Source organism: Kocuria kalidii, from assembly GCF_044462225.1.
Lineage (GTDB): Bacteria > Actinomycetota > Actinomycetes > Actinomycetales > Micrococcaceae > Kocuria > Kocuria kalidii.
In genome coordinates this window covers 1-56,764 of record NZ_JBISWJ010000079.1, presented here as the reverse complement: position 1 = coordinate 56,764, position 56,764 = coordinate 1, and the positions used below count along the sequence as shown (strand labels likewise).

General features: G+C 68.3%; 52 protein-coding genes, 3 pseudogenes and 1 riboswitch (1 of these 56 cut by a window edge). Of the genes and pseudogenes, 31 read left to right on the top strand and 24 right to left on the bottom strand.

Translation table 11 applies throughout. The features are described 5' to 3' along the window. Together ACH9D3_RS12295 and ACH9D3_RS12290 are read right to left on the bottom strand one after the other, a co-directional pair. On the bottom strand, nt 1-60 hold the 5' end (the start) of the coding sequence (locus tag ACH9D3_RS12295) for a permease prefix domain 1-containing protein (RefSeq protein ID WP_396411151.1). 1,290 nt of this gene lie to the left of the window's left edge; the window shows 60 of its 1,350 coding nt (coding positions 1-60); it begins with the start codon at nt 58-60; its stop codon lies beyond the left edge, outside the window. Continuing rightward, a complete protein-coding gene (locus ACH9D3_RS12290) occupies nt 60-422 on the bottom strand; it encodes a helix-turn-helix transcriptional regulator (protein ID WP_396411150.1) in 363 nt (120 codons plus the stop codon). Before ACH9D3_RS12290 ends, ACH9D3_RS12295 begins: the two co-directional genes overlap by 1 nt. A gap of 170 nt (nt 423-592) precedes the next feature. Between ACH9D3_RS12290 and ACH9D3_RS12285 the strand changes: the two genes are divergently transcribed. Together ACH9D3_RS12285 and ACH9D3_RS12280 are read left to right on the top strand one after the other, a co-directional pair. Continuing rightward, nucleotides 593-1,168, top strand: coding sequence for a GIY-YIG nuclease family protein (locus ACH9D3_RS12285; protein WP_396411149.1), 576 nt, complete (start codon nt 593-595; stop codon nt 1,166-1,168). 87 nt (nt 1,169-1,255) lie between these two features. Then, nucleotides 1,256-2,092 (top strand): hypothetical protein, encoded by an 837-nt coding sequence (locus ACH9D3_RS12280; RefSeq protein WP_396411148.1) that lies wholly within the window; start codon nt 1,256-1,258, stop codon nt 2,090-2,092. Nucleotides 2,093-2,212: 120 nt separating this feature from the next. Here the strand turns inward: ACH9D3_RS12280 and ACH9D3_RS12275 are convergent, their stop codons facing one another. The 3 genes from ACH9D3_RS12275 to ACH9D3_RS12265 all read right to left on the bottom strand — a co-directional run bounded on the left by ACH9D3_RS12275 (nt 2,213) and on the right by ACH9D3_RS12265 (nt 4,064). Continuing rightward, nucleotides 2,213-2,509, bottom strand: coding sequence for a hypothetical protein (locus ACH9D3_RS12275; RefSeq protein WP_396411147.1), 297 nt, complete (start codon nt 2,507-2,509; stop codon nt 2,213-2,215). A 166-nt stretch (nt 2,510-2,675) separates the two neighbouring features. After that, nucleotides 2,676-3,314 (bottom strand): HD domain-containing protein, encoded by a 639-nt coding sequence (locus ACH9D3_RS12270; RefSeq protein ID WP_396411146.1) that lies wholly within the window; start codon nt 3,312-3,314, stop codon nt 2,676-2,678. Between the two features lie 105 nt (nt 3,315-3,419). Beyond that, nucleotides 3,420-4,064, bottom strand: coding sequence for a maleylpyruvate isomerase family mycothiol-dependent enzyme (locus tag ACH9D3_RS12265; protein WP_396411145.1), 645 nt, complete (start codon nt 4,062-4,064; stop codon nt 3,420-3,422). A 230-nt stretch (nt 4,065-4,294) separates the two neighbouring features. Between ACH9D3_RS12265 and ACH9D3_RS12260 the strand changes: the two genes are divergently transcribed. The 4 genes from ACH9D3_RS12260 (at nt 4,295) to ACH9D3_RS12245 (ending at nt 8,983) form a co-directional block, all read left to right on the top strand. After that, nucleotides 4,295-5,434: a metallophosphoesterase gene (locus tag ACH9D3_RS12260; protein ID WP_396411144.1), complete on the top strand. Its 1,140-nt coding sequence runs from the start codon at nt 4,295-4,297 to the stop codon at nt 5,432-5,434. After that, complete coding sequence (locus tag ACH9D3_RS12255) at nt 5,431-8,067, top strand: AAA family ATPase (RefSeq protein WP_396411143.1); 2,637 nt, start codon at nt 5,431-5,433, stop codon at nt 8,065-8,067. Before ACH9D3_RS12260 ends, ACH9D3_RS12255 begins: the two co-directional genes overlap by 4 nt. A 507-nt stretch (nt 8,068-8,574) precedes the next feature. Further along, the gene (locus ACH9D3_RS12250) at nt 8,575-8,877 is read left to right on the top strand and encodes a hypothetical protein (RefSeq protein ID WP_396411142.1); all 303 of its coding nucleotides are present in this window, start codon (nt 8,575-8,577) and stop codon (nt 8,875-8,877) included. Nucleotides 8,878-8,881: 4 nt separating this feature from the next. Next, nucleotides 8,882-8,983, top strand: a complete 102-nt coding sequence (locus ACH9D3_RS12245) for a hypothetical protein (protein WP_396411141.1) — start codon at nt 8,882-8,884, stop codon at nt 8,981-8,983. 98 nt (nt 8,984-9,081) lie between these two features. On the opposite strand, the gene ACH9D3_RS12240 is transcribed toward ACH9D3_RS12245, so the two are convergent. The 3 genes from ACH9D3_RS12240 to ACH9D3_RS12230 form a co-directional block, all read right to left on the bottom strand. Next, nucleotides 9,082-9,651 carry a dihydrofolate reductase family protein gene (locus ACH9D3_RS12240; RefSeq protein ID WP_396399281.1) on the bottom strand — a complete coding sequence of 190 codons (570 nt, stop codon included), beginning with the start codon at nt 9,649-9,651 and terminating at the stop codon, nt 9,082-9,084. Next, nucleotides 9,648-10,577: a helix-turn-helix domain-containing protein gene (locus ACH9D3_RS12235; RefSeq protein ID WP_396411140.1), complete on the bottom strand. Its 930-nt coding sequence runs from the start codon at nt 10,575-10,577 to the stop codon at nt 9,648-9,650. The genes ACH9D3_RS12240 and ACH9D3_RS12235 overlap by 4 nt, the downstream gene beginning before the upstream one ends. A gap of 179 nt (nt 10,578-10,756) precedes the next feature. Continuing rightward, nucleotides 10,757-11,521: an FCD domain-containing protein gene (locus tag ACH9D3_RS12230; protein WP_396411139.1), complete on the bottom strand. Its 765-nt coding sequence runs from the start codon at nt 11,519-11,521 to the stop codon at nt 10,757-10,759. 71 nt (nt 11,522-11,592) lie between these two features. Between ACH9D3_RS12230 and ACH9D3_RS12225 the strand changes: the two genes are divergently transcribed. From ACH9D3_RS12225 to ACH9D3_RS12215, 3 genes are read left to right on the top strand one after another with little or no spacing between them, the layout of a single operon-like run. After that, complete coding sequence (locus ACH9D3_RS12225; RefSeq protein ID WP_396411138.1) at nt 11,593-12,498, top strand: nitrilase-related carbon-nitrogen hydrolase; 906 nt, start codon at nt 11,593-11,595, stop codon at nt 12,496-12,498. Nucleotides 12,499-12,508: 10 nt separating this feature from the next. Continuing rightward, nucleotides 12,509-13,861: an amino acid permease gene (locus ACH9D3_RS12220; RefSeq protein ID WP_396411137.1), complete on the top strand. Its 1,353-nt coding sequence runs from the start codon at nt 12,509-12,511 to the stop codon at nt 13,859-13,861. Nucleotides 13,862-13,888: 27 nt separating this feature from the next. After that, a complete protein-coding gene (locus ACH9D3_RS12215) occupies nt 13,889-14,680 on the top strand; it encodes a carbon-nitrogen hydrolase family protein (protein ID WP_396411136.1) in 792 nt (263 codons plus the stop codon). Nucleotides 14,681-14,779: 99 nt separating this feature from the next. Here the strand turns inward: ACH9D3_RS12215 and ACH9D3_RS12210 are convergent, their stop codons facing one another. The 5 genes from ACH9D3_RS12210 to ACH9D3_RS12190 all read right to left on the bottom strand — a co-directional run bounded on the left by ACH9D3_RS12210 (nt 14,780) and on the right by ACH9D3_RS12190 (nt 18,955). After that, nucleotides 14,780-16,015, bottom strand: coding sequence for an MFS transporter (locus tag ACH9D3_RS12210; protein ID WP_396411135.1), 1,236 nt, complete (start codon nt 16,013-16,015; stop codon nt 14,780-14,782). A gap of 242 nt (nt 16,016-16,257) precedes the next feature. Next, complete coding sequence (locus ACH9D3_RS12205; RefSeq protein WP_396411134.1) at nt 16,258-16,746, bottom strand: PRC-barrel domain-containing protein; 489 nt, start codon at nt 16,744-16,746, stop codon at nt 16,258-16,260. A 307-nt stretch (nt 16,747-17,053) separates the two neighbouring features. Further along, complete coding sequence (locus ACH9D3_RS12200; RefSeq protein ID WP_396411133.1) at nt 17,054-17,725, bottom strand: DNA alkylation repair protein; 672 nt, start codon at nt 17,723-17,725, stop codon at nt 17,054-17,056. Nucleotides 17,726-18,034: 309 nt separating this feature from the next. Further along, nucleotides 18,035-18,325, bottom strand: coding sequence for a hypothetical protein (locus tag ACH9D3_RS12195; protein WP_396411132.1), 291 nt, complete (start codon nt 18,323-18,325; stop codon nt 18,035-18,037). A gap of 387 nt (nt 18,326-18,712) precedes the next feature. Further along, complete coding sequence (locus ACH9D3_RS12190; RefSeq protein WP_396411131.1) at nt 18,713-18,955, bottom strand: hypothetical protein; 243 nt, start codon at nt 18,953-18,955, stop codon at nt 18,713-18,715. A gap of 658 nt (nt 18,956-19,613) precedes the next feature. Here ACH9D3_RS12190 and ACH9D3_RS12185 point away from each other — a divergent pair. From ACH9D3_RS12185 to ACH9D3_RS12155, 7 genes are all read left to right on the top strand, one after another. Then, nucleotides 19,614-20,861, top strand: coding sequence for a hydantoinase/carbamoylase family amidase (locus ACH9D3_RS12185; RefSeq protein WP_396411130.1), 1,248 nt, complete (start codon nt 19,614-19,616; stop codon nt 20,859-20,861). A gap of 79 nt (nt 20,862-20,940) precedes the next feature. Next, complete coding sequence (locus ACH9D3_RS12180; RefSeq protein ID WP_396411129.1) at nt 20,941-21,666, top strand: DUF5058 family protein; 726 nt, start codon at nt 20,941-20,943, stop codon at nt 21,664-21,666. A gap of 25 nt (nt 21,667-21,691) precedes the next feature. Continuing rightward, nucleotides 21,692-22,423: a hypothetical protein gene (locus ACH9D3_RS12175; protein WP_396411128.1), complete on the top strand. Its 732-nt coding sequence runs from the start codon at nt 21,692-21,694 to the stop codon at nt 22,421-22,423. 53 nt (nt 22,424-22,476) lie between these two features. Then, complete coding sequence (locus tag ACH9D3_RS12170; RefSeq protein ID WP_396411127.1) at nt 22,477-23,706, top strand: amidohydrolase; 1,230 nt, start codon at nt 22,477-22,479, stop codon at nt 23,704-23,706. Continuing rightward, nucleotides 23,703-25,157: an amidase gene (locus ACH9D3_RS12165; protein ID WP_396411126.1), complete on the top strand. Its 1,455-nt coding sequence runs from the start codon at nt 23,703-23,705 to the stop codon at nt 25,155-25,157. The genes ACH9D3_RS12170 and ACH9D3_RS12165 overlap by 4 nt, the downstream gene beginning before the upstream one ends. Nucleotides 25,158-25,595: 438 nt before the next feature. Further along, nucleotides 25,596-26,141 (top strand): hypothetical protein, encoded by a 546-nt coding sequence (locus tag ACH9D3_RS12160; protein ID WP_396411125.1) that lies wholly within the window; start codon nt 25,596-25,598, stop codon nt 26,139-26,141. Nucleotides 26,142-26,337: 196 nt separating this feature from the next. Continuing rightward, nucleotides 26,338-26,517, top strand: coding sequence for a hypothetical protein (locus tag ACH9D3_RS12155; protein ID WP_396411124.1), 180 nt, complete (start codon nt 26,338-26,340; stop codon nt 26,515-26,517). 524 nt (nt 26,518-27,041) lie between these two features. Here the strand turns inward: ACH9D3_RS12155 and ACH9D3_RS12150 are convergent. The 6 genes from ACH9D3_RS12150 to ACH9D3_RS12125 form a co-directional block, all read right to left on the bottom strand. Beyond that, nucleotides 27,042-27,353 carry a hypothetical protein gene (locus ACH9D3_RS12150; protein ID WP_396411123.1) on the bottom strand — a complete coding sequence of 104 codons (312 nt, stop codon included), beginning with the start codon at nt 27,351-27,353 and terminating at the stop codon, nt 27,042-27,044. A 262-nt stretch (nt 27,354-27,615) separates the two neighbouring features. After that, nucleotides 27,616-28,317 carry a response regulator gene (locus ACH9D3_RS12145; RefSeq protein ID WP_396411122.1) on the bottom strand — a complete coding sequence of 234 codons (702 nt, stop codon included), beginning with the start codon at nt 28,315-28,317 and terminating at the stop codon, nt 27,616-27,618. A 1-nt stretch (nt 28,318) separates the two neighbouring features. Next, on the bottom strand, nt 28,319-29,587 hold the full coding sequence (locus tag ACH9D3_RS12140; RefSeq protein ID WP_396411121.1) for a histidine kinase: 1,269 nt from the start codon (nt 29,585-29,587) through the stop codon (nt 28,319-28,321). Further along, nucleotides 29,560-30,126: a hypothetical protein gene (locus tag ACH9D3_RS12135; protein ID WP_396411120.1), complete on the bottom strand. Its 567-nt coding sequence runs from the start codon at nt 30,124-30,126 to the stop codon at nt 29,560-29,562. Before ACH9D3_RS12135 ends, ACH9D3_RS12140 begins: the two co-directional genes overlap by 28 nt. Before the next feature lie 163 nt (nt 30,127-30,289). Continuing rightward, a complete protein-coding gene (locus ACH9D3_RS12130; protein WP_396411119.1) occupies nt 30,290-30,601 on the bottom strand; it encodes a hypothetical protein in 312 nt (103 codons plus the stop codon). A 336-nt stretch (nt 30,602-30,937) separates the two neighbouring features. Continuing rightward, nucleotides 30,938-31,948 (bottom strand): IS481 family transposase, encoded by a 1,011-nt coding sequence (locus ACH9D3_RS12125; RefSeq protein WP_396411118.1) that lies wholly within the window; start codon nt 31,946-31,948, stop codon nt 30,938-30,940. A gap of 118 nt (nt 31,949-32,066) precedes the next feature. Between ACH9D3_RS12125 and ACH9D3_RS12120 the strand changes: the two are divergent. Next, nucleotides 32,067-33,186 (top strand): annotated as a pseudogene (locus ACH9D3_RS12120) (IS30 family transposase). Nucleotides 33,187-33,591: 405 nt separating this feature from the next. Here the strand turns inward: ACH9D3_RS12120 and ACH9D3_RS12110 are convergent. The 3 genes and pseudogenes from ACH9D3_RS12110 to ACH9D3_RS12100 all read right to left on the bottom strand — a co-directional run. After that, nucleotides 33,592-33,781, bottom strand: a pseudogene (locus ACH9D3_RS12110) (transposase); the annotation flags it as partial. A 74-nt stretch (nt 33,782-33,855) separates the two neighbouring features. Next, complete coding sequence (locus ACH9D3_RS12105; protein WP_396411115.1) at nt 33,856-34,893, bottom strand: OmpA family protein; 1,038 nt, start codon at nt 34,891-34,893, stop codon at nt 33,856-33,858. After that, complete coding sequence (locus ACH9D3_RS12100; RefSeq protein ID WP_396411114.1) at nt 34,890-38,519, bottom strand: lamin tail domain-containing protein; 3,630 nt, start codon at nt 38,517-38,519, stop codon at nt 34,890-34,892. Before ACH9D3_RS12100 ends, ACH9D3_RS12105 begins: the two co-directional genes overlap by 4 nt. 308 nt (nt 38,520-38,827) lie before the next feature. Here ACH9D3_RS12100 and ACH9D3_RS12095 point away from each other — a divergent pair, with 308 nt between their 5' ends. The 5 genes and pseudogenes from ACH9D3_RS12095 (at nt 38,828) to ACH9D3_RS12075 (ending at nt 43,111) form a co-directional block, all read left to right on the top strand. After that, nucleotides 38,828-39,751 (top strand): LysR family transcriptional regulator, encoded by a 924-nt coding sequence (locus tag ACH9D3_RS12095; RefSeq protein WP_396411113.1) that lies wholly within the window; start codon nt 38,828-38,830, stop codon nt 39,749-39,751. A 285-nt stretch (nt 39,752-40,036) separates the two neighbouring features. Continuing rightward, nucleotides 40,037-40,885, top strand: a pseudogene (locus ACH9D3_RS12090) (IS5 family transposase). 478 nt (nt 40,886-41,363) lie between these two features. After that, nucleotides 41,364-41,591 (top strand): DUF2188 domain-containing protein, encoded by a 228-nt coding sequence (locus ACH9D3_RS12085; RefSeq protein ID WP_396411112.1) that lies wholly within the window; start codon nt 41,364-41,366, stop codon nt 41,589-41,591. A 54-nt stretch (nt 41,592-41,645) separates the two neighbouring features. After that, nucleotides 41,646-42,389, top strand: a complete 744-nt coding sequence (locus ACH9D3_RS12080; RefSeq protein WP_396411111.1) for a hypothetical protein — start codon at nt 41,646-41,648, stop codon at nt 42,387-42,389. Nucleotides 42,390-42,781: 392 nt separating this feature from the next. Further along, nucleotides 42,782-43,111, top strand: a complete 330-nt coding sequence (locus ACH9D3_RS12075) for an Lsr2 dimerization domain-containing protein (RefSeq protein ID WP_396411110.1) — start codon at nt 42,782-42,784, stop codon at nt 43,109-43,111. Nucleotides 43,112-43,576: 465 nt separating this feature from the next. On the opposite strand, the gene ACH9D3_RS12070 is transcribed toward ACH9D3_RS12075, so the two are convergent. Then, entirely contained in the window at nt 43,577-43,927 is a 351-nt protein-coding gene (locus ACH9D3_RS12070) for a hypothetical protein (protein WP_396411109.1), read from the bottom strand. Next, nucleotides 43,924-44,241, bottom strand: a complete 318-nt coding sequence (locus ACH9D3_RS12065; RefSeq protein ID WP_396411108.1) for a hypothetical protein — start codon at nt 44,239-44,241, stop codon at nt 43,924-43,926. The genes ACH9D3_RS12070 and ACH9D3_RS12065 overlap by 4 nt, the downstream gene beginning before the upstream one ends. A gap of 958 nt (nt 44,242-45,199) precedes the next feature. Between ACH9D3_RS12065 and ACH9D3_RS12060 the strand changes: the two genes are divergently transcribed. From ACH9D3_RS12060 to ACH9D3_RS12020, 9 genes are all read left to right on the top strand, one after another. Continuing rightward, nucleotides 45,200-46,846, top strand: coding sequence for a hypothetical protein (locus ACH9D3_RS12060; RefSeq protein ID WP_396411107.1), 1,647 nt, complete (start codon nt 45,200-45,202; stop codon nt 46,844-46,846). A gap of 275 nt (nt 46,847-47,121) precedes the next feature. After that, a complete protein-coding gene (locus ACH9D3_RS12055; RefSeq protein WP_396411106.1) occupies nt 47,122-47,838 on the top strand; it encodes a conjugal transfer protein in 717 nt (238 codons plus the stop codon). Between the two features lie 65 nt (nt 47,839-47,903). Next, nucleotides 47,904-48,248, top strand: a complete 345-nt coding sequence (locus ACH9D3_RS12050; RefSeq protein ID WP_396411105.1) for a hypothetical protein — start codon at nt 47,904-47,906, stop codon at nt 48,246-48,248. 22 nt (nt 48,249-48,270) lie between these two features. Then, nucleotides 48,271-48,783, top strand: coding sequence for a hypothetical protein (locus tag ACH9D3_RS12045; RefSeq protein WP_396411104.1), 513 nt, complete (start codon nt 48,271-48,273; stop codon nt 48,781-48,783). A 21-nt stretch (nt 48,784-48,804) separates the two neighbouring features. Then, nucleotides 48,805-51,339, top strand: a complete 2,535-nt coding sequence (locus ACH9D3_RS12040; RefSeq protein ID WP_396411103.1) for an ATP-binding protein — start codon at nt 48,805-48,807, stop codon at nt 51,337-51,339. Then, nucleotides 51,336-53,492, top strand: a complete 2,157-nt coding sequence (locus tag ACH9D3_RS12035) for a hypothetical protein (RefSeq protein ID WP_396411102.1) — start codon at nt 51,336-51,338, stop codon at nt 53,490-53,492. Before ACH9D3_RS12040 ends, ACH9D3_RS12035 begins: the two co-directional genes overlap by 4 nt. Further along, nucleotides 53,489-54,166: a hypothetical protein gene (locus ACH9D3_RS12030; RefSeq protein ID WP_396411101.1), complete on the top strand. Its 678-nt coding sequence runs from the start codon at nt 53,489-53,491 to the stop codon at nt 54,164-54,166. Before ACH9D3_RS12035 ends, ACH9D3_RS12030 begins: the two co-directional genes overlap by 4 nt. Before the next feature lie 6 nt (nt 54,167-54,172). Further along, nucleotides 54,173-55,465: a CHAP domain-containing protein gene (locus ACH9D3_RS12025; protein WP_396411100.1), complete on the top strand. Its 1,293-nt coding sequence runs from the start codon at nt 54,173-54,175 to the stop codon at nt 55,463-55,465. A gap of 583 nt (nt 55,466-56,048) precedes the next feature. Next, nucleotides 56,049-56,234: riboswitch (cyclic di-AMP (ydaO/yuaA leader) on the top strand. Nucleotides 56,235-56,239: 5 nt separating this feature from the next. Beyond that, entirely contained in the window at nt 56,240-56,740 is a 501-nt protein-coding gene (locus tag ACH9D3_RS12020) for an NlpC/P60 family protein (protein WP_396411099.1), read from the top strand. Nucleotides 56,741-56,764: the final 24 nt, after the last annotated feature.

Here is a 56,764-nt window from a genome sequence, read left to right as displayed (position 1 = left end):
GCGCTGCACGTAGCCGCGCCACCGGCCGATCTGGGTCTCCTGCTCCGCGTGCAGCTCCATCACGCCCACCGCTCGGTCGCGGTGGGCGGCCGCTGCGCGGTCTGCCACACCTGCCGCAGCGCGTCGGCCACGACGGTCCACTGCTCCTGCCGGTCGGCGAGCGCGGCCCGGCCCGCCGGCGTGATCGCGTAGTGCTTGCGCCGGCGCCCGGCCTCGGACGTGCCCCACGACGAGGACACGTGGCCGAGCCGCTCGAGACGGTGCAGCAGCGGGTAGAGCATGCCGTCGGTCCACTGCATGGATCCGCCGGAGAGTTCGCCGACGCGCTTGAGGATCGCGTAGCCGTACAGGTCGCCGTCCGCCAGGATCCCCAGCACGAGCGGGGTGGCCGAGGCGGCGACCAGGTCCTTGTCGATGCGCATGGCGCCTCCATACCTAGGTCTACTAGGTATTGAACCCTAGCGGTTCTAGGTATCGCAACGATGTGACGGGATGCGGCGACGCACGGCCGCGCGGGCTGTGCCCTGCGCGACCGTGCGCCTACAGTCGGGGAAGCAGTTGCACATGCAAACCATGCAGGAGGCGAGGACCCTTGAGCACACAGCCCACCGAGGTCAGCCCGGCCGACCTCCCGCTCAGCACACCGCTCCAGGCGGAGGTCTTCCGCTCCCGCGGCGTCTACTCCTGGTGGCTGGACACCGCCCGCTCCCCCACTCCGGAGGCGGCGGGACTCGGACCGCTGCCCGGGGTGCCGCGGCTGGTGCACTCCTCCGGCCGGGCCGAGCTGCTCTACGTGGGCCGGGCCCGGCGCGACCTGCACGGGCGCATCGCCGGCCAGCACCTGCGCCGCACCCGCTCCTCCGCGCTGCGGCGCACCCTGCTGGCGGTGCTCCTGCCCGGTGATCCGTCGTGGCGGGAGGGCGCGAGCCTGGACGGACGCGACCGGGTGGTCCTCGACGGGGAGCACGAGCAGCGGCTCACGGCGTGGATGCAGGAGCACCTGCTCCTGGGCTGGGCGCGGTGCGAGACGAAGGACGACGTCGACGCCCTCGAGCAGCGGTGGATCGCCGCGCACCAGCCGGTGCTCAACACCGAGAGCACCGGGCACGGCCCGGAGCTGACCGAGCTCAAGCGGGTCTATCGCGAGGGGCTGCCCCGGCGCTTCTGAGGTCGGGCCACGCGTCACCCAGCCGCCGCGCAGGCCGCGGCGATAGAATGGGCGTCCAGCGCGCACATGGTTTTTCGGGGGCCCACCGTGAAGAACACCGGAAGCAGCGACGGCACCATCCTCTGGGTGGCCGTGATCGCCGTGGTGCTCTTCGCCGGCCTGTTCCGGTTCGTGCTCCTCGGCGGCGTGGCCCTCCTCGGGCTTGCGGCGCTCGGCCTGCTCGTGGGGCTGGGCGTCGGCATCGTCCGCAGCCGGGCCCGCGCGACCGCGGACCCGGACGCCGCCGGGGACGAGCCGCCGCCCGCCGCCCCGCCGACCGGACGGTGGTCCGAGCCGCGGTCCGAGCCGTCGTCCCTGGAGGAGGCCCGGGAGGCCGGGGCGTCCAACATGCGCACGGCCTGGATCTCCTGGCACCTGCGGTCCCTGCCCGAGCAGGAGGACAGCACGGACCCCCGGTTCCTCACCGGGACGCTGGCCGTGGTCCCGCAGGCGGACTGGGACGTGGCCCGGCTGCGGCGGCACGGCCGGGCCCTGTGGTCCCTGCGCACGAGCGCACGACGGCACGGGATGCTCGAGCAGGTGGACGAGCGGCTGGACCGCGTGGTCGCGGCGATCTCCGACCTGAGCGAGGAGGAGTTCGACGCGGCCCTCGGCCAGGTCAACGACCAGTACCTGTACCACCCGGACCGGCAGATCCGCACCGCCTACCTGGAGGGCGGGGCGATGGGCGTGGAGGCCATCATGGACGCCGTGACCGCGGCCCGGGCCCGGGCCCGGGAGGACGCCGCCACGAGGGCCGCCGCGGAGTCCCTGGCCCGGCAGCGCAACGCCGCCCTCCGGGCCCTGCGGGAGACCCACCGGCCCACCGAGGGCCGGGACGCCCACGCCGCCTGGGACGAGCAGGCCAAGAAGATCGAGGACTGACGCGCCGACCGCTCGACGCCCCGACGGCGGAACTCGCGGCTGCCGCTCCTCGCCGGGCACCGGGGCCACAGCTCGGCACCGCGCTCCGCCCGGCGGCCGATGCCTGCTCCGGGCGCAGGGTCAGGGCGTCCAGCCCAGGACCGCGCCGCCGACGGACATCACGGCGAACCAGACCCCGAAGGCCAGGACGGGGATGAGGAGCACGAGGTAGGAGCGGCGCATCGCCAGCCGCACACCGGCCCAGGCCAGCACGGCCCACACGACCAGCAGCAGCACGATCGCCCACAGCGGCGCCATGAGGCCGCTGGCGAGGTAGTAGAACCCGACCACCAGGTGGGCGAGGGCCGCGACCACGGCCGCCACCACCGGCCCTGCGGACGACCGGCGGTCCTGGTCGACCGGCTCGCTGCGCGTCATGAGTCCGATTCTATCCTCGGCTCTCGTCGAGGTCACGAGCTGAATTCGCCGGCATCCTCCACCGGTCGAGCAGCTGGTCGCCTACCCGCCTCCCCCCGCCGCCGGTGCTCGCGCGGTCCGGTCACGGCGAAGCGCACCAGCCCGTCACCGGCCGGCTCGCTCGGGCTCACTCGGGCCAGGCGTTCTCCTGGATGATGCGCACGAAGTCCTCCCGGTGGAAGTCGGGGTCGAAGTGGGCGAGCACGTCGTCGTTCATGGTGCCGAACGTGGTCCCGGGCCGGTCGGCCATGCCGTCGTAGAACGCCCGGAGGACCTTGTTCTTGAAGTCGGGCCGGGGGTGCGCGGCGACGACCTCGGCGCGGTGCTCCTCGGAGATCTCGTCCAGGTCGAGGCCCAGCACGTCGGTCTCGACGCCCAGCGTGACCACGGCGACCTCGGGCGCCAGACGCAGGGGGATCTCCGGCGTGGTGTGCAGGGCGATCGCCAGCCACACGTTGCGCGCCTCCTCCGGGGACCGGCCGTGGTCGCGCAGGAACGCCTGCGCCGCCTCGGCGCCGTCGAGCTCGAACCGCTGGTGCGTCGTGCGGTGCTCCTCCGTGAGGCCGAGGTCGTGGAACATGGACCCGACGTAGGCGAGCTCGGGATCCACCTCGACGCCGCGTGCGGTGGACTTGAGCATCCCGAAGAGGAAGACCCGTCGGGAGTGGTGGAACAGGCTCTCGTCGGCGGCCCGCCGGACCAGCTCGGTGGTCTCGCGGACGAGGGCGGAGTCCGGGACGGTGATCCCGGCGATCGTCTCTGGCATGGTGTCTCCTCTGCTCGGTGGCGTGCTCGGTGGCCTGCCCGGTGTGCTTGCTCGGTGTGCCGTGGCGTGCCGGACCGGTTCGTGACCCGTCCTCCCGCCACCCTCTCAGGACGGGACGCAGCGGGACCGCAGGGTGGCGACGCCCGCACCCGCCAGGTCGTCGCAGCAGGCCTTCCGCCCGGCCATCGCCATGGTGAGCGCCAGCGTGGTCCCGGTGACCCGGAGGCCGGAGCCGGACTCGAAGGGTCCGTCGGTCGCGACCAGGTGCAGGCCCTCGGCCGTACTGCGGCTGGGCACCGCGAAGTCCCGGCCGGCGAAGAACCGCGCCACCTCGGTCACGACGCCGACCGACGGGGTGCGCGGCAGCCCGAGGGGGCGGCGGATGTCCTGGGCGTGGACGACGACCTCGCCCAGCCAGGCCGCCGTGTGCTTCGAGGGTCCCGTCGAGTTCCCGACCACGGCGCGGAACCGCTGCAGGGTCTCGGCCGGGGTGGCGCCCCGGTGCTCCTCCAGGCGGCGCTGGTTGTGCAGGTCGAAGTCGAAGCGGGCCCCCAGCACGCTGCGGAGCCAGCGGAGTCGGCCGATGCTCGCGACCGCCGTCAGGTGGGCGACGACGTCCTCCACGACCCACTGCCCGCACAGGGACTGCTCCGCCCAGCGGGCGTCGTCCAGGTCGGCCAGGTCCTCGGCCAGCCGCGCACGCTCGGCATGGATCATGGCCCACAGGGTCTTCGCGCTGCTCGGCTCCATGACTCCAGGGAAGCACATGCCGGCGGATCACGTCCCTCTGTCCGCGAACTCACCGCTTCCACCCCACCCGGGCGCGTCGAGAACCGCATCTCGAGCACGGCCGGTGAACTCGGCACGTGACGAACCGGGGCGCGTGGGGGCGCCGGAGCCTTCGGTGTCCGCCGATCCCGCTACCGTGGCAGGGGACCCGCACCCCGGGCCGGCACCCCCCGACCGCACGAGGAGCCTCGATGACGAGCACACGATTCCTCCACACGAGCGACTGGCAGCTGGGCATGACCCGGCACTACCTCGAGGGCGAGGCCCAGTCCCGCTTCACGGGCGACCGGGTCGAGACGATCCGCCGCATCGGGGAGCTGGCCCGCGCCCGGGGGTGCGCGTTCGTGGTGGTGGCCGGCGACGTCTTCGAGCACGCCAATCTCAGCCGGCGGGACGTGGGGCGGGCCCTGGACGCGATGGGGGCCGTCGGGCTGCCGGTGTACCTGCTGCCCGGCAACCACGATCCGCTCGGACCGGGGTCGATCTACGCCCAGGACGCCTTCCGCGACCTGGCGCCGGACAACGTCGTGCTCCTGGACGGGACGGGCCCGTGGCCGGTCGCCGAGGGCGTCGAGCTGGTGGCCGCGCCCTGGCGCAGCAAGCGGCCCGACGCGGACCCGGTCGCCCCGGCCCTCGAGGGCCTGGACGCCGACGGCACCCTGCGCGTCGTGGTGGGCCACGGCATGCTCGACGAGCTCGACCCCGACCGGAACTCCCTGGCGACCGTGCGCCGGGCGCCCCTCGACGCCGCCCTGGCGCGCGGGGCCGTCCACTACGTGGCGCTGGGCGACCGCCACATCCGCTGGCCCGAGGACGGCCGCGGCGCCATCCACTACTCCGGGGCCCACGAGTCCACGGGGTTCCGCGAGCCCGGGCGCGGCCACGTCCTGGAGGTGGTGCTGGACGGCGGCACCGTGGAGGTGACGCCCCACGAGGTGGGACGGTGGGAGCACCTGCGCCTGCAGCGGCAGCTCGACGGCCCGGACGACGTCGACGCCCTGCGGGCCGAGCTCGCCGCGCTCACGCCCAAGGAGCGGATCATCCTGCAGACCGTCTTCACCGGCACCCTGAACCTCTCCGACTCCGCGGCGCTGGAGGCCCTGCTCGAGCAGCAGGCCGAGGTCTTCGCGAGCCTCAACGCGTGGGAGCGGCACACCGACCTGGCGGTCGTCCCGGACGAGCACGAGTTCGAGGACCTCGACGTCGGCGGCTACGCCGCGGACGCCCTCGAGGAGCTGCGCCGGACGGCCGGCTCCGACGCCGAGGACGCGGCCGTCGCGGGTGACGCACTGCGACTCCTGTACCGCCTGGTGGAAGGACCCGCCCGATGAAGCTGCACCGCCTGAAGCTGGAGAACTTCCGCGGCGTGGCCGAGCGCGAGGTCGAGTTCCCCGAGTCGGGGGTCGTCGTGCTGACCGGCCGCAACGAGATCGGCAAGACGTCGATGATCGACGCCCTGGACGCGCTGATCGAGCTCCCGGACAGCAGCAGGAAGCGGACGATCCTCGACGCGAAGCCGGCCGGCCAGGACGTGCCCGTGCTCGTGGAGGCGGAGTTCTCGATCGGGGCCGTCCGGGTGGTCTACGCCAAGCAGTGGCTGAAGAAGCCGGCCACCACGCTGCGCCACGTCTCGGGCCCCGGCGCGGGCCGGACGTTCACCGGGCGCGAGGCCCACGACGCCGCCGATCAGCTCTGGACCACCGCCGACACCACCCTGTGGAAGGCCCTGCGCTACCTCCAGGCCGGCGGAACGGACCAGAACGCCCTCACCGGCAGCGCCGCCCTGCGCCGGGCCCTGGAGTGCCACGCCGGCCAGAGCCAGGGCGACGACCGCGAGGTCACCACGCTCCTGCAGCGCGTGAGCGAGGAGTGCGACAAGTACTGGACCTCGACGCGCAAGAAGAACACCCGCTACGTGCAGGCGGAGACGGCCTGCCGGGACGCCGGGACGGCCGCGGCCCGAACCACCGAGCAGCTGGCGGAGATCGCCACGGTCGAGGAGGAGCTCGCGGAGCTGACGGAGGAGATCACCGCCGCCGACCGCAGGCTCGGCGCCGTCCGCGCGGAGCGGGTGGAGCTGGACCGTGCCGCCGAGGAGATCGGCGGAGTCCAGCGGCAGCTGCAGGAGGCGCGGCGCCGTCGTGACACTGCCCGGGGCGAGCTCGAGCGGGCCCGCGAGCGCGCGGCGCGCCGCGCGGAGCTCGTGACCGCGCTGACCGCCGACGAGGAGCGCGGCGCCGCGCTCTCCGACGAGCTCCGGGCCTGCGAGCAGGAGCTGGCACCGGTGCGCCGGCACGTCGGCGAGACCGAGGAGCGCCGGACCGCCGCACAGCACGCGGCGCAGGAGGCCCGGGCGGCCCACCGGTCGGCGCGGGACGACCGGAGGCACCTCGACGACGTCGACCGGCACCGTCGCGTGGTCTCGGTCCTGGAGTCCCTCGAGACGGTCCGGGCGCGGCTGACGGACCTGCGGTCCCGTCCCGGCACGGAGATCGACGAGGCCGTCCTGGACGAGCTCGACCGGGCCCAGCGCGCGGCGGAGAAGGCCGAGGCGGAGCTGGCGGCCGGCAGCGCCCGGGTGGATCTCACCGCGCTCGGCCGGTCGCGCCCCATCCTGCGCGACGGCACCGCACAGGACGTCTCCCCGGAGGAGCCGTGGTCCGCGCCGGTGACCGAGGTCGTGCAGATCGAGATCCCCGGCGAGTGGCAGGTGCGGATCTCCCCGGAGCAGGGCATCGACACCCGCCGGGAGGCCGCCCGCCGGGCGTCCGACGCGTTCACCGCGCTGCTGGAGCGGCACGGGGTCGCGTCGGTCGCCGAGGCCCGCGCCGCGTGGCGCGCGGCCGAGGAGCTCGCGCAGCAGGTCCGCGAGACCGTCGCCCAGCGCGACCGCCTCCTCGACGGCGAGGACGAGAGCCGTCTGCGCGACGACCGGGACCGCCTGGCGCCCGCGATCGACCAGTACACCCGGCAGCGGACGGACGAGCATCCCCTGCCCGGGTCGGTGGACGTCGCGCAGGAGCGCGTGGACGCCACCGAGGCGGCGCTGCGCGCGGCGGAGGACGCCACGCTCCACGCCGAGGCGGCCGCCGAGGCCGCGCGGGCCGCCCTGCAGTCCGCGCAGACCCGGCTGCACTCCCTCGAAGGGGCCGCCCAGGAGCAGGACCGCGCGCTCACCGGCACCCGGGCCCGGCTCGAGGAGGCCCGCCATGACGTGCCGGACGAGGACCTCGACCGCGCCGTCACCGCGGCGGACGAGGCACTCGGCGCCGTCCAGGGCGAGATCGACGAGCACGAGGCGGCCCTGGCCCGTCTCGACGCCGAACGGGTGCTCTCCGACCGGGAGCTCGTGGCGGACCAGATCGCCGGGCTGGAGAAGCTGCTCACCGAGCGGCAGGGGCGCCGGAGCACCCTGCTGGGACGGCTCGACGGCATGGGCCGGGACCGGGTGCAGCTCGAGCACGACCAGGCCGGGACGAGGCTCGAAGCGGTCCGGCGCGACCTCGCCGGCGTCGAGCGGCGGGCCGAGGCCGCGCTGCTCCTGGAGCGGACGCTGCTGGAGCACCGCGAGCGCGCCCACGCCCAGTACGTCCAGCCGTTCCGCGCCGCGGTCGAGCAGCTGGGCCGCGCGGTCCACGGCCCGGACTTCGAGGTGCAGGTGAGCGGCTCCCTGGAGGTCGAGCAGCGCAAGCTCGACGGCGACTGGCTGCCGTTCGCCGCCCTGTCCACCGGCGCCAAGGAGCAGATGGTGATCCTCATCCGGCTCGCCACCGCCCTGCTCGTGGACCCGGAGGACGGGGTGCCCGTGCTGCTCGACGACGCCCTGGGGCACTCCGACCCGCAGCGGCTCCGCCGGCTCGCCACCGCCATCAGCACCGCCGGGGAGCGGACCCAGGTGATCGTGTTGACCTCCAACCCCGAGCGCTTCGCGAACCTGCGGGAGGCCCACCGGATCGAGATCTGACCCGTGGCCGGCTCCCCCAGCCCAAGCGTCGTCACCGGCGTTGTGTTCACGGTCGAGGAATCTCCGGTGCCGTCTGCCCTGGCTTGTCCAAGCCGGCGTCTCTACGCTCGTCCTGTAAGTCATCAGCACCGCCAGTTTCCACGAGAAAGGAAGGGAAGCCGACATGAGCTTGGATCGTGACCAACCGAAGCGCGCCAGCCTCCAGCGTCGTTCCCACCGCTCCAAGGCACCTCGCGTCCTTGCCTCGGGGGTCACTCGACTGCGAGTGGTGCGGCCCGGCGAACAGGCGTACGTGGTGATGTCCCAGTCCGCTGCCGGGCCTGCGCCTTCCGTACCGTCCGCTCTCGGGCAGGCGGCCCTCCAAGCGCTGGGCAGTGAGCAGCCGAGGGAAGTCCGTTCTGAGGACGTGTACCGGCTCATGACCCCGTCTCCGGAGAGCACCCGTTGGGGCACAGACCTGACGGAAGACCGGAACCACATCGTTGCGGACGACCCCTGGGAAGGCCGATGAGGGGGCTGCTGGACACCAACATCCTGATCGCTCTCCTGGATCCGGAACAGGAGACCCCCGACCTGAGCGGGTTCACCGGATTGACCATCAGCTCATTGTCCCTCTCCGAGATGCACATGGGAGTGGCAGCCATGGCTTCGGACCAGAACAAGAAGGTACTGAGAGAGAACGAGCTCGCGAGGACCAGGGCTACTTTTGGCGCCGGCATCCCCTACGACGATCGATGTGCCCTGGCCTTCGGAGTGGTGGTCGAGGAAGGCACTCAAACACGGGGCGTCCCACCGCAAAAATGTCATTGACCGGATGATCGCGGCGACGGCGATGGTGCACGGGCTCACCCTGGTCACGCGAAACACCGACGACTTCAAGCATCTGACCGGCCTGGTGAAGGTCGAGAAGCGGTAGCCGTCGCGTCCGGCCCCATTTCCGACATCTGGGAGATCGCCGAGCGCTTCGCGGACCTGCGGGAGCCCACCGGATCGAGAGGTGAGCCGTGGCCGGCTTCAGGACGCCGGTTCCGCGCCTCCGGCCGCGAGCGCGCCCAGCACGCCGTACGTCGCGCAGACGAACGCCCGGTTCCGGGCCACGTCCTGGAGCTCCAGGGCGAACCTGCGGGGGAACAGCGGGCGACCCGCCCCGAGCGTGACCGGCGCGATGGAGACCATCAGCTGGTCCAGCAGCCCGGCCTCGGCGAACTGGGCGGCCAGGTCTCCCCCGCCGACGACCCAGATGTCCTTCCCGCCGGCGGCGTTTGTCAGGGCAGCGTGGATCGGCGCCACCTCCCCCTGGGCGAAGCGGAGATCGGCCCCGGGAATGCCGGGCAGGTCCGCGTGGGAGACCACCCAGGTGGGCATGTCGTAGGGCCATCCCTCGCCGGAGGCGTGCAGGTGCTCGCGGACCCACTCGTAGGTGGTCCGGCCCATGACGACCGCCCCGACCCCGGCGATGAACTCGTCGTAGCCGTGCGGGCCGGCGCTGTCCGAGTCCTGCACGAACAGCCAGTCCAGGGAGTCCCGCTCGTCGGCGAGATAGCCGTCCAGGGTGGTGGCGGTGTAGAAGACGGTGCGGCTCATCGGAGGCCTCCTGTGCGTCGTTGCCACCACTCGATCGGGTCCCCGGCACCGGGGGTGGCTCCGGCCCGGCGCAGCATCAGCCGGGCCAGCTGGCGCCGGTGCGCGGAGTACGTCAGCACGTGGGCGATCACACTGGCGATGACGAAGCTCTCGGGCGGCTCGCACAGCGCGTCGATGATCCGGTCGTCCCACGCGGCGCGCCGGTCGATGTCCCGGACCATGGCCAGCCAACGGGGTGCGATCTCCCCGTGCCGAGCCGCCAGGGCCGCGGGGTCGTCGTCACCGGCGTCCGGGGCGTCGTGCCCCTCGATGGCCGCCAGCCAGATCTCCTTGGTGGACACCAGGTGGTGCAGCACCTGCGCGAGCGACTCGTCGGGCCCGTCCCACACCAGGGGGACGCTGTTCGGCACGCGCACCCTGCGGTACTCCTCCACGGACACCCCTTGCGCGAGCTCCAGCAGCTCCCCGACGTCCTCGACGTCGTGGTGCAGCATCAGCTCGGTCACGTCGGCCCCCGTCCGGGCCGGGGCGGCCTCCTGGGTGTCGACCCACAGCGAGGTCGGCGGGTGGAAGTGGATGCCGTTGGGAGCCGGCAGCCAGTGGCTCCCGGGCCGGTCCGCGGTGGTGCTGGGAGGATGGCCGAACGCCCTGGCGAAGGCGCGCGCGAACCCGTCGACGGACTCGTAGCCCGCGGCCCATGCCGCCTCGGTCACCGATCGCCCCTGCCCCAGTTCCCACGCCGCGCGTTCCAGCAGCACCCGGCGCCGCAACGTCACCGGCGGCTCCCCGGCCCCGCGCGAGAGCTGACGGCTGAAGTGGAACGGCGAGGAGAAGGCGCCACCGGCCATGTCCTCCAGGGTGCGGTGGTGCTCGTCGAGCACTGCGTCGAGCAGCTCGCGAAGTCGATCACGGTCCTGATCCGGCATGCCCCCAGTCTGACCGGACCGGGCCCGGACGCGCCCGACCGTCCTTGCTCAGTGCACGCTGTGCACCGCGCCGAGGGCACCCTGCGCGCACCCTCGCTCTCCGGCCCGCGGAGCACCTTTCCCCGGCTCCTGGTGATCCCGGGGTCCGGCCCCGGAGGGCCGGTTCCCGCAGAGGGACCTCAGGCGGACCGGGTGGAGTCCCCCGCACGGTGGGCCTCCAACAGCCCCACGAACATGGTCCGGTGCAGCCGGTCCACGTGCTGGTGGGACACCTGCACGGCCGTCTCGCAGTCCCGCGCGGCCAGGGCACGGACCAGCCCGATGTGGTCGTGGTTCGACACGTGCAGCTGATCGATCGGATACGGAATGAAGTAGCCGTACAGCTGCTCGAGCACCTTCAGGTACTCCGTGGCGGAGCTGCCGACGGCGGCGGCCTCGGCGACCGAGCGGTGGAACTCGTCGTCGGCCTGGTGGTAGGCGGACCAGCTCTGCGCCTCGGCCATCCGGCGCGTCAGCCCGTCGAGGTGCTGGACGTGTTCGGCCGTGGCGCGGAGGGCGGCGAAGTGCGCCAGCGCGCACTCCATGAGCAGCCGGCGATCGATGAGGCTGTGCACCTCGACGGTCTCCGCGGCCGGGACGACCAGCTGACGCAGGGCCTCGGCGGAGGGCCGGTCGGCGACGAACGTGCCGCCGTTGCGCCCGCGTCGCCTGACCAGCACACCGTCCTCCGCGAGGCTCGTCAGCGCCCGCCGGGCCGTGATGGGACTGACGGACAGCCCCCGGGCCACTTCCTCCTGGTCCGGCAGCCGCTCGCCGGGCTGCAGCATGCCCAGGGAGATGGCCATGCCGATCCGCAGGCGCACGGCGTCGATGGCGTTGCGCCGCTCGAGGCCGCCGAGCACCCCGTCGCCGAGGCCGCCTGCCGGTTCGTTGTCGTGGACCACGCCACCCACTGTACGGCCGGGCATCCCGCCTCTTCCTTTAATGGATCATTTAGATCTAATATAGCTCACACATGCGAGTCGAGCAGATCGGATCCCCCATGCACCGCACGCTTCCCCTGGTCGCCGCGCAGGCCGCCCCGCGCCTCATCGGGGAACCCCTGACCGGGTTCGCCGACGAGGTGACCGAGATCCTCCGGACCCGCCCGGACACCCGGCTGGTCGTCTTCCCGGAGCTGCACCTGTTCGGGGACGGGAGTCCCGACCTGCAGCGCACCGAGGCCCTGCAGGACAGCGCCCAGCCGCTGGACGGCCCCCGCACCCGGGAGCTCCGGCAGCTGGCCGGAGACCTCGGAGTCTGGCTGGTCCCCGGCAGCGTGTGCGAACGCGGCCCGGAGGGGCAGCTCTTCAACACCCTCCTGGTGCTCTCGCCCCGGGGAGAGCTCGCCGGCTACTACCGCAAGGTCTTCCCATGGCGGCCGCACGAGCCCTACGACCCGGGCGACCGTTTCACCACCGTCGACATCGACGGCGTCGGACGGCTGGGACTGAACATCTGCTACGACGCGTGGTTCCCGGAGGTCACCCGCCAGCTGGCCTGGATGGGTGCCGAGGTCATCCTCAACGTCGTGAAGACCACCACCGCGGACCGGCGCCAGGAACTCGTGCTGGCGCAGGCCAACGCCATCGTCAACCAGGTCTTCATGGTCAGCGTGAACTGTGCCGGGCCCGTGGGCGCCGGGCACAGCACGATCGTGGACCCGGAGGGCCGGGTTCTCAGGTCCTCCGCCGGCGACCGGCCGGAGCTGCTCGAGGTGGACCTGGACGTGACCCGGGTCGAGCGCGTGCGCGCCGAGGGCACGGAGGGGATCAACCGCATGTGGTCCCAGTTCCGCGCCGGCGAGACCCCCATCGACCTACCCGTCTACGGCGGCCGGATGGATCCGGCGACCTGGGCACCGCGACCCTTCGAGCCCTGAGGAACCCAGCATGGAAACCACGACCCTGACCCGCACGCTCCGGCTGCCCTCGCTGGTCCTCTTCGGCCTGGCCTATCTCACCCCGATCATCGTCCTAGGCATCTTCGGCGTGATCTCGGAGGCCGCCGGCGGCGCCGCACCGGCCGCCTACCTCGTGGCCCTGGCGGCCATGCTGCTCACCGCGCACAGCTACGGGCGCATGGCGGCGGCCTTCCCCGTGGCCGGCTCCGCCTACACCTACGTCCGCCGGTCCATCGACTCCCGCGCCGGCTTCCTGGTCGGCTGGGCGGTGCTGCTGGACTACCTCTTCCTGCCCATGGTCATCTGGCTGATCGGCGCCTCCTACCTCGACGCCCAGTTCCCGGGCGTCCCGTTCGCCGCGTGGGTCATCGGGTTCATCGTCATCACCACCGCGCTCAACGTGCTCGGGATCAAGGTCGCGGACAAGGCCAACTACATGCTCATGGCCTTCCAGCTGCTGGTGCTGGCCTTCTTCGTCGCCCTGTCGGTCACCTACGTGACCTCCGCGGCCGGACCGGCGGGCCTGCTGAGCACCGAGCCGTTCCTCAACGACACCACCGACTTCGGCATGATCACGGCCGGTGCGGCCATCGCCGCCTATTCCTTCCTCGGGTTCGACGCGGTCACCACCCTCACCGAGGAGGCGGTCGAGCCCCGCAAGAACATGCCCCGGGCGATCATGCTCATCGCCCTGATCGGCGGCGGCATCTTCGTGGTCGTCTCCTACGTGACCCAGCTGGTCCATCCCGGCGGCCAGTTCGAGGACACCGCCTCCGCGGCGTCCTCGATCGCCATGCAGATCGGCGGGCAGCTGTTCGGGGCGGTCTTCCTCGCCGGTCTCGTCGTCGCCCAGTTCGCCTCCGGGCTCGCCGCCCAGGCCAGCGCCTCCCGGCTCCTGTACGCCATGGGCCGCGATGCCGTGCTGCCGCGGACCGTGTTCGGCCGGCTGAACCCGCGCTTCCGCACCCCCGTGCTGAACCTGGCCATCACGGGGGCGGTCGGGTTGATCGCCATCTTCCTCGACGTGGCCACGTCCACGTCGTTCATCAACTTCGGCGCCTTCACCGCCTTCACGCTCGTGAATCTCGCCGTGATCTTCTACTTCGTGCGCGAACGCCGGGCCGGACATCAGCTCAACGTGCTGAGCTACGTGGTGGTGCCCGCCGGAGGCGCCCTCGTGTGCGCCTTCCTGCTCTCCCAGCTCGACGCGAACGCCCTGACACTCGGCTCGATCTGGCTGGCCTGTGGGATCATCGCCCTGGCCGTCATCACCCGCGGTTTCCGCCGGGAGCCGCCGGAGATGTCGACCACGGAACAGCAGGTGACCCAGGAGGTCGCCTGACTCCCCCGGCGCGGAAGGATTCACGGGATGCGGATCGCCCTGGCCCAGCTCCGGTCCGGCGAGGACGTGGGGACGAACCTGTCGACGATCGCGGGCCTCGTCGAGGACGCCGCCGGCCGTGGTGCCGAGATGGTGGTGCTGCCGGAGTACGCGACGTACCTGAAGAAGGCCGTCGACGGCACGTTCCCGCAGGTCGCCGAACCGCTCGACGGCCCCGTGTGCTCCGAGCTGGCCCGTCTCGCCGCGGTCCACGGTGTGGCGGTGGTGGCGGGCGTGCTCGAGGCCTGCGACGTCCCCGGCCGTGCACACAACACGCTGGTGGTCCACGGCGCCGACGGCAGGCAGCTCGCGAGCTACCGCAAGATTCACCTCTTCGACGCCCAGGGCCACGCGGAGTCCCGTTTCATCGAGGCGGCGACCACAGCGGAGCCGGTGGTCTTCGACGCGGGCGGCCTGCGCTTCGGACTCCTGACCTGCTACGACCTGCGCTTCCCCGAGCTGGCCAGGACACTGGCCGACGCCGGGGCACAGGTGCTGCTGAGCTGCGCCGCGTGGGTGCCCGGTGAGCACAAGCTGCGGCAGTGGCAGGCGCTGTCCGCGGCACGGGCCATCGAGAACGGGGTCTACGTGGTGGGGTCGTGCCAGGCGGAGCCGATCTCGATCGGGCACTCCCTCGTGGTCGACCCCATGGGCGCGACCGTCGCCGAGCTGGGCACCGACCCCTCCTGCGCTGTCGTGGAGGTCCTCCCGGAACGGATCACCGCAGTGCGGCAGCGCTTCCCCGTGGCCACGCAGCGGCGGCTCCCCGCACCGGAATGACCCGGGTCCCTCCCGTGGAGCCGCGGCCGACGGGGTGCTGACCGAGGACCCGGCCCCGACCGGCCCGGTGCCCCCGGCAGGCGGGGAGGGCGGTGCCGCTCATCGAGGGGCCTCGGCCGCGCCGCGCCCGTTCCCGGTCCGGAGGAGGCCGAGGAGGACGACCAGCGCCAGCAGGATCACCATGCCCGCGTAGCCGACCGCGGTGGGCACCAGGCCGGCTGCACCCGCGACGGCACCGGCCGCCACCGCGGGGATGCTGTGCGACAGGTAGCTGACCACGTAGATCGCCGAGAGCAGCCCGGCACGCTCACGCGGTGCGGCCTGGGGCAGCAGCGAGCGCAGCACCCCGAGGAAGCCGGCGCCGAAGCCGACGCCGGCCAGCACCGTGGCGGCGAAGTACAGACCGACGGAGCCGACGACGAGCGCCGCGATGGTGGCGACCATGCCCGCCACGAGCAGACCCATGGCCACGGCGAGCACCCGCCGGGGTGCGGTCGCGCCGCAGAAGAGGATCGCGATCCCGCCGGTGCCCGTCAGCGCCGCGACCACGAGGCCGGTGAGGAGCACGGAGTCCGCCCCGGTCAGCGAGCGGACGAGACTGGGGCCCAGGGCGATGATCAGCCCGCCCAGGGACCAGCAGGCCGCCGCGGCGGGCAGCACCCACACCGCCGTGCGTCGCACGTCCGGCGGGAAGTGGACGCGGGGACGCAACGAGGCCAGCGCCCCGGGCGCACGGGCCACGGTATCGGGGCCGAGCGCCGTGCCCACGACCTGCAGCACCAGCAGGCCCAGCAGCACGACGTAGATGAGGTGGATGCTGCCCGGGGCGGCGGCGACGATGAGGCTCGAGGCCACGGCCCCGCCGGCCAGGCCCAGGACCGGCCCCGCGCCGGTGATCACGGTCCCCAGCCCCCGGCGGTGCTCCGGCTCGAGCTCGATCACGTAGGCGCCCAGCGCGCCGGTGGCAGTGCCGGTCGCCACGCCCTGCAGCAGGCGGGCCACCACCAGGGTCGTCTCGCTCTCGGCCAGCGCGAACACCAGCATCGCGGCGATCTCCAGAACGAGGGCGACCAGCAGCACCGGCCGGCGCCCGAGGTGGTCGGACAGCGACCCCACCGTGAGCAGGGCGGTGAGCAGGGACACCACGTAGGCGGCGAAGATGACGGTCAGCACGACCGGCGGGAAACCCCACAGGTCCTGGTACACCGGGTACAGCGGGCTGGGCGCGCTGGAGGCGGCCATGACCACCACCAGCACGGACGCCTGCACCCAGAAGGCCGCACGGACGGGGAGCACGGGACGGCGGCGCGGCGGAGCACCGGGGGCGGAGGACATGCGGGCCTTTCACGACGGACCGGGGAAACGCGAAGGCTCCGCGCGGGACTCACGGTAGTTCCGTCCCGGGAACAACACCAAGAACGGGCGCCGCCCCGGCGATCGCGCGCCGGAGGTCCGGCCGGTCGGCGCTTCACGGCCACCGGGGCGGACGGACCGGCAGCGCAACAGACCGCGGCCCCCGCGCGAGGCGGGGGCCGCGGTCTGCTGCGACAGGGTCGGCGTGCTGGGCCGGCGGAATCCTACCGGCGGTCGTCGATGTCGGTCTCGACGCGCTCGATCCGGACGTCGTCGTCCGCGACGGGCTCCAGACGGCCCGACCGCTCCTCGCGGACCGGCTCGGTCCGGGCCCTGTCCTCGACGACGTGCTTGCGCAGCCGGGGGCGCTCCGGCTGCTCCTCGGACACGGGCCGCACATCGAAGGTCAGCCCGTAGTGGTCGTAGAGCTCACGCTCCTCCTCGGACGAGAGGTGCTGGTCCGTGTCGACCTTCGGGGCGTTCTTGACCAGTTCCTTCTCGTAGGGCACCACGAGCTCGTCGTCGTCGCCCAGCCGGGCTCCCTGCACGGGCACGAAGGTCTCCTTCGTGCCGAACAGGCCGGTGTTGACGCTGACGAACGTGGGCTCCTCGGTCTGGTCGTCGAGGTAGACGTCGCTGACCTCGCCGATCTTGTGACCGTGGGTGCTGTAGACCTTGTGGCCGATGGTGCGTTCCAGTTCTGGGGTGAGCATTCGGTCGTCCTTTCTCCGGTCCTCCGGGACACCCGGCCGCCCCGCCTCCTGGCGGAGGAGCCGCGGAGTTCCCGCAGGGGTGAGCTGACTGTTCTCATGCTGCTTCTCACAGGCTCAGGGAATCCGGCCCTGAGCTCGTGCCGGACCGTGCACCGGGTGCCCGATCCGGCTCCGGGTCCGGTGTCCTCGCGCCCGGCACCACCCGACCGTAGACAGACGTGCGGAGCAGACTCAAGGGGCATCCGGAGGCCTGCGGGCTTTCCCGGGCAGTCGTGACCGCATCGTGATTTCCTGGGAACGCCTCTTCCTACGTCTCGTTCCGTCGGCGCACCATCTCGGTGATCCAGAGCGGGGCGAACGGCGACGTGCAGTTCGGCGGCGTCGGATAGTCCTTGAGCACCTCCAGGCGCTCACCGATGTCGAGGGCACGGTCCCGGTGTGCGGGGTGCTCGATCCCGATCTGCGCCAAGCAGGCGTTCATCGCCCACTGCAGGCGGTCCGGGGCGCCCTTCATTCCCGCCTCGATGACGTCGAGCAGGCCGGCCAGGTCGAGGCCTTCGGGCGTCTTCGCCACGCGTTCGGTGGTCAGCGCCCAGCCGGCGCTCGCGACGACAGGGTCGGGATCGGCGGACCAGGCCAGGCGCAGCTCCTCGGCGTGCGGGTTCTTCTTCACCACGTAGTTCACGAGCCAGTCGTGCACCTTGGGCGGGCGGGCCTCGCGCACCATGGCGTCCAGCTCGTTCCGCTCGAACGCCTTCGGACGGCAGATCAGCAGCGCCAACAGTCTCGCCGCCGTGTCACCGGTCTCCCAGAGCTGCTGCGCGAGGTCCTGCTGCGTTCTCAGGCGCTTCGCGATCGCCCGCAGCTTGCCGAGGTTCACACCGTGATCGTCACCGCGCCTCTCGTTCACCTCGCGCACCCTCGGGTCCTCGAGCGCGGCCAGCTCGGCCAGCACCTCGTCCACCGTCGTCCCGGCCATCCCAGCCATCCCGGCCTCCCGTCCGTTCCGTGTGCGATCCAGCCTACGAGGGAGGCGCCGCCCGCAGGCGGTGGCGGACTCGGGGCCCGGGAAGCCACCGCGTGCCGAGATCATCGGCGGCATCCCGTCCGAGGGGACGATGACAGGGTCGCCGGTCAGGGGCAGCGTCACGACTACCGGAGGGTGGCCTGCGTCCAGGTAGGCCTGGTCGTAGGTGACTGCTGTGCCCGCGTCCCCGGTCCGCTCGATCCGGTCGGCCGGCCTTGTCGACGTCGGCCCCCACCACGAACCGCAGCCGGTGCAGGCCGGTCACTGCTCGGCCACCCGGCGCCGTCCCAGCACGTTGGCCACGGCGGCCACGGCGGCCACGGCGGCCACGGCGGCCACGGCGGCCACGGCCGGATTGCCGGTGCCGGTCTCGATCGCCCGGACCGTCCGCTCGGAGAGGCCGGCAGGCCCGGGCCCTCGCGTCCTGGCCGGCCGAACTCTCGGGGCGATCACGGACCGCCGGCGCTCGGCTCTTGAGGGAGCCCGGTACGGCGACGGCTCGATCTGCCTCAGCTCCACCCACGGCGGCGACGGCACGTCCCGCGCGCGCACCAGCGTTCCCCCGAACCGCCACTACTGCGCCGCGGGCGTGGACTGGGACCGTCCGGCCGGGGCTGTGTCCTACGTCGCCGGGGACGGCACGACGTGCGCCGAGCACCCCGACGGTCGTGTCGCCGCCCGCTGGCCAAGGTCGCCGCCGACGTCAACCGGCCCTCCGTGGTCGTCGCCGCGCATCTCCACGGTGGGGTGGTGCTCGCTCCGGCGGGCATCGAAGGAGAACATGCCGGCGTCCAGGGGCGCTCGGGAGTCCAGCAGGTGTTCGCAGTGGCGGTCCTAGGCGGTCGCGTCGCCGAACACGTCGGTGGACCCGGACGTGGGCCACCGGTTCAGGAGCTGTGGAGGCCGGTGCCGGTGCCGTCCCCGAACGGGGAGTTGCTGCTACTCGGGATTGTCCGCGGAGACCGGGTTGTCATCGTCCGGTTCCGCGTCGGCAGCCTCCTTCTCGGTGTCGGCATCCTCAGGTGCCGGCTCGCTCAAGCGGTGCTCGACGGCCTGGCGGAACTGTTCAGCGCCTTCCGGATCAGCCAGCCCGCCCGATGTGTCGGCCGCTGAGCCTGACGGTTCCTCCGTGGTCTCGTCGTCCGACGTGGAGGGGCGGGGGCCGTCTGGGGTGGAGTTCATCGGTTGCCTTTCGTCTCGGTCGCCAGGTCCACGTCTCCTCGCCCGGACCTCACGGGAGGCCATGGGCGACCAGGGGTCTTCTGCTGTCGGGGCGCCGCGGTGGGGTGTGGCGGCCACCGAAAACCACCTGGATCGCCGATCCGAGTAGGAGGACCGTGGGGCTTCATCTGCAGGATGCTCACCTCGGATCATCCCTGCTGTCGTTCCTACCGCGATCTGACCTGGGGTGACAAGGGCCACGCCACACCATCTCGAGCGCAGTTCGCCCCCGGGACAAGTTGCGTCCCGGGTCATGCTCGGCGAACTGCTCGTCCGCGCCTCGACCGGTGGCCCCGGCACCTGGACGGCCCCGGGAATGCCCCCGGTCGCGTGAGTTCTCCGGCAATCGATCGCACATCCGAAGAGCACGATTGCGCAATCGATTGCGAGAATCGTTGACCCGGGCCGCCCCACCCCTTAGCCTTCGTGGCACGGATCACATTCGCGGCGGCGCCCGGCCGGAGCCACCCGTCGGGCACCACCGCGGGGACATCGAGCGGTGCGGCGCCGGGAGGAGCCACCGCCCACGGACGTGTCACCGGGAGCATGCGCTGCCGGAGGGCCTCCGGCAGCGGCTCCGGTCCCGGCCGATGCCCGACATCCGCGAGGGAGGACCCCGATGCCGTTCGACGTGGTGGAGACGACACAGCGGGTCGAGGAGCAGATCGACCGGCTCTCCCGGCTGCGCTCCGAGGACCGGCCGGGCTGGACCCGGCAGGTCTTCAGCGAGCCCTACCGGGAGTCCCGCGAGTGGGTCGCCGCGGCCATGCGGGACGCCGGTCTGGAGGTCCACCGGGACGCCGCCGGCAACGTGATCGGCCGGCTGGCCGGCACGAACCCCTCCGCGCCGGCCCTCATGACGGGCTCCCACACGGACACCGTCGACGGCGGAGGCCGCTTCGACGGGACGGTCGGCGTGCTCGGCGCCATCGAGGCCGCCCGCAGCCTCCGCGAGTCCGGCACCCCGCTGAGCCGGGACCTGCTCGTCGTCGACTTCCTCGGCGAGGAGTCCAACGAGTACGGGCTCAGCTGCCTGGGCAGCCGATCCATGGCGCAGGAGATGACCGCCGCCGACCTGGACCGGCGCAGTCCTTCCGGGCGGACGCTGGGGAGCGTGTACGAGGCCTTCGGCCTCGACCCCTCTGCCCTGCTGGACCCCGCCCGCGTCGCCCCGGGGCCGCTGCACGGGTACGTGGAGCTGCACATCGAGCAGGGACCGGCCCTCGAGCAGGAGGGCACCCAGATCGGCGTGGTCACCTCCATCGCCGGGATCGAGCGCTTCGTCGCCCACTTCGCCGGCCGCGAGGACCACGCCGGCACCCGTCGGGTCGCGGACCGGCACGACGCCATGGTCGCCGCCGCCCAGGCCGTCCTGGCCGTGCGCAGCGAGGGCTGCGGCGCCCCCGGTGTCGCCACCACCACGCACGTGCGCAACCGCTCCTCCTCCCCGAACGTGGTGCCCAGCGCGGTGGACCTCTCCGGCGAGCTGCGCAGCATCGACCGGTCGTGGCTCACCGGGGCCAAGCGGCGCCTGGGCGAACAGATCCTCAGCACCTCCCGCGAGTACGGCGTGGACGTGACCTTCGACTGGACCTCGGACAACGAGATCGTCGACGTCCACCCGCGCTCCTACGACCTCGTCGCGGCCACGACCGCGGAGCTGGGCTACTCCTGGCGCCCTGTCCCCAGCGGAGCCACGCACGACGCCGTGCACCTGGCCTCGCTGGCACCGATGGCGATGATCTTCATCCCCTCCCGCGACGGGCGCAGCCACTGCCCGGAGGAGTGGACCGACGCCGCGGACATCGGCCGCGGCGTCCACGTCCTGGCGGAGGCCCTCCGCACCCTCGACACCGCCCGCCGGTGACGGCGCGGCCCGCCCCGACAGCCCAGCCGGCACCGACCCTCGAGCTCCCGTTCCGTCACCCCGTTCAGGAGGGACCCGCATGAGACCCCTGTCCGAGTACGTCAACCTCCCCTTCCTGTGGATCTGCGCCCTCGGCGTGTTCGCCGTGATCATCCTGCAGACCGTCATCTACGTGCGGGCCGCCCGGGCCGTGGGGGCGGACGTGGGCTTCACCAAGGACGACCTCCGCCGCTCCTTCAAGTCGGGCGGCATCGCGGCGATCGGCCCCTCCCTCGCGGTGGTCGTCGTGGCCATCGCGCTGCTGCCGCTGTTCGGCGCCCCCGCCGTGCTCGTGCGCATCGGCCTGGTCGGCTCGGCCGCCACCGAGACCTCCTCGGCCAACCTGGCGTCCGGGACCATGGACGCCGAGCTCGGCGGCGCGGGCTGGTCCCCGGAGGTCTTCTCCGTCGCGTTCCTGGCCATGAGCCTCTCGGGCGGGCTGTGGATGCTGGCCACCCTGATCCTCACGCCCATGCTCAAGCGGGGCGACACGAAGCTCCGGGCCGTGAACCCCGCGCTGATGGCCATCGTGCCCTCGGCGGCGCTGCTGGCGGCGTTCGCGTCCCTGGGCGTCGCCGAGCTGCCCAAGGGCACCGTGCACATCATCACCGTCGCCACGTCGGCGCTGGTGATGGCCGTGTGCCTGGTCCTGACCAGACGCCTGAACGCCCCGTGGCTGCGCGAGTGGGGGCTCGGCTTCTCGATCATCGTCGGGCTGATCGTGGCCTACTTCGCCCACGGCGCGGGCCTGGGCCCCTCCGCCTGACCCCTCTGCGACCTCAGGAGTTCCCATGGCAGCTTCCGCCGGCGCACCCGCCGCCTCCTACGCGGCCTACGACCGCACCACGTCCCGATGGGGCCGGATCACCATGATCATGGGCCTGCTGCTCTCCTGGGCAGGCCCCGCCTACCTGCTGTTCTTCAGCGGCATCGAGATCCCGCTGTCCACGATCGTCACGGCCTTCCTGGCCGTGGCCGCGGTCTTCGCCGTCCTCGCCGTCGTCGAGCCCCTCACCTACTACCCGGTCCTCGGCCCGGCCGCGATGTACCAGGCGTTCATGATCGGCAACATCGCCAACAAGCTGCTGCCCTCGGCGATCGTGGCCCAGGCCGCCATCGACGCCAAGCCCGGCACCCGCCGCTCGGAGCTGGCCGCCGTGATGGCGATCTGCGGCGCCGCCGTGGTGCACATCTTCTCGCTGCTGATCTTCGTCGGCGTCCTCGGCACCTGGCTCGTCAGCGTCGTCCCCGAGTCGATCACCGAGGTCGCCCAGCTCTACATCTTCCCGGCCATCATCGGCGCCGTGATCGTCCAGCTGGCCGCCTACGTCAAGCAGCCGCGCATCACCGTCATCGCGCTCGCCGTCGGCGCGGTCGTCCAGCTGCTGCTCGTGCCCGTCATGGGGCCGATGTTCCGCAACTTCGCGACCGCCGTGGTCGTGCTGCTCACGATGGTGCTGGCCTGGGTGCTGCGCGACCGGAAGACCGTGCACGCCGGCCCCGGGGACGAAGCCCTGCCGTGACACTCCGGCCCTCCCGGACGGGCCACCCCGCAACCCACCCACGAGAGGACGTCATGACCACCACCGTTCCCGAGGTCCCCGCCGCGCTGCGCGAGGACCTGCACGAGCTCTACCGCCACCTGCACCGGACCCCGGAGCTGTCCATGCAGGAGCATGCGACCGCCGAGCTGATCCGCGCCCGCATGGAGGCGCTGGGCTGTGAGTCGTTCCTGTGCGGCGGCACCGGCGTCGTCGCCGTCCTGCGCAACGGCGAGGGCCCCGTCGTCGGCTTCCGCGCCGACACGGACGCCCTGCCCCTGGCCGAGGACACCGGCCTCGACTACGCCTCCACGGCCCGCGGCACCCTGCCCGACGGCACCGAGGTGCCGGTCATGCACGCGTGCGGCCACGACACCCACATCACCAGCGCCATCGGCGCCGCGACCCTGCTCGCCGGCGACCGCGAGGCGTGGTCCGGAACGGTCGTCTTCCTCTTCCAGCCCGGCGAGGAGACCGCCGAGGGCGCCCTCGCCATGCTGGAGGGCGGGCTGTGGGACCGGGCGCCGCGCCCCGAGGTCGTCTACGGTCAGCACGTGTGGCCGGGCCGCGCCGGGCAGGTCGAGATCAGCACCGGCCCCGCCATGGCGATGGCCGACAGCTGGCGAGTCACGGTGCACGGGCGCGGCGGGCACGGCTCCCGCCCCGAGGACACGATCGACCCGGTCGTGCTGGCCGCCCACATGGTGGTGCGCATGCAGAGCATCGTCTCCCGCGAGATCCCGGCCCAGCAGGCCGCCGTCATCACCATCGCCACCTTCCACGCGGGACTGAAGGAGAACATCATCCCCCCGACGGCGGTGTTCACCGTCAACGTCCGCAACCTCGACCCCGAGGTCCGGGAGAAGGTGCTCGCCGCGCTGCGCCGGGTGATCCGCGCCGAGGCCGACGCGTCCGGGGCACCGGCCCCGGAGATCGAGGAGCTCTACACCTTCCCCCTGCTCGTCAACGACCCCGAGGAGACGGCCGCGCTCAAGACGGCGCTCGGAGCCGCCCTGGGCGAGGAGAACGTGCTGGACCGCCCCGCCCAGATGGGCAGCGAGGACTTCGGGCACCTGCCCGACGCCATCGGGGTGCCCGGCGTCTACTGGTTCTTCGGCGGAACGCCCGACGACGTCCTCGCCGGCGACCAGCCGGTGCCGACCAACCACTCGCCCTTCTTCGCCCCGGTCATGGAGCCGACCCTGACCACGGGCGTGACCGCCGCGACCACGGCGATCCTCTCCCGCGTGGGCGTCACCCGATGACCGCCCGCGCGGACACCTCCCTGCTCGAGCTCTCCGCCCGGGAGCTCTCGGCCGCGATCCGGCAGCGCAGCGTGTCCGCGCGGGAGGTCCTCGACGCCCACTTCGCCCGGATCGACGCCGTGAACCCGGCGGTCAACGCCGTGGTCACCCAGGTGCGGGAGGCCGCCGAGCAGGCCGCCGCCCGGGCGGACGAGCTGACCGCCGCCACGCCCGCCGAGGAGCTGCCGCCCCTGCACGGGGTGCCCATGACCCACAAGGACACCCACGCCGTCCGGGGCGTGCGCACCACCCTGGGCTCGCCCCTCTACGCCGACCAGGTGCCCGATCACGACGACCTCGTCGTGGCCCGGTTCCGGTTTGCCGGGGTGATTAGTACCGGGAAGAACAACGTGCCGGAGTTCGCCGCCGGCTCCCACACCTTCAACGAGCTGTTCGGCACCACGCACAACCCGTACGACCGCACCCGCAGCGCCGGCGGATCCAGCGGCGGGGCGGCCGCGGCGATCGCCGCCCGGATCCAGCCGCTGGGCGACGGCTCCGACATGGGCGGGTCGCTGCGCAACCCGGCGGCGTTCTGCAACGTCGTCGGGTTCCGGCCCTCCGCCGGGGTCCTGCCCCTCGCCCCCTCGCCCGACGCCTGGGCGTGGCTCGCCCGCACCGGGCCGATCGCCCGCAGCGTGGACGACGTCGTCCTGGCGATGTCCGTGCTGGCCGGACCCGACCCCCGGGTTCCGCTGGCCTGCCCGGTGGACCGGGCAGCGTTCCGCACCCTGGCCGTCGAGGAGCTGCCGGACCCCGGCGCCCGGCCGCTGGCCGGTGTGCGGATCGGGCTGACCACGGACTTCGGCCTGGGTGTCCCGGTCGAGCAGGAGATCCTCGACGTGCTCACCACCCAAGCACGCGTGTTCGAGCAGCTCGGAGCCGTGGTCGAGGAGGTCGTGCCCGATCTCCGGGACGCAGACGAGGTGTTCGACATGACCCGGGCCTTCGACATGGCCACGGCCCTGCGCGCCACCGTGGCCGAGCACCGGGAGCGGGTGAAGCCCGAGGTCGTGTGGAACGTCGAGAAGGGCCTGGCCCTCACCGCCCCGCAGCTCATGGACGCCGCGCTCGCGCGCACCCGCCTGCACGAGGCGACCCGGGCGTTCTTCGGCGACCACGACCTGCTCCTGTCCCCCACCACTCAGGTCCTGCCGTTCCCGTCCGAGCAGCGGTGGCCGCGCGCCGTGGCCGGGGTGGAGATGCAGACCTACGTGGAGTGGATGCGCTCGGCCACGCTCATCTCGGCCACGGGCTGCCCCGCCGTCTCGGTACCGGGCGGCTTCAGCCCGGGCGGGCTGCCGGTCGGGCTGCAGCTGGTCGCCGGCCACGGCCGGGACGTCGAGCTGCTGCGCGCCGCCCGCGCGTACGACGTCGCGACCCGCCACGCGGACCGGGCGCCCGTGCTCTGAACTGCAGTGGACGCGGTCTTCTGGTGCCAGTTCGCCACGGACCGCGAGAGCTCGTGGGCGGCGCTCGTCGCGAGGTGCGGCCGCTCGGCGCGGACGTGTGGGGCCGCTCCCTGTACGTCGGGGCGCTCGGGATCGGTTTCGCGGCGGTGCACCTGCGCGACCACGAGCGCCGGTGGGGTGGATCCCCGCCGCGACCCTCGCGGTGCTTGCCGCCCGCGAGGCCACCGCACTGGTGAGCGACTTCGACCACTGATGGTCACTGGCCCTCATCCCCGGCGGCAGGTTCCTGATGGGGCGGGTGCTTAAGCGGTGGCGCGCCCCGGGGCCGGTCGAGGGGAATAACGAACGGGCACCGTCAACGAGCTCGCAGCCTGGCGTCTGGGCGGCGGAGGGTGGAACTACCGGGCGGACGCCCCCGAAAGGCTCCAGGACACCCGCGTGGGCCGCACCCTGCTGGCGTTGCGCGACCGTTCCGAAGAGCTGTCCCGCAGCTGTGTCGCGGGCCTCATGGAGTGCGTCCTCGAGCAGTTCCTCGTGCAGGAGGCCGCCACGGACTCACCCCGGTACCGGGAGACGTGGCGGCGGCTGCGCTTCGTCGTGGACCAGGCCCGGGCCTGGGGCACCGCCACGCACGGGAGCCTGCGCGACTACCTGCGCTTGGTCGAGGCGTCCCGGATCGCGGGTAGCCGTTGGGTGACGCGGGTGGCACACGCCGCGCCTTCTCCTCCGGGGAGCCACGACGGGCTTGCGGTCGCGTCGACCTCCCCCGCGGAGATCCCTGCCGACCACGACGCCGCTCCCGCCGCCCCGGGACTCCCGGCCCTCGCCGAGCCCGAGCGGTTCGCACCGCTGGAGATCCCGCCTGCGGAGTCCCGCGGGGCGGTGCTCCACGGCCCGGCGTTCGGAACGGCCCTGCACCGGCTGCTGGAGCTGTGCGACCTCGCGGACCGGGAGTCGCTCGACCGCCACGCGCCCTCGTCGTAGCCGAGCTGCACGGGCTGCCGGACACCGACGCCCTGCTCACCTGCGCCCGGATCGCTCGGGACTCCGCGCCCGTGCGCGCGGCCGCCGCGGGCGAGCAATGGAAAGAGCGGCCGGTCGCCACCGTGGACGAGGACGGCGCGGTGCTCGAGGGCGTCGTGGACCGCTGTACCGGGAGCTGGGCGGGGACTACGTGATCGTGGACTGTAAGACGGACATGGCGCTCTCCCAGGTGAGCCAGGAGGCCGATCGGCAACAGCTGTCCCTATACGCCGGCCAGCTGGAGCGGATCACCGGCGGGCGCGTGCGGGAGCTGGTGCTGGTGTGCTGCCAGCCGACGGTGCGGCAGGTGATGGCGTATGAGCATGCCAGGCGCTGAGCCGGAGCTCGCCGACCTGGGGCTGGTCAGCAACTACAGGCGAAAATGCGGTCCTTCGAATCCAAGCAGAGGTCGGTTTGCTCGGACGAGGCCAGTGAACTCCGGCGGCCATCGCTCCTGGCGGTGGCCCCTTATCAACACTTGGTTAGGAAGGCCCAACCCGGGCCCATCGAGCATCCGCGTGAGTCCCGTCCAATCGTGCATCTATGCGTTACCTTGCCGCTGACCGGCGCTGGCCCAATAGTTTGATAAGTCACGCGATGCACTAACGCACATCGCTCTACCGCGCCGTCCCACGGCAATAGGCCCATATCGGACCGGCGGGCGCTCCAGCAGATACGAGAACTCCCGTGGGTTGATGTCCGATAATTCATGTTATGTAAAGTCAGGACAAACTACCCGACACCCGGTGTCCATGACCGACCGGAAACCGCACAGCGGCACCCTCGGACTTCGGCTGTGCCCGCCCTGCGGACGAACCAAATCAACGTCACCTGATCGTGCGGCAGTCCCGGCTGCTTTCCCTACGCCGCTAATGCACTGTCGAGCACTTCGCCACGCAGTAGCTGGATGTCAACGGCGTCGCCTTCATGAAGTCCATGCTGATGGATCCAGGCACGAGCGCGGAACCTGATCGGGTCGTAGCCCTGCACCACGTCCGAGTGAACAGCCGAGATCCGGACTGAGTGATTACACCCTTCGTAGAAAATAACAGCTACTGGGTTGTTCGCGAGGCCGACCTCACCGTCAATGGTAACAATAGTTCGCCCACGGAAGGTGTCTCCGGGTTTAAGATCCCATACTCTAATAGGGGAAACGATAGCGGTGGAAGACATGACGATTTCCTACACAGTAATGTAAAACGCTGAAGGCTGGTATCCGTGCTTGCGAAAAATCAGTCACAGACCGTCGCGGAGATAAATTATCGTGGCGACTTTTGAATGGTCACCCGAGTCGGATTGTGTCCTGACTACCGTATTTTTTGTATGCACATACAGGATGGCAGAGGCAGGCCTCCGTCGGCATCCTGCAACGAGTTGATTCGAGGCGTACACCTACGGTTGTATCAAGCGTGATCTAAGGACTGTACTCAAGTGCTCAAAGACGGTCGCCGGGCTTGACTAGCCCGCTCTGAAAGGCGGCCGTCACTGCCTGCGCCCGGTCGCTGATCCCCAGCTTCAAAAAAATTCGGTGGACGTGAGTCTTAACTGTGGCGTCGCTGACGAACAAGTGGCGGGAAATTTCTGCGTTGGTCAGTCCGTGTGCCACGGCTACCAGCACCTCCCGTTCCCGCCGTGTCAGTTGTTGCAGTCGCTCGGGCGCTGGCACTGAGGGGTCGGTGCGATGAGCAAACTCTGACAGGAGCGCCCTGGTCACGCTTGGATCCAGCCATCCAGACCCGTGGGCGAGTGCGCGCACCGCTTCTCCAAGTACCTTCGGCGCTGAGCTTTTAAGGATGAAGCCCGAGGCCCCCGCTCGTAGGGCGGCATGGACGGCGCTGTCTTCGTCAAACGTGGTCAAGACCAGGACGGTGAGTACGTTGGGAACCGTGTCGAGGAACTGGTCTGAAGTCAGTATGCGAGTAGCTGCTACGCCGTCCATGCCTGGCATTCGAATGTCCATGACCACCACATCAGGATGCAATCGGGTCGCCGCCTCGATTGCTGATTCGCCGTCGGAGGCCTCTCCTGCTACCACGACGCCAGGCTCGCTTTCCATCAGCATGACGAGGCCGCTGCGGACCATCTCCTCATCGTCCACTAGCAATACTCGGATGGGCTTAGCATCGTCGGCCGGCACCTCAGATCCGTCCTTCAAGAATTCGGAGGACGAGAGGGGCTCGACGAGGAGGTGTGGCGGAATCACTTCCTGTGGCTACAGGAAGCCAGGCGGAAACGCGGTAGCCGCCATCTGATGCCGGTTCGGCCGTCACCGTGCCACCCACTGCCTTGGCTCGCTCTTGCATGCCACGGATCCCGTTGCCCGTCGAAAATCGTGAGGGTTCGTCATGCCTTGCGATGGCGCTTCCACGCGTATGGATACACAACTCCACCGCGTCGGCTTTCCAATTCACGATAAGCCGGACTGGCTCACGTGCGTCGGCGTACTTCACAGCGTTGGTCAGTGCCTCCTGGACGATCCGGTATGCAGACGTGTCCGTAGCAGGATCCAGGGGCAGCCGTCGTCCCGTCGAAGACAACACAACTTCCCGACCGGCCGATCGCAATTGGTCGATCAGCACATCGATGTCGTCAAGTCGCACAGGTACGTGGTCCTCGCTCCCTGCATTGGCTGAGACTGGAGCCAGGTACCCCAACATGCGGCGCAACTCCGTAATGGCCTGCTCACCCAGGTCACCGACTTGATGCAGTGCTGTCCGCGCCCGGTCTGGGTTCCTGTCCAGCATGCGTTCTGCTCCTGCAGCCTGAAGCACCATAAGACTTACCGCATGCGCCACAACGTCATGCAGCTCACGCGCAATCCGGCGTCGCTCCTCTGCCTCGGCCCGCGCCGCTGCGAGCCGTGCCACAAGCGCGCGTTGCTCGACGCTCCACCTCGTCCATCGCCCTACCCCGTATGCGATGAGATTGGCTAAAAGCAAAAATAACGAAACGGAGACCAGGATGATAGGGCGGTCTGAGGGATCACTCGTATCTCGGAGGGTCTCGGCAACATTAAATCCGGCCGGAACAACAGCCAAAAAAAGGGCAATTAGCGCACTTTCACGTCTGCAGTGCGCCGCCGCAGCGAACAAACCCAGCCAGAGGCAAAAAATCGGGTGAAACCCAGGAGCCAGCACAGAGATCACTGTGCTGGTCACGACAAGCCAGCAAAATACAGCCAATGGATGCTGGCGCCGCCAGAACAAGGGAAAGTATAGGAAAGTCAAAGACAGAATAAGAATTAATGAGTGCACGGGACCGCGGTCGTGCATTCTTATTCCGAGAATCAGCAGCTCAACTCCCCACAACAAAGGAAGGCCGACCAAGTCTTGGCGCAGTGCCGACCAGACGCTTAAAGACCCTGTCGCGGTTGGGGCGGTCACCGGCAGCCCCTCAACCCCAGCCACTCACACACTATCGATCGAGGAGCGGAGGCGAGAGACGATTCCTCTCCGGCGCAACAATCTTCAAAATCCGGGTGACGACACTGGTTCTCATAATCTACGGTCGATGCCAGCAAATTTTTAATTTTTGCGGAGGTGCCGCAATTCGGGGGTCCCCCAACGGCGTCCGCTATGGCGCGCAATTGTTCCTCGCCATTGAGGGGTCGGCTCAAAATTTCCTCCAGCGGCGGCGCTAGTACAGGAAAGTTAACGGAACGGGTAAGCCTGAGACCTGTGAACTGCAGGTCGGGTCTCTTCTGGACACCGCGAAGCTCAATCTTGGAAATTTTGGCCCGCTCCACCTGGTGTGGTTGAAACAGACCCACTGATGACAGCAGCACCTCGGGGCTGACCTCACCGGTCAGCCAATCCGGTGGCCCTGCGACGATGACGTAATCGTCATAAACAAGTCGGGCCCAAGCCAGATGCCCGCTGGCGGCGTCCGTAGCACGGGCATCCTGAACTGAAACCAGCGGCTGCGGCTCAATCTCACGGTTCGACATGACGGCCCCCTCGTTGGATGTGGCTTGATTCTGCGCGTCTGCGCATGTCAAGTCCATATCGGGAGCAAAATGGACGAGGGCGTGCCTTCGGAGCGAGTCTGACCTCCTGGACGTGCAGTGCCCTCGCCGACGCGTCGGCGAGGGCACTGCACATTACGATCCCTTACACCTGGTACCAGAGGTTGTAGTCGTTGAGCCAGTTACCCATGCACCGGTAAGCCTTCCACTCACCGGAATCGATTTTTTCGTTGCCGATCTTGTTGCACTCTGCACCCCAGAAGTAACTATCGTAGTAATGCCAGCCGTTTCCCTTCGGTGCAGCCTGAAAGACAGTGGCGACAGTCTGACCCGCGTTCTCGGTCGCAGGAGCGCCCGTGCTGGCACTGGCCGGTGCGAATCCGGCGAAGGCACCCGCGGTCAGTGCGGCAGCGGCGAGTCCCGTGGTGGCCGCTTTGCGAGCAATGCTTACGTTCATGTCAAATCCCCTTTTAGGAATGAATCTATGAGGTAGATAGCAATTACGTTGCCGCATTAGCCTAATCGCTTGTATCGGAAAGGCTTTGAGCGGCTATGACTAGATTCGCAGGCAACCATGTCACTCGCATCGACTCGTAGATCGATTTAGGACGTACAACACCGGGATGACATCCAAGTCTTCGGTACACCTGGTACGGCTCAGTCGAGCTGGCGAGGTCGCTGGAGCTAGGCCGCTGGAGCGCTAGGCCGCTTAAGGCAACACTCATGTCAGGGACTGCCGCACGAACAGGTGACATCTTGACCTGACCTACGGTTTGGTTTCCAGTTGTCATCGCTAGCTGTAGGAAGCCATGACGTTATTGGCTCGGGCCGGGACTCGTGAGGCCGGGGGCTGATCGCTGCAGGCGGTATGGGGCCGATGGTAGTTGAAGTGATTCACCCACACTCCGATCGCGTCCCGGCGGGCCTGCTCACTGGCGTAGGGGCGGACGTAGAGGACCTCGTCGGCGAGCAGGCGGTTGTATCGCTCCACCTTGCCGTTGTGCCGGGGCGTGTAGGGGCGGATGCGCTGGTGCCGGCCGGCCAGGGCTTCCACGCAGCGGGTGAAGTCCTTGGCCCGGTAGTTGGCGCCGTTGTCGGTCACGACCCGGTGCAGCCGCGTGATGCCGTGGGCGGCGAAGAACGCGCGCGCCCGGTAGAAGAACCCGATCGTCGTCACCGCTCGCTCGTCCTCGAGGGCCTCGGTGTAGGCCAGCCGGGAGAACCCGTCCACGGCCGAGTGCAGGTAGGTGTAGCCGACCCTGGCCCCGGGCCCGCGTTTGGCCGCCTTCGCGGCGGTGGATCCGCGGCCGTGGGCCCGCCAGCCGCCGCCGTCGGGGATCCGCCCGACCTTCTTCACGTCCAGGTGGACCATGTGCCCGGGCCAGGCGGCCCGGATCCGCCGGGGTGGGCGCCGCAGATCCTCCCCGCCCGGAGTCAGGTCGCGCAGCCGCGAGATCCCCAGCCGGTGCAGCCAGCGGCCCACCGTGCGCAGGTGCAGCTCGTACCCGAGATCCAGCAGGTGCCGGTGGATCCGCCTGGCCGACCACTTCCGTTCCCGCCGGAGGGACTCGATGAGTTCCACGACCGCTGCCGGGGTGCAGGTACGGCTGGTGTGTGGGGCCGAGGACCGATCGACCAGCCCCGCCTCACCGGCGGCGAGGTAGCGGGCCACCCAGGTCGCCACCGTGGGCCTCGATACCCGAAACTCGGCGGCCACGTGGGCTTTGGGGACTCCGTCGTCGAGGTGGCGGCGGACCATGCGCAGCCGGCCGGTCGGGGTCAGGGGTGCGTTAATGTGGGGCATGAACGGGCTCTCTCGTGCGGACGGACGGTGTAGGAACTTCCATCCTGGGCGAGGAGCCCGTTCCTCATCTCATCGACGCATCCGCGCCAAGAACCTCATGCCCCGCAACACCTAGGCGCTGATCCTCGCGGGCGTGGGCACGGTCGAGGCCTGCCGACTGGTCGGGATCGGGCGCAAGACCGGATACCGGTGGCGGGCAGAGCTCGGCGGGTTGGCTCCCGCCAGGACATTCGAGGCACAGCAGGCGGAGCGGTACCTGTCGTTGCTGGAACGTGAGCGGATCGGTGTGCTGCGCCGACAGGGCCTGTCGATGCGGGAGATCGCGACCCGTTTGGGGCGGGCCCCCTCGACGATCTCCCGGGAACTGCGGCGCAACACCGCCGAGCACGACCATGGGATCTACGACCAGGTGCTCGCACATGCCCATGCCCGCACGGCCGCGAGACGGAAGCGTCCAGGCGTGCTGGCATCCGATGAAGAGCTGCGCCGGCTCGTCCAGGGCAAGCTCGAGCTGGACTGGTCGCCGCAGCAGATCGCCGTGTGGCTGCGGATGGAGTACCCGCAGCGCCTGGAATGGCACGTGTGCCACGAGACGATCTATCAAACGCTTTACCACGGAGCCCGCCGCGGGCTGCACCGGCGATTGACCGCCAGATTGTGCACAGGACGGTCGATGCGCCGGCGACGACGGCGCCCCGACCAGCGCCTCCCGCGATTCGTTGCCCCGGGGCAGCTGATCGACCAGCGCCCGGCCGTGGTCAAGGAGCGGGTGCGGATCGGCGATTGGGAAGGCGACCTCATCGTGGGTAAGAAGGGACGCTCGGCGATCGGTACTTTGGTGGACCGCACCAGCCGCTACGTTCGGCTCGTGCACCTGCCCCACGGCCACGCGGCTCAGGCACTGACCGATGCTCTGGAGTCGCTGGTGGAGGGTTTGCCGCTACCGGCGCGCCGGACGTTGGCCTGGGGATCAGGGCTCGGAGATGGCTCGTCATGACCTGATGGCCGCCTGGTTCAGCGACGGCGTCTACTTCGCCGAGCCAGCCAGCCCGTGGATGCGAGGGTCGAACGAGAACATGAATGGGTTGCTGCGGCAGTACTTACCGAAGGGCACGGACTTGGGCGTGCACACCGCCGAGGACCTCGGCCGTGTCGAGGAGCTGCTCAAAAGCCGTCCCCGCAAAGTCCTCGACTGGGCGACACCCACCACCGTGTTCACCGAGAAGATGTCATGCTGAAACTACGTCGGTGTTGCGACGAGCAGTTGAATCCGCCCACCCGCGACTACATCGCCCGACGCACCCAGGAAGGCAAAACCGGCCGGGAGATCCGCCGCTGCCTCAAGAGGACCATCGCCCGACAGCTCTATCGTAGGATCCGCGCCCTCATGCCTTGACCAAACCCATAGAAGGGTCCGATTAGCTTCCCCATGCCTACCCCATCTGTCTCGCAACACACGTTGAGTATCCAATTCTAGGGGTATGGATAAAGCACCAGGATGCGAGACGCACAAAACCGCGGAATCATGCGGGCGCAAATTTTCCCGACGAGACGTCTCGCATCCCATAGGTTGAGTGAAATACATCCGTGGTTAAAGGTTCCCCAAAAATCTCTGACCCTGCTCGGTTCACATAACTGGCTCTTCAGGATCCAGGGTGTAGTCGGGGCTTGAACCCGCCGGTCACGAGCAATGTTCTGGCGATGTAGTTGGTGTAGTTGGTGAGGGCGGAACCCCAGGGCGGAGCTGCGCAGGTGCTCGAGCCGGCCGTTGAGCGCTTCTGTGGGCTCGTTGCTGGTGCCGGGCCGGTCGAAGTAGGCCAGGACGTCGTCCGCGCACCTCACGACAACCGCGTACCGCAATTGATACAGGGCAGGCGCCCCCAGGGTCGAGCCCGCTGGATTTACGCTCAGTCAAGCTCGAAGACGCCGACCTTCCACCCCGTGGACAGCTCCGGGAAAAGTGACCCTAGGCCCAAGCTGGCCTTTGGGCCTTGGCACCCCGCGAATGGGGTCGGACAGCCGAAGATGAGGAAGGAATAGTCGATCTCTCCGACTGGGGCCTTGCCACTGAACGGTGCGAGCACAAAGGTGGGGGCGCCGTCGAATGCGTCCCAGCCGACGCTGGCGCCAACGACAAGTTTGCGTGGTTCGGCCGGGTCATCGGTCGGCATCACACTCAGACTGCCGATAAGTTCCAACACAAGATCACTAAGCCATCTGTGCCACCGCGGCCCCAGTTTTTTCGCCTCCTCAAGAATCTTGTCGAATTCGACGCCGGACTTCCCAAACAGTTTCTTGGTTAGGCTCCATGGACTTGGCGAGAGGGAAAGGTCGGCGTACCTGAAGGTACCCGCCCGTTGCTCTCCGGTGTCATCCCTAATCAATGTGAATTTCTGGGACCCCGAGAAGAACCACTCGGTGGACTGCCCAAGGACAATACTCCACTGGGGTGTCGGGTCGGTATTCTCGAATTTCGGGACGTGGTTGAATGCGAATAGCACTTCAGCACTTCGGTTGAGCGCCTCCTCGACCGGACCGACGTCTAGAATAGGTTCTTTCGAGCCGATTCCCTTCACGATCACTTCGCCGAGCTGATCGGTCCGCAGACGCTCCGTGAGGTATTGGGACACGGCGCGTGCCCGCGAGTCCGAGAGCTGTAGGTTGTTCAATTCATTACCGGTTCGGCTTGCCCGTCCAACGATTTCGAATATCCTCAGCGCCCGGAAGCGGGATCCAATTGCGATTAGTTCATCGAGTTGAGTATTGTGTTCCGAGCTGAGTTTGGTGCCGTTAACTTCAAAGTCGGGCAGGAGCATCCGGAATACGAGTTCATCCTCGACTTCAGCGCCATCACGCAGCACCGACGAGACCAGTTGAAGAGCCTGACGTATGCGGTCGTGGTCAAAGTCATTACCAGCAAGAACCGGACGATTTGTCGTTGTCATTGTTCTTCTCCCGTCACGACCACCTGATGAACCGCCCCGGAGGGCCGGATTAACGTGATTGGTTCCCCCTGGTTCTTCCACATTGTCTGTTGTCGGCCCCAGAACTGCTGCGCGGGGGTGCTGTCGCCAGCGCCAGTGTGGAGGCGTAGCGTCGCACCGGGTGCCAGCTCCCCCTCCGGAAAGCGGAACTTGTGCCCGGATCGATCCTGGAGTCGCCAGCCGAGTAAACCCACGGGCGCTTCTCCAGCGTTGATGACTGCCACGTGCTCGCGGACAGGGTCGAGAGGGCGCACCCCGTCAAGGTCGAGCCGTGAGTCGATCAGGTCAATTTGGATGCCCGTACCGATCTTCTCGATGGATGGCATCCACGCGAACGCCACCCGGTCCACCTTCGGCTGCCCTGGCGAGACTATGAAACACTCCACGACGTTTACTCCCGTTTTCAACCCGTCTGCACTTGTCATGGGTCGGGTCAAACGGCAATTGCCTTTTTTTCCCACTTGCAGGTGTTGCGGGGATAGCGTGAGGGGCTGGCCGTTTAACCGCACCTGGAGCCGGCGCCCCCGGCCTTCCCCGAGGAGCCGGTGATCACCGCCGGGGAGTTTAATCCGGAGAGTGACCGTGCCGTTGTGGACTGCGGGCTGTGCCGTTTTATTTTGGGGCGTGGCAAGAGGAGCCACGATTTTCGGGGTGACCGCGTTGCGGCTGACTGCGTTGCTCTTAGCTACCTCACTGGCCCGTGCGGCGTTGGCGCTGTTAAGACTGCTCTGTGCCTTACTGCGCCGTGTCCCAGCCTCGCGTTGCGTCTTGCGTTGACGGCCAGCCTTCTTGAGCTCATCGTTGAGCGGGCCGTGGCGAACTACGGTCGCCGCGACGTTGCGGGCAAGGGCATCGATGTCCGGGAACCAGTCCTTCAGACCGAGCAAATCTATGCTCTCCAGCACCTCAATTAGCTCATTGCTGATGTAGTCCGCTGCTGCTGCCACCGCCTCGTTGGCATTCCTGACACTGGCTAGGACATTGGAAAGTTCACTGGCAAGGGCGGACAGCACAACCATCGCCGGGTCAAACAACCAATTGGCCGCGAACCATGCCGTGTCGAATGCGGCGCCACCGAGACCACCGGAATTTTTGATGGCCTGGGCCCGGCCCGCAACTCGGATTGCCTCCTTGACGCGATCCCGTTGCGCCTGAGTCCGCAGGGTTCTGCGCAACTGCCTAAGGGAGTTGTCGAAGGCCAGTGTTGCATCATCGAAAGCCTTTAAGGCCTTCTGCAGCTCCCTATCGGCATTACGGACGTTCACGATGGCCTGCTTCCGTTGTCGGTCCAGCGCGTCGACGAATGCGTTGAATCGCTCCCTGTGCTCCTCCATGTTTGGCACCAGCAGGGCCGCAAAGAACTTCTCCAGCAAGGCCGCCACTCCCTGCAACCCAAGCAAGGCCTGTTCCGAAAGGGTCGTCAGCTGGAACCCGGCAACCTGGAGCACCGCCGAGGGGTCAGGGACGGTGTTGCAGTCCATGACCGAGCGAATGAAGCCAGCGACATCATCCACAACGCTGTAATCGACTGTGAGGTCGTCCACGCGCAGGGCCTTCTCCATCGCCTCGCGGCGCTTGCTGCGGCGGTTGGCCGGCTCGGCCTCCATGATGTCCGCGGTAAGGAAGAGTAGGCCCCCCAACAACTCGCGGGACGCGTTATTGAACGCGGCCTGGTTAATGAGCGGAGGGGTAAAGCTAGCCACAATGGCACGCCAGTCGGCCGCGATCACGCCGCCGCGCCCAGCGAGAACCTGCCCCGCCAGCGTCCGCACATTGGCCGCAACCGTCTCGCGCTGGTGGTCTTCAAGCACAAAACTGAGCACCAGGAGATTCCGCAGGACGACCTTGCCGGCAAGCACGCCCAACGCCGCCCGAAACTCGCTCAGGAAGGGGGTAAGATCGTCGCCCACCGATCCGTCGACAAGATTGTCCACCCGGCCAAGCACGAAAGAACGGACCCCGAGCAGACTCGGGAGGGCCGCTTCCTCCAGCCATCGGCGGGTTGTCGAGTCACGGGGTAGGGCAGCCCTGAGCTCGGGCATGAGTCGCCCCATGATTAGCTCGTCTATGGTGCGGCCAAGCAGTTCACGGAGGGCCCGATAGACCGGGGTGCCGGAGAGGTCATCGCTCCGTTCCACGGCGATGACGGTATGGATCAGATCACCGATGGACAAGTCGAGGGCCCCACCAAATTCGGTCAGCAAGGGCCTGAGTGTGAACGCTTCCCCGAGCACTTGCTCTATTCCCAGGGCGACCAGGGCGTCAATGTAGTCGGCCAGCTCCAAGTCGCCGGAGATGGCCCGGTCGAGCGCGTCCTTCCACTCGTCCCTGACCCACTCCGGAGGGGGGGGAAAGGCTAATTTTCTCCAGCTATCGCCCACCACTTGCCCTGCGCCGATGACGCGGGCACTGTACTCGCCGGAGGCATACGGGTCACGCAAGGCGATTGCAATCGAGGCCGCTGTCCAGAGAAGGGCCAACGGCCGGCGCACCACACGAGCGGTCTCACTGCCAAGGGACTCGACCAAGAGCTCGAGAAGTCGCGCAGCGAAGTCGGTGACCTCACCAATCGACAGGTTGTGCTGAGGGACGCTGTCGGCCAGCTTGTCGATGGCATCAGCCAACGACTCACGCGAGCTGGCATCCCCGGTCAGTCTTAGCTTGTAGCCCACGTCGCCCAGGAGCTGGGTCACTAGATCGAGTCCAGCGTCAACGGCACGGTCTAGCAGTAGGGTCTGCAGACGACCCATCACCGCGTCCACCACACGAGTGGCAACGGCCTCCGGCGGCCCCAGCGTTTCCAGTGCAGCATGCTGCCCCAGCTCCCAGATAATGCCTGTGGTGGCCGGCGCCAACAACTCAAACCACTCCAGCAGGAAGTGAAGCTCCTCAGGCAACTGCTGCCGGCCCAGATGGGCGATCTCCGCCGCGGCGAGCTCAGAAATGGTTAGGGCCATCCGTCGCGAATCGGCTATCTCGCAGATGAAGAAGACCTCCCCACCTCCACCCACTACCACCGAGGCCTCAGACTCAGCGGAGATCTTGAACGTAGCCGGATTATCCAATAGATTCCCGGCGAGACCAACGTTGGTTCGGGCGGAGGCAATCGCAGTGGCGCGCACACCCGCGCCTCCTTCAATCCTCACTTCGTTAAGGAATGCTGTGAACATGCCCAACGCGAAAGAATCCCCTAAGGCCGCTTCAGCTGCCCGAGCGATCCCGTTCACGTCGAGCCCCGCACTGACCTGCGCGGAAGCAGCGACGCTGGCCTCAGCACCGACACCCAGGACAGCTCCGAAGTCGTTAAAAACGTCCCCAGAGAACTTAGCCCGTGCAAAAGCACCGGCCTGGGCCGATGCGTCGGCCTGTCCGCTTGCGGCAATGAGGAACAACGCGCCGAGCTTAGCTTCAGCCTCAGCCACAATCGATGCACCCAAGGAAGCGGAAATCCCATGGCACAAGCTCAGGTCAGCAACGATGTTGCTACTAACCACGCCTTTACCGCCAGCTCGCGCCCAGCCGTCCGCATCAGCCTGGCCAGAAAGCGACAAAGAAAAAATCTCACCGGACGCAGAAAGCGATACCATGGCAGGTTCCTAGTGGTAGTCGGTCCCGCAATTTTCTCCCGAGTGAGCTGGAGATGAGAGTGGCAAGGCAAGTCGCACCTATTACCGATGGCCCAAGCACCGAAGTGGACCTATGCCACCGATGTGGACCTATGCGGGGGACCTTTTATTGGTCCGTGGTGGAACGGTAGCGGGTCAAGAAGGCCCTAGGCGATACTGGTTCCTGACAGGAACCTAGTCTTGACAGCTGACCCAATCAGGATTCCTTTACTGACCCCTAGGGTCGTAATATTTGCATCAGTCACATGCCGGGGGGGCGGATTGTGGGGATGGATCTGGAATGTGTGGCGAGTTTTTTGATCCTGGCCGAAGAGGAACACTTTGGCCGTGCTGCTGCCCGGCTTCACCTGAGCTCTCCCGCCCTGACCAAGAGAATCCAACGGCTGGAACAACAAGTCGGTATTACTCTGATCGAACACCGAAACTCTGGGGGATTCACGCTCACCGCCGCGGGTCGGCGCTTTCTGCCTCAAGCGAAGATTCTCCTGCTTCAGGCACGAGTCGCTCGTTCGGCCGCTCTCGAACCTAGCGGTTCTACGATCCGACTTGGTGTGCCGGGCCGAGTCGGCGAATCCCCCGGACGAGACGAATTGAGACTGCTGGCGAACCTGCTGCACCAGAATCGACCCGAGACCCGCCTCGCGTGCATTGCCGTCCCCTATCCCCTGATGGCCGAGAGCCTGCTTCGACGATGGATCGATGTTGCTTGGACAACATCGGGGTTCGAACACACGGCATTAGAATCAACACCACTAACCATGATGTGGCGAGTTGGAGTCGTACCCGTGCAACATGGCTTCGCCGGCGCCTCGGCCTTGGACGTCGCCGACTTCGCCGGACTGCCCATGCTTCACAACCCGGAGATTCCAGCCGGAATGATGTCTCTTGGATGTCTGGGGGACTACCGACCGTTGTCGGAGGCGAAGCTCGTGCCCATACAGGCCCGACGAATCGGAGATGTCCTTCAGGGCGTCTCCCGAGGCCTCGGCGTCGCTGTCGTGCCAGCGGCGCTGCTGCCATCGATCGTCAGTGCTGGCCTCCGACCCATCCCACTTGTCGGGCTGAAGCCCTTCGAAATTCACGCCTCTCGTCGGCGCGAGGACACACGGGATGCGGTCATGGACCTAATCTGCGCCCTAGGATCTATCGCCACCCTCGCCAGTCGAACCTATACCGGACCCAAAATCAGGTGACGTCGACGATAGGAGTGTCTTCGTCGCCTTCGCGTGTGACTCTGTAGGTGATTGACGGCCGGTGGGGCTTGTCTCGCAACCACCCCATTTCATAACCAAGAAAGTGGGAGTCTCCCCGCACGCTCGACGAGACGTCTCGCATCCCATGGGTGGCAAGACAAGGACTTCAACTTGGCACCCCGGAGAACCGGGTTGAAGAGGAATGGCTTCCAAGATCAGGCGTTTTAGAAGTGGTTTCAATACTTATGGGTGCGGCATTGAGTGGTGCCGGCCTGGCTGGTGATCATGGCTGCCATGACGAGTCAGAAAGTCTCCGGGCGGCTGGTCAGTGACCAGTTGTGGGAGTTGCTGGAACCCTTGATCCCGCCACCCCCGCCGACGAAGAACGGGCGCACCGGGCGACCGCGCGTGGATGACCGGGAGGCCCTGAACGGCATCCTGTTCGTGGCCGCCAACGGCATCGCTTGGAAGAAACTGCCCGTGGAGCTGGGCTTCGGCTCCGGGACCACCTGCTGGCGCCGGCTACGGGCGTGGCAGGAGGCCGGGGTGTGGGAGAAGCTGCACCACGCCGTGCTCGAGCAGCTGGGCCAGGACGGCCAGCTCGACTGGTCGAGGGCGTGCCTGGACTCGGTCAGCGTCCGAGCCAAAAGGGGGGCGAACTGACGGGCCAACCCCACCGATCGCGGCAAGGCCGGCGCCAAGTACCACCTACTGGTCACGGCCGACGGGTTGCCGCTGGCCGTGGCGATCACCGGAGCCAACCGCCATGACTCCATGCTGGTGGAGCCGATCCTGGATGGACTGAGCCCGGTCAAGGGCAGAGGGCGGGGACGTCCACGGCGCCGTCCAGGCAAGCTGCACGCGGACAAGGCGTACGACAACCGGCGGGTGCGCCGCTACTTGCGCCGGCGTGGGATCACCGCCCGGATCGCCCGGATCGGGGTGGACTCCAGTGAGCGCCTGGGCCGGTACCGCTGGGTCGTGGAACGCACGATCTCCTGGTTGCTGGCCTTCCGTCGCCTGGCCACCCGCTACGACCGCAGCGCCACCACGATCATCGCCGTGGCCACCCTGGCCATCACAGTCATCTGCGCCCGGCGACTGCCCCGGAAGGACTATCGAAACCACTTCTAATTCGATCCATGAGCGGCGCCGGATTGCCCAGGCATATCTTGATGGGCAGTCTCTGGTGGCGAGAAGCGTGGACGGTTTCGCCGGCCGGCAAACGGTCGATCAGGTCGGATGGCAAGGCGTGGCCGTGCTGCTCTCGCTCGGGGTTGGCCTGTGGTGCCTGAGCGTGTTCATCGGCTTCGCCCAGGGCTTCAGCACCCGAGGAGTAACGGAAGGGCCACCCTGGTTCAGCTGGCTGCTGTCCATCGGGGTGTTCTGTTTGATCTGCAGCGCTGTTCTGGGCCCCTCCTGCTTTGCACGTGCCACCTGGGAGCACCCGCACCCCCACCCTTCGCCAGCAAGCGAAGACGTCGGGAGCAGCCCCTGCGCCGAAGTTCAAGCAGTGCGGCCACCACAGAGCTAATTAGGCCGTCGGACCCCCTGGGTACATTGGATTACATAGGAATTGCACCCCGTTACTGATACTCGAAAGGGGAACAGCATGGCACGTAAGCCCAGCGTCACGACGTACAACGAGGACGGCGTGTGGAAGAACAAGGTCGATGGAAACAGCCGCGCGAGCAATGTGTCGGCCACGAAGGCGGAGGCCCAGCGAACCGGGCGGCAGATGGCCGTGGACCGGAACGCCGAGCACGTCATCAAGAACAAGGACGGTCGCATCGGTGAGAAGAATTCCTACGGCAATGACCCGCATCCGCCGAAGGGCTGAAGCCGGTCATGACTGATGCCCTGCGCTTCGAGCCGAGAAAGTAGGCCCTCCCCCATGGTGATCTTTGAGCCTCAGCGTGATTTCCCCCGCGCGTACGTCGCACTGCCCGTCCGGCCCGAGGATGCGGTTCGTCCGGCCCTGAAGTGGGCCTTCGACCACAGTGAGACCCCAGCTTGGGAATCCATCGGATTGCGAGTTCCTCAGCGCAGCACAATTCGGAACGTCCCCGCGCTCCAGGAGCTGGAGAAACGCGGCGTGCGCATCAGCGCTGACCGCCACACCAGCAGCAATCAAAGCCCCAGAGGGCCGTTGATTGTGTACTGCCCCAACATGGAGTCCCTGGCCGCGGCCGAGGATCTCCGTGGCGCCTCCGCCATCGTGGCGATCTCCACGAATAACGAGTGGCTCCAGCCCTGGGTGGACGCTTACCACCCGGAACACCTGGGCGGAGACGTTATCCCTCCGGCCAACCCCACTCTCCGCGAACCCGTCGTCTGGGAGGCCCTGGAGGCCTTCACCGGCAGCATCAACAGCAGCACGGGACTGGGGCACCCCAGCGACTTCGACCTCGTGTTAGACGGACTGCAGCAACTCCGAAAGCATGGCTATGCCTTCACCGCGGACGAACTGCTGGCCGGAGCCCTGAAGTTGAACTGGCGTGGCAGCTCCGCCATGGAACTCCACCAGCTCGCCTCCGAGATACTCGCCGGCAAGAACAAGCGCTACAGGAACCGCTCCCGGGTCTCCAATCCACGCCTACTGCGCCTCTGGGAGGAAAAAGCCACGGGGAAGCGGTGACAACCAGCTGGATGACTCGGCAAAGTCGACTCGTCTATGGCGATTTCAAACTCGATCGAACTTCCAATCCCTACCGACGCCGCCGCTCGTACCCCACAGCAGGGAACGCCCACTGCCCGGAGTGTCCGTCTATACCGATGGCCCGACGCATGCGTCGGGCCATCGGTATATCAGTAAGCGATGTCTATGTGAGCGCGCCCGCCGCCTCCGAAGGCAATTGAATAACTATGGCCCTTTGTCGGTAGGGTGAGTCGGTACGTGAAAGCGCTCATTCCCATCGGTGGCAATTCGACTCCCCGAATACCTTATGGGAAAGTGAACCGATGCTGGTGTCCCAGACAGTGAGCGTATTCCGGCGGAAGACAGAACGAGATCAAGGAAAAGGTGTTGTGATGGCCCAGAGCGTAAAGATCATTCTGGAGGACGACCTCGAAGGTGGTCCTGCGGATAAAACCGTCCAGTTCGGCCTCGATGGCCGGCAGTACGAGATCGACCTCTCCACCGCTAACGCGGAGAAGCTACGCGAGGCCCTGCGCCCCTACGCCGCCGCTGGCCGGCGGGCCCAGGGCAAGCCCACCCGAACCACCGGCCCCCGCTCCTCCACTGGTGGTAACCCGAAGACGGCGAAAATCCGGGCCTGGGCGAAGGAGAACGGCCACCAGGTCTCCGACCGCGGCCGCATCCACCAGTCCGTCAAGGACGCCTACTACGCCGCCCAGTAGACCCCACTCCCCCACCCGGACACCCCTTGGGCCTGTCCGGGTGCTCCACGACAGTGGGCCCGGTGCGGGGCGGTCACTGCTGCAGCATCGCCGTGCAACGTCTCGGGGCAGGGCTCGAGCACGGTGAGCGTCACCGGGTCCCCTCCTCACGATGGCGCGGCGATGGCAGGCTGGCGGTCCCTGCCCAGTACGGAGCTGCCGGGACGCCCCGCGTCCAGCCTGGACAGCGCTGGTCGTCCCTTTGGCCCCCGGGAACAGGCCTCGCTGGGGGTTGGCCCTGGCAGCTTTCGGACCGAGCGCGGGCACCCGGGTCGTTCGAGGACCCACGGGACCACCCACCCCATCCCGCCGCCTGTCACCAGCAGAAGGAACCCGGCTCACCACCAGTGGTGAGCCGGGTTCCTTCCTCGCCGACCATGGGAAAGCCGCCCGCGGCCGGCACCCCTCCCCTATCGGGGGCCGGTTCTATCGGTTGAGCTGTTGGGCGTAGGCGCGCACCGCGTTCTCGATCACCGCACGGGCGGTGCCGTCGTGCTCGGTGAGCTCCTCGATCAAATCGGAGACATCCTGGGCCACCCGCACCCCGAGCTGGATCGTGGGTTCCCGGCGCGGCCGACCCCGGCCCCGCTTGGGTGCGGCCGCCGGGGGCTCCGCCGCCGGGGCCGCTGGCACCGGCGGGGACGACACCACCGGTGTCGCGGGCTGGGGTGAGGTAGCGCGTGGGGGTGTGTAGTCGACCGGGTCGACGTGCTCATCCGGAGCCGGGCGGGGCCGGCGGCGGGCCAGCGAGGCGGGGCGCTCGGGCTTGTCGGTCATCGCAGCACCTTCTTCGCGATCGCGGTGTAGGCATCCAGGACCCGGGAGCCCTTGCGGTACTGGCCGTACCACTCCCCCGAAATCCGCACCTCCTGGACAATGGCCCGGTCCGGGATCAACGGATCCAAGAACAACCCGCTGGCCCGGAGCTCCTCGAGATTGGCCACCGCCGCCCGACTCATGATGGTCTCCTTCACGCCACCCACCACGATGCCCGCCTCCGTAAGAGAGTCCGGGGCACCCAGCTGCTGGCGGTGCCGGCGGAACTGGGCGCCCTGGTTGTAGGCCGAATGCAGCTCGGCTAAGTCATCCATGTCCATCTGAACCTGGAGGCGCCGGCGGGTGCCCGTGGCAGAGGTCTTCTTTTTCTCGATCTTCTGATTTTCGGAAGCGGGCACAGTTTTGTGCGGTACAGCAGGCGCCGGGGTCGCAGGCGCGGGTGCTGCGGCTGTGGGCGGAGCCGTGGTGTCGGCCACGGAGGGAGCGACGGCGTCCTGTCCGGTGAGGTAGGTGGGACTTCCGGCGGCGGCCTGCGGCGGTCATGCTGGGGGTCGTTCCTTTCGTGCCGGCCCGGGTCACCGGCGAGTGCTCTTGGCCAAGTGGCGGGTGTAGAGCCCGGCCTTCGCGTCACCTCGGCCCGGTACCGCTGCCCATTCGGCCATTGCTCCGCCCACAGGCCGAAGGATCTCGGGGATGGGGTGCTACGACTTCACCATCGACGTTCGTCGCTCGGAACAGGCCCGCGTCGACCAGCCCGTCCATGATCTTGTCGCTTGGCTAACACCGGCTGCCCTCCCCTGCCGAGCAGCCCGAGCAGTGCGAGCGCCCAGAGCCGTCGTCGTCGTCGTGCGGAGCCCACAGACGCGCGGTCCTCCGGAGACGCGACCCGGAGAACTGCCGGGTCCGCGGCCATCGTCTCAGGCGCCCCACTTCGCAAGTCGTGAGGTTCGGCGTCCACGGCGGCAGCGGACAGGACAGGAACAGAGACAGCTGTCCAGCCACGTGGTGCGCAGTCATCTCGTCAACTGCTGCATCTCCGGATACCCCCCTCGAGGAGGAGATGGAGACCTCTGCACCTCGTCGGTGATGAGCAAACCGTCCGGGTTCTTGTCCACCGAAGCCCGGGGGTCCTCCTGCGCATTGGCGCACGTCACGGTACCGTTGACCTCGGCTTCGCTGCCTTCGTGTTCTCGGCTTCGCTGCAAATTCGTCCTGGAAGGTTCCGCCGATCGGCGGAACCTCTGAGCACCAACATGTCGAGGAGGAGGGGAGATGGACAACAGCCGCGACGAAGAGATCGACCAGTGGATGTCCCAGGAGGGCATCAGGACTCATCGGCGCCGTCGCATCATTCCGTCCTCGACCGATCAGATCAGCCACGCACCCGTTGGTACCGGTCTTGACGCGATGGAGAAGGTGGCGTTCTACTTCGGGGACCGACCCGAACTGCCCGTCGTCGAAATGGGACAGATCAAGGAGCACGAAGTCACCCTCTCCTTCGGCGAGGACGTGCACCTGGACGAACCCTTCTACCCTGTCTCCGAGGAATACAGGGACCATTGGGCCATCGCCCACACCGATGCGCTCGCGCTGGCGACCGGCACCGTCTACGGGCAGCAGACCGCGGCACTGACCGCCATCGGGAACTCGATGGCCGGGGCCAAGGTGCTGATGAACACCAACCGCTGGGAAGTGCTCGGCTCTGTCGGCCTGGCCCGCTTCACCACCGCCATCATGGTCGGTCAGGTCATGGAGCAGGCCACCGAACCGTGGGCCAGGAACCAGCACCTCTGGCTGGTCGGCTACCGGGAGCTGGGCCCCAAACTGGTCAGTTTCCTCACCCCGTACCACGAGGAATCCCGTTTCCACCTCGTAGAATCGATCGAGCAGGTCACCCCGGAGGACCTGCACGGAACCTCGGCCACGATCTACGTCATGGGATCCGGCCCGGCCACCATCGAGGCGTACAACCGTATTCGATCCGGGAACGTGGGGCTGATGACCGACACTGTCGTCACCGAGCAGGCGATGTTCATCTCCGAGGACGAGGACGGCGGAGCAACCGTCGTCAATGCCGGCCCGAGCGGATTGAAGATCTGGCCCCATCTCGTCGGGGAAGGTGACAGTCTCTACGCAGCGATGGACGGCACGTGGCGAAAACGCCAGGAGGAAGCAGGATCCGCGGCGGAAGCTGCCGGGAACCTCACGGTGGGTGACTTCCTTCCCGCGGGCGACGCCGACGAGCCGGCCGGGTCGACGAGCATCAGCGTGGAGGACCTCGAAGCCATGCTGGATCGGGAGAGCGTGATACCCGATCACGAGAGTCATCTGATGGAGAACAGGCCCCCCGTGGCGCCCCTCCCGGCGCGGGAGCCCGCAACGCCGGCCCCACCGGCTCAGGAGCAGGCACCCCGGTTCACCCTCGCGCTGCTGGGCAGGCCGCAGATCTACCGCGCGGACGGTGCCAGAGCCGGCGGCAAGCCCGCTGAAACGGTGGCCTATCTGCACCTTCACGGTTCAGCCGCAGATGCCATCACGACGAGCAGAGCCCTCTGGCCGGATGAGGAGAGCGAGGGTCCCGCCGCACGCACGCGACGGACACGCACAGCGAAGAAGATCAGGGACACGCTGCCGGAGACCTTCCGCACGGAGGGCGAGTGGAGGATCGGCCGGCTTGACACCGATGTCGAGTGGATCGTTGCCACCCTGACCGGGAGCAGCGATCCTCAGCACATGATCGACGCCTGCGAGCTGGTGGACGAGCCCCTGCGGGCATGTGCGCCATGGGCAGATGAGCACCGGTCCCGCATAGCGGACGAGCTTCGCCAGATCTTGCGGGACGTCGAGAACCAGGCGCTCGCATCCGACCAGTTCGAGATCGCCGAGGCAGCGCGGCAGGCATCGTACGGGCTGCAGTGACAAAGGAATCCCCCGCAATGACAGAGAAGAACAGCCCTTTCCGGAGAAGACTGCCCACAGGGAGTTCGTCCACCGCGGATGCGCGTCGCGGATCGAGGCAGGCGCGACGGGCGCGGAGCACGACCGGCGACGGAACCGTCGTCCAGTCCGGTGCCTCGGCCGTGGGGAAGTGGCTGGTCTACGGACTCATCGTCCTCATGGGCCTGGGCTCACTGTGCGGTTTCCTGGCCTTCACCCGGCCCGCCCCGTCAGCGCAGCCGGTCGCCGACCCTGGCGTGAGCACCCAGCAGCAAGAGGCCGGCGCGTTCGCGCAGGCCTACCTGTCGGCCTGGTTGACCGCCACCAGCGATGACCACGCCGCACTCGACGAGTACAGCCCGGGAGCCGGGGCGGGAATCCAGGGCCGGAGCCCCATCAGCTACCGCGATCTGGCCGTGGCGAGCGTGGAGGATGCGCCGGGGGACATGACCACCGTGATCGTCTCCGCCTCCCTCGAGACCACCGATGACGAGGACGGGGAGGAAGTGACCTCCTGGACGCCATACTGGTATCAGGTCGCCGTGCAGGCTGACGGGGACACGCTGGCTCCTGTCGGACTGCCGACGCCGGTCTCGATGCCCGCCACGGGGTCCTCCCCCGACCTCGGCTATCCCGGCCGCGTGGTGAGCAGGGACCTGCAGGCCACAGTGGACGATTTCATGACGGCATACCTCACCGGCCAAGGAGATGTGACCAGAGTTGTTTCCCCGGAATCCACCATCACCGCCATCACCCCCGCGTACTGGACCCAGGCCACGGTGAGAACCCTGGCATCGACCGAGGAGATCACGGACTCCGACCCGGTTGATGGTCGAACGGCCGAACTGCTGGTCGACGTCGATCTCACCCGTGACGGGACCACCAAGCCCGCCCAGTACGTGCTGGGCATGACCGTCCGGGACGGGCGCTGGGAAGTCCAGTCCCTCGACTCCGCCCCGGCACTGAGCACCTGAGCACCTGAGCACCTGAGCACCTGAGCACCTGACACATCGAAGACGACCCCCGAGGAGCACCCCCCGTGTTTACGTCCGCCGCCACCGTGCACGTGGCCCAGGCCACCGCCTCGATGCAGGCCACCGGTCTTTTCGACTGGATCAACGACAAGACCGCTCAGACCCAGACGGCCATCCAGGGAATACTGATCGTGCTCGGGCTGCTCGTGGCCATCATCATCTCTTGGCGGGGCAAGAACGTCGGGTCGGTCATCATGGGGGTCGTCATCGGCGGTCTGATCGCCGCGCTGCCCGCCCTGATCATGTTCTTCGCCGGAGCGGCCCAGCAGGAGACCGCCGCCACGGGGACCGGCGCCGCCGCCGATCAGGTGGCGGCCTATGCTCAGGCCGCTGTCCTGGCCAGGGCATGAGAGCCGCACGGGAGACGTCCTCATGAGCACCCAGAACCACGTGCAGACCGGGAAGTTCTACACCGCGGCGCGCAAGTTCCAGCAGCTCATCGGTGTGACCCCCACGGGGGAGGCGATCCCCGGGGGGCCCTATACCGTGACGCAGTTCGTCGTCGGGATCATGGTCCTGGTGACCGGATTCATCACCCGTCCGATCTGGAGCCAGGGGACGATCGCCGATGTCCTGTACATCGCCGCCGCCGCCATCGGCATCACCTACGGGGTCGGCAGGCTGCCTCGCTCGCGCCGGTCGATCATCAATCTCATCAACTGCTGCATCACCCTGATGTCGCGGCCGCGGACCGGCAAGTACCGCGGCCGGGCAATTCCCAGCTCCTGGTCGAGAACCACGGCGAGACCGGCGAACAGGGTCCCGTCCGACGACACCGCGGTCAACGTGGCAACACGGGACGACCGGAATGCGCCGACAGTCCGGCAGACGCCGATCAATTGCGGGTTGGATCGGCTGACGGCCGATCTGACCACCGCGCGCTGAAGAACCGCAAGGAGCCCTCTCATGGCCGACACCGTCCGCCAGCCCGTCCGTTGGATGCGCGAAAACGTCTTCGTCACCCGCGACGGCGTGGCCTATGGGATCTGGCAGCTGAACGGGCAGGCCTACGGGCTGGGCACCATCGCGCAGAAGGAGTCCGTGCGCGCCAAGCACCAGGACCTCTTCCAGGCGCTGACCGGAGAGGTGATGCTGCTCGGGCTCGTCACTTCCAGCTCGCCCGACACCCTGATGGGAAAGCTGCTCCAGGACGTCGAGCGCCCCTCTCAGCAGTGGTTGGAGGAGTGCAGCCTGACCTACCAGGACCTGTCCGAGAACCCGTCGGGCGAGCGGCTGTACTTCCTCATCACCCCGCTCTCCTACAAGACCCCGCACGAGCTGTGGAGCAACTTCCGCCGCTCCTTCGACCTGACCGTCTCGGAGATCGCCCGGCTTCCGATCAAGCCGCCGGCGGAGCGGGCCTTCAACACCTGGAAGGCCCGCATGTCCCAGATCGAGAAGAGCATCCCGGCCACCTTCCACCCGCAGCGGGTCGGCATCACCGCGGTCCGGTGGATCACCGACCACCTGGTGAGCCGCGGTGCGGACGTGAGTCTGCCCTACGAGCACCGAGCCGTGACGGAGGTCGGGGAGTGGATCAACCCCTCCAGCTGCCTCCCGGACCCGCTGCTGGACGAGGGCGGGCTGAGCGACATGCCCGACGAGAAGCTGCCCCAGACCAAGCTGTTCAAGCGGCGCTTCCTCAAGGTCGAGACCGGTGACACCGAACCCTCCTACCAGCAGTTCTCCATCATGGGGCTCACGCCCCAGGCAGGATTCGTCTTCCCCGGCGCCGAGTTCATCAACTTCGCCGCCTCGATCTCCCACGACATCGACTTCGCCCTGCGACTGGTCATCACTCCGGCCGACAGGGTCCAGGCCAAGAACCGCAGGGCGGAGAACAATCTCAAGGACCAGTACCGGCAACGCCAGTCGGGAAGCGACTCCATCGTCGGCGGGAGCGGGGAGATCGACAAGTCGGCCCGGGCGCTCCAGGAGTACGTCACCGATCTGAGCGCCACCGATCGTGAGGTCGAGGTCGCCGCGTCGATCATCTTCTCCTCCGCCGCCCCCAGTGCGGAGATCGCCATGGACGAGATGAAGGACCTGCGCGACCTCTACACCTCCGACGAATGGACCCTCGACGTTCCCCTGGGAGGTCAGGAGAAGCTGTTCTGGGATTTCTGGCCCGGCTCGACGATCTCCTCCGTCTCCAACGAGTTCGCGCAGATCACCACGGGCCGCAACTTCTCCATGGGCGTGCCGTTGACCAACGACCTGCTGGGCATGCCCCACGGTTTCCGGTTCGCCACCAACGTGACCACCGGGCGGTTCTCTCCGCTGCTGCTCAATCTGGCCGGCCTGGCGGAGAACGACATCTCCGGCAGCATGGGGTTCCTCGGTGAGCTGGGGTCCGGCAAGTCCGTGGCGATGAAGACGGTGGCCAGCCACAGCATCGACCGCAACGCTCAGATGGTCGCGGTCGACCACTCCGACAATCAGGAGTGGGCGGCCCTGGCCCGGTCGCTGACCCGCGCCAACGTCATCGACTTCATGCGGCCCGACTGGTCGCTGGACCCCCTGCGGATCTACCACCACCCCACGCTGCGGGTGCGCGAGACCCTGAACCTCCTGACCATGATGCTCGGTGTCTCGGTCAAGGACGACGAGGGCGTGGTGCTCAACGCCGAGCTGAAGAAGCTGCTGAACAAGGATCTGGAGATCGGGTCGCTGGGTCAGCTCAGGCAGCACCTCGGCTCCAGCGCCGTCGACCAGGCCGACCGCCACGTCGCTCGCCGGATCGCACGGCTGATGGACGTGTTCGCCGACATCGACTTCGGCGCGACCTTCTTCGACCCCGCGCTGCCGCCGATGGATTTCTCCGCCCAGGCCACGGTCTTCTGCACGCACGGGATGGCGTTGCCGACCACGGACGAGCTGAACAACGCCCAGGCGCGCAAGGAGATGAGCATCGACAAGACGATGGGGCGGTCCTCCTACGCCTACCTCGCCAGCGTCGGGCGGAACATCATGTACGCCGACGATGCCCAGGAGACCCTGTTCGCCGTGGACGAGTGCCACCACATGACCGGCTCCCCCGAAGGCACCGCCACCATCAGCGAGGCGCTGAAGACCGGGCGCAAGCACAAGGGCGCCGTGGTGCTGGGCACGCACTCCGCCTCCGAACTGGGCCCGCCGCAGCTGCGCGGTCTGATTCCGCAACGAGGTGTCTTCCGCACCCGTGACACCGACATGGCCAGGCAGAACCTCATGTGGCTGGACCCCAGCTATGCCATCGAGGAGTACGTGGACCTGGTGACGAGGGACCTGTCACCGATGGACTCCTCCGGCACGGTGCCCCTGCACCGCCGCGGTGAGGGCCTGTTCCGCGACCACCTCAACCGCATCGGCAAGATCAAGGTCCTGATCCCCCAGGCCGAGAACCGTGCCAGGACGGTACTGACCAGTCCCCCCAGAGCACGGATCGAGGCACAGCCGTGAGGACGATCTCGAGCACCCCCGCCGAGGACGCCCTGCTGCACCTGTGGGTGTGGCTGAGCATCCACCGCAGGACCCGGGCGGCGCTGGCCGTGGTGTTCACCTGCCTCGTCTGCCAGCTGATCAACACCCCTCCGGCCCTCGCCGCTGAGGACGACTCGGCGTCGCAGACCTCCATCGACACCTACTGGCTGCCCCTGGCCGGCGTCACCGACACCCACGGCGTGCCCGTGGGCACGTACACCGAACTGCCCCTCGACTACGGCCAGACCATCTACGTCACCCGTCAGATCCGCGGGATCCTCATGCGCCTGGCCTGGATGATCTACACGCTGGTGGTCTACAGCATCCTCGCGCTGTGCGACTTCATCCTCTCGCTGGAGTGGGTGGACTGGATCCTCTCCCCGTTCGTCCTCCTGTCCAACACCGTGCAGGGACTGCTGACCCAGACCGGGATCGTGGGCCTGGGCATCTTCATCGCCGCCGTGGTGATCGCCTGGGGACTCATCCGGGGCAAGATGGGCGCGGCCATCGCCGAGATCGCTCTCGTCGCCCTGTTCGCCGGGCTCGTCTCCACCCCCATCGCCAACCCCAGCGAGCACATCAAGTCGTGGATCAGCACCTCCGCCGAGTACGGCACCGAGGCCGGGACGGCCACCGTGGAGGGCTCCGAGGAGGGGGCTCCGGTCTCCACCAGCCCGGTCTCCGGCCCGATCATCGACCTCACGGTGCGCAACCCTGCCCTGGTGCTCTCGTTCGGCTCCACCCTCGAAGGCGACGAGTGCGCCCGGATCTGGGACGACCAGGCCACGTCCGGCGCGGACACGGAGAAGCTGCGCAAAGCCGTGGTCGGCTGCAACGAGGAGTTGAAAGCGGCCAACGAGACCGACAACTTCGTGGTGTTCGCCTTCCTGCTGATCTTCTGGATATCGACCGGTGGGCTGATGGCCCTGATCGTCGTCTTCCTGGCCTTCCTGCTCAAGGACGTCGTGCTGGCCGGGCTCGGACTCATCAACACGGTGTTCCGGGCCCACCTGGCGGTGTTCCCGGGCGGCGGGCGCCAAGCATTCATCAATGCCGCGCTGCAGCTGCTCGTCAACGTGTTCATGGTCGGGGCCTACATCTTCCTGATCAGCCTCTACCTGTGGCTGGTCGGCAAGTTCACGGAGTCCTTCGGTGGCACCGCGATGATGATCGGCAACCTGATCTTCGGCTTCGTCCTGATCGCCATGGCCCTCACGTTCTGGAACCTCAAGCGGCAGGGCAAGTCGGTGGCCGAGAGGATCGCCCGTGCGCTGGGCAGCTCTCCGCTCAACCACGCCGCTCCGCTCCAGCCCTCCGGGTTCTCCCGCAGTGCCACACAGCTCGCCAGCTCCGGCCGGAAGACCGCAGTCCAACAGATCCGCCGCCGGTACATGGGCAAGGGACTGCAGACGGTGGCCGCCTCAGCAGCGGCTCCCGCCACCGGGGGTGCCAGCGTCGTCGCCGCGCGCGCGGCGGCTGCCGGGTGGTTCGTCGCCGGCAGCCTGTACAACGCCCACACCAATGGCGCCCTCCAGCCCGGTTCCGGGGCGTCACCGCGCACCCACACGGCTCCGGTGCGTTCTCCCCGGGAGCTCGAGGCCGGCCCCACCGGCCACGGGCAGAGCGTGCGCGACGAGAACGGGGCGATCCCGCTGGGGCACCGAGCTCCTCAGGACGCCGCCTCGCGCTCGCAGCCCGCAGAGCAGGACCACAGCGTCGCCCAAGCGCGTTCGTTGCGCACCCCCGGGCTGGTGGAGCCCGCTGCCGGAGACCGGGTGCCGGTGACAGCTCGTGCACGTCCTGCTGACGGGTCCGGCGCCACGGCGGACACGTTCTCCTCCGAGGCCGCTCAGCACCCGGCCACGGAGTCCACCCGGAAGCGCTCGACGATGCCGGCCGGCCAGTACGGCTCGGTGCGCGTGAACCGCAACGGCACGACCAACAACGTGCTGAGCGGGCAGCTCGTCAGCTCCGTTCCCGAGGGAACCAAGGTCGTCCGCGTCTGGGACATCGACGAATCCACCCCGGCCCCGAACCGCCGCCGCCGGCAGGCCGCGACGAACTCGGCCATGTACCAGGCGCAGGCCCGCTCACGGGCCAACCGTGCAGCGGAACGGGGTGCCGTCCGATGACGGCGAAGCGGACGGCGTGGGCGGCGTTCCTGGTGGCCGCGGCACTGATCGTGGCCGTGCACTTCCTCAGGACTCCGCTCCCGGCTCCGGACGCTGCGGCGGAACAGCAGCAGTCGGAAACCGCCCAGGGCTCGCAGAGTGGCGTTGCGGGCTCCGGCGACCCCACCGCGGGGTCCGAGGTGGACAGGTCCAACGGTTTCGCCCAGCCCTTCCCGGACCACGCGCAGGCCCCGGAAACGGCGGGACCCCGGCAGTACGAGCGGCAGACCATCGCGCCCTCGTCCGTCCCGGAACCGGACGAGAACGACCCGGCCGCAGTGGCCGAGGCGTTCTTGACGGTCTACAACACCCGCAGCGCCGAGACGGACACGAGCTGGCAGGAGACCGTTCGGCCGTGGTTGACCCCGGACCTCGCCCAGCAGCTTCCCAGCGTCAGCAACGGAGCGCTGGAGGGCAAGGCCCCCACCGCAGTCAGCGCCGTTGACATCAAGGGCAACGTCGAGGACTGGGGTCCTGACACGCCCCTGCGCTGGGCCCACCATGCCGACGTCACCGTGGACACCCAGGACAACGGGACGTATGTGCTGTCGTTCCGCGTCCGCTCGCAGCTCACCGACCAGGGCTGGCTGATCAACGCCGTCCCCCTCGACAGCTGGCACCGGATCGGGACATAGCGCTCCATGACCACCGAAGCATCCCGAGCACAGGACAGGGGGACGTCGCTGTGGAAGCCCCTGGTCACCATCCTCGTCATCGGCTTCTTCTTCGTCGGAAGCCTGATCGTCGTGGTGACCTTCGTGGTCAGCTCGATCGGGTACAGCAACAATTCGCAGAGCTGCGAATCAGGATCACCGGACAACCAGGCCATCGGTGCCGTTGACGACGGGCTCGGAGTGCCCGAGGAACTCCACGACGAGCAGCTCCGGAACGCCAGGATCATCGACAGGACGGCAGCCGCCCTCGGCCTGTCCGGCCAGGCATCGAGAATCGCCATCATCGCTGCGATGGGAGAATCCAGCCTGATCAACATCGACTTCGGTGACGAAGGCCAGGGGGTGACGAACCCCGACGGCTCTGCCACCACGAGCAAGGGGCTCTTCCAGCAGCAGACGAGCCAGGGGTGGGGCACCGTCGAGCAGGTCACCGATCCTGAGCACGCGACCAAGAGCTTCCTGCTCGGCCCCCGGCACGACGGCGCTTCCCGCGGTCTTGTCACCGTCTCCGGGTGGGAGACGGGAGAGATCACCCGGGTCATCCACCGGGTACAGAGGAACTCCAACGCGAATCACTACGCCGACAGCTACGGCCCGGCAGAGAAGATCATCCGAGAGGCCGGCATCGACGTCGACCGCTCGGCCGACGAGGAGGACCAAGAGGAGTGGCGCGGAACGGAAGCCCGCTCCCCGGGGGACTCCGCGGTTGCCGGCGGCGGTACCCGAGGATCTGTCGCCGACCTCGACGGGTGTTCGTCCGACGGCGGTGCTCGAGCCGGGGTGCCCGGCAGGACAGCAGACGGCAAGAACACCTATCCGTGGGACGCTGTCACTCCAGCGCCCGGAGTCTACAACGTGGACCCGGTCCGGTTCTTCTACGGTGAGTGCACCAGCTACGCCGCCTGGAAGGTGAACGAGCTCATGGGCGGCAGTCCCACCGACATCATCTTCGACAACAACTTCGGTGGTCACACGAAGGGCAACGGCGGGGAATGGAAATCGGCGTGGGAAGCATCGGGCTGGACGGTCTCCACCGTTCCCAAGGTCGATTCCGTGGCGTGGTGGGGACCCAACGGCGGTGCCGGCGTCGGCGCGGCCGGTCACGTCGGCTGGGTCGATGAGATCACGGAGGACGGCAGAGTGATCATCTCCGAGTACAACAATTCCTACTACGCACCCCCGGGCCACAAGTACAGCCGCCGCTCCGTCGCCATCGACCCTGGTCAGGTCGGCGCCTACCTGTATGTGCCGGAGAGGTAGCCCGGCCCGGGGCGATCCCCGCTGCCGAAGACAGGGTGAGGAGTGCGCACACGCTCGGGAAGGCTCGTCGAGCGCCGCCCCGGAGCCGACGTGACACGCGATGCAGAGCACGCCTTCCGGACGCGCCCGAAAAGAAATCTGGCTCACTCCGGGCATCACCATCACGAGAGTTTCTCTTTTGTGAATTCCCGACTGAACTCCGAAGCGCACCAAAGAAATCACGCCTGCCACCTCTCGCGGGAATGAGCTGCGCATCAACGATCAATGGCTCCACGGGGCTTTCCCGGCTAACAGCCGCGTGATGACACGGGGTGTCGTCACCGGGCACCCCGACCCGTGCCAGGGGCCTGCTCACCCGTCGACACGAACTGAACAGACCCCCAGGTCAAGACCACTTTTGTCCTGAGTTGAGCTTCCCCGGGGACGCCTGTCGGTGTCCCTCACCGAGCACCTCGTCCGACTGCGGAGGTGCCCTGCCGGGCAGGCGCAGAAAGCCGAGACACGCCCGTGATCAAAACGAGACTTTCCCGTTATTTTTCGGTTAGTGTTCCTTTCGTGCCGATCGCCTAACCGGTCGGCATCCCCGTGCACATCGCCGAATTCTGCCGGTGCCCGGGGCCCCCAGAAAACATCGCTCGGCAGAAGCGGGGGAACCATGAATGGTCCCTCCCCCGGGACCTAGGGGTTAAGTCGTCAGGGCCCCCACCCTGCGACCGGGTGTCTCCCACCCGCATCCGACAGCTCACCTCGCAGGCAAGAGGGAGGACATCAATCATGCCCATTTTCCGATTCCGCACGCCCCGCCACCGCGCCCAGAGCTCGTTCCGCCTCGGACGCACCGCGACCCTGGCGGTCACTGCCGGTGCCTTGGCGCTCAGCAGCGTGGCCCCGGCCCAGGCCGCCCCCGCCGCAGCCCCCCAGCAGCTCGTCAGCATCCAGTCCCAGTCCGGCAAGGCCTCGACCATCGCCACTGCGGCCAAGAACCAGCTCGGCGTGCGGCAGGACTGCACCGCCCTGGTCACCAAGGCCCTGCGCGCGGCCGGGATCAACCACCACGGGTGGCCGGCCTCCTACCTGGGCCTCGGCACCCGGGTCTCCGCCGCCCAAGCCCGGCCCGGTGACCTGGTCTACTACGCCAACGGCGGCATGGGCTTCGCCCACATCGCCGTCTACATCGGCGGCGGCAAGGCCGTCCACGGCGGCTGGAACGGCTACCGGACGGTGATCGACAGCGTCAACGTGGGTTCCGGCCCCGTCTACATCCGCGTGCGCTGACTCCACGCAGCAGAGCCGGGTGTG

Coding starts and splice junctions, on each gene's coding strand:
- ACH9D3_RS12290 (WP_396411150.1), bottom strand. CDS start 422: ATGCGCATCGACAAGGACCTGGTCGCCGCCTCGGCCACCCCGCTCGTG.
- ACH9D3_RS12275 (WP_396411147.1), bottom strand. CDS start 2,509: ATGACGCGCAGCGAGCCGGTCGACCAGGACCGCCGGTCGTCCGCAGGG.
- ACH9D3_RS12270 (WP_396411146.1), bottom strand. CDS start 3,314: ATGCCAGAGACGATCGCCGGGATCACCGTCCCGGACTCCGCCCTCGTC.
- ACH9D3_RS12265 (WP_396411145.1), bottom strand. CDS start 4,064: ATGGAGCCGAGCAGCGCGAAGACCCTGTGGGCCATGATCCATGCCGAG.
- ACH9D3_RS12260 (WP_396411144.1), top strand. CDS start 4,295: ATGACGAGCACACGATTCCTCCACACGAGCGACTGGCAGCTGGGCATG.
- ACH9D3_RS12255 (WP_396411143.1), top strand. CDS start 5,431: ATGAAGCTGCACCGCCTGAAGCTGGAGAACTTCCGCGGCGTGGCCGAG.
- ACH9D3_RS12250 (WP_396411142.1), top strand. CDS start 8,575: ATGAGGGGGCTGCTGGACACCAACATCCTGATCGCTCTCCTGGATCCG.
- ACH9D3_RS12245 (WP_396411141.1), top strand. CDS start 8,882: ATGATCGCGGCGACGGCGATGGTGCACGGGCTCACCCTGGTCACGCGA.
- ACH9D3_RS12240 (WP_396399281.1), bottom strand. CDS start 9,651: ATGAGCCGCACCGTCTTCTACACCGCCACCACCCTGGACGGCTATCTC.
- ACH9D3_RS12235 (WP_396411140.1), bottom strand. CDS start 10,577: ATGCCGGATCAGGACCGTGATCGACTTCGCGAGCTGCTCGACGCAGTG.
- ACH9D3_RS12225 (WP_396411138.1), top strand. CDS start 11,593: ATGCGAGTCGAGCAGATCGGATCCCCCATGCACCGCACGCTTCCCCTG.
- ACH9D3_RS12220 (WP_396411137.1), top strand. CDS start 12,509: ATGGAAACCACGACCCTGACCCGCACGCTCCGGCTGCCCTCGCTGGTC.
- ACH9D3_RS12215 (WP_396411136.1), top strand. CDS start 13,889: ATGCGGATCGCCCTGGCCCAGCTCCGGTCCGGCGAGGACGTGGGGACG.
- ACH9D3_RS12210 (WP_396411135.1), bottom strand. CDS start 16,015: ATGTCCTCCGCCCCCGGTGCTCCGCCGCGCCGCCGTCCCGTGCTCCCC.
- ACH9D3_RS12205 (WP_396411134.1), bottom strand. CDS start 16,746: ATGCTCACCCCAGAACTGGAACGCACCATCGGCCACAAGGTCTACAGC.
- ACH9D3_RS12200 (WP_396411133.1), bottom strand. CDS start 17,725: ATGGCCGGGACGACGGTGGACGAGGTGCTGGCCGAGCTGGCCGCGCTC.
- ACH9D3_RS12190 (WP_396411131.1), bottom strand. CDS start 18,955: ATGAACTCCACCCCAGACGGCCCCCGCCCCTCCACGTCGGACGACGAG.
- ACH9D3_RS12185 (WP_396411130.1), top strand. CDS start 19,614: ATGCCGTTCGACGTGGTGGAGACGACACAGCGGGTCGAGGAGCAGATC.
- ACH9D3_RS12180 (WP_396411129.1), top strand. CDS start 20,941: ATGAGACCCCTGTCCGAGTACGTCAACCTCCCCTTCCTGTGGATCTGC.
- ACH9D3_RS12175 (WP_396411128.1), top strand. CDS start 21,692: ATGGCAGCTTCCGCCGGCGCACCCGCCGCCTCCTACGCGGCCTACGAC.
- ACH9D3_RS12170 (WP_396411127.1), top strand. CDS start 22,477: ATGACCACCACCGTTCCCGAGGTCCCCGCCGCGCTGCGCGAGGACCTG.
- ACH9D3_RS12165 (WP_396411126.1), top strand. CDS start 23,703: ATGACCGCCCGCGCGGACACCTCCCTGCTCGAGCTCTCCGCCCGGGAG.
- ACH9D3_RS12150 (WP_396411123.1), bottom strand. CDS start 27,353: ATGTCTTCCACCGCTATCGTTTCCCCTATTAGAGTATGGGATCTTAAA.
- ACH9D3_RS12135 (WP_396411120.1), bottom strand. CDS start 30,126: ATGTCGAACCGTGAGATTGAGCCGCAGCCGCTGGTTTCAGTTCAGGAT.
- ACH9D3_RS12130 (WP_396411119.1), bottom strand. CDS start 30,601: ATGAACGTAAGCATTGCTCGCAAAGCGGCCACCACGGGACTCGCCGCT.
- ACH9D3_RS12125 (WP_396411118.1), bottom strand. CDS start 31,948: ATGCCCCACATTAACGCACCCCTGACCCCGACCGGCCGGCTGCGCATG.
- ACH9D3_RS12105 (WP_396411115.1), bottom strand. CDS start 34,893: ATGACAACGACAAATCGTCCGGTTCTTGCTGGTAATGACTTTGACCAC.
- ACH9D3_RS12100 (WP_396411114.1), bottom strand. CDS start 38,519: ATGGTATCGCTTTCTGCGTCCGGTGAGATTTTTTCTTTGTCGCTTTCT.
- ACH9D3_RS12095 (WP_396411113.1), top strand. CDS start 38,828: ATGGATCTGGAATGTGTGGCGAGTTTTTTGATCCTGGCCGAAGAGGAA.
- ACH9D3_RS12085 (WP_396411112.1), top strand. CDS start 41,364: ATGGCACGTAAGCCCAGCGTCACGACGTACAACGAGGACGGCGTGTGG.
- ACH9D3_RS12080 (WP_396411111.1), top strand. CDS start 41,646: ATGGTGATCTTTGAGCCTCAGCGTGATTTCCCCCGCGCGTACGTCGCA.
- ACH9D3_RS12075 (WP_396411110.1), top strand. CDS start 42,782: ATGGCCCAGAGCGTAAAGATCATTCTGGAGGACGACCTCGAAGGTGGT.
- ACH9D3_RS12070 (WP_396411109.1), bottom strand. CDS start 43,927: ATGACCGACAAGCCCGAGCGCCCCGCCTCGCTGGCCCGCCGCCGGCCC.
- ACH9D3_RS12065 (WP_396411108.1), bottom strand. CDS start 44,241: ATGGATGACTTAGCCGAGCTGCATTCGGCCTACAACCAGGGCGCCCAG.
- ACH9D3_RS12060 (WP_396411107.1), top strand. CDS start 45,200: ATGGACAACAGCCGCGACGAAGAGATCGACCAGTGGATGTCCCAGGAG.
- ACH9D3_RS12045 (WP_396411104.1), top strand. CDS start 48,271: ATGAGCACCCAGAACCACGTGCAGACCGGGAAGTTCTACACCGCGGCG.
- ACH9D3_RS12040 (WP_396411103.1), top strand. CDS start 48,805: ATGGCCGACACCGTCCGCCAGCCCGTCCGTTGGATGCGCGAAAACGTC.
- ACH9D3_RS12030 (WP_396411101.1), top strand. CDS start 53,489: ATGACGGCGAAGCGGACGGCGTGGGCGGCGTTCCTGGTGGCCGCGGCA.
- ACH9D3_RS12025 (WP_396411100.1), top strand. CDS start 54,173: ATGACCACCGAAGCATCCCGAGCACAGGACAGGGGGACGTCGCTGTGG.
- ACH9D3_RS12020 (WP_396411099.1), top strand. CDS start 56,240: ATGCCCATTTTCCGATTCCGCACGCCCCGCCACCGCGCCCAGAGCTCG.